The organism is Bradyrhizobium sp. AZCC 1719, from assembly GCF_036924525.1.
Lineage (GTDB): Bacteria > Pseudomonadota > Alphaproteobacteria > Rhizobiales > Xanthobacteraceae > Bradyrhizobium.
Genome location: NZ_JAZHRU010000001.1, coordinates 6761345 through 6819015 on the forward strand (window position 1 = coordinate 6761345; position 57671 = coordinate 6819015).

Consider the following 57671-nt stretch of genomic DNA (forward strand, 5'->3'; position numbering starts at 1 on the left):
GTCGCCGGGGCCGATCACCTTGATGCCCGCCTTGTCGAGGCCTCGCTCGGCATACTGCTTCATGAAGCTGCCGCCTTGGCCTGCCGGCACGAACACGAACACGGCGTCGGGCTTGGAATCCTTCATGCGCTGCAAGAACGGAGAAAAATCAGGATTTTGCAGCGGCACCTTCACCTCTTCGACGATCTCCCCTCCGCCGGCGGTGAAGTTCTGCTTGAAGAAGTTCAGCGCGTCGTTGCCGGGCGCGTAGTCGGAGGTCAGCGTTGCGACCTTCTTGATGCCGTTCTTCGCGGCCCAGTCACCGATGATGGTACACGACTGCGCCAGCGTGAAGGAGGTGCGGACGATGTAGGGCGAGCGCTCCGTGATGATCGAGGTGCCGGCCGCCATCACGATTTCGGGAACCTTGGCCTGCGTGGCCAGCGGCGCCGCCGCGAGTGCAGCGGGCGTCACGCCAAAACCTGCGATGAAATTGACCTTGTCGTTGACGATCAGTTCCTGCGCGAGGCGCTTGGTGTTGTCGGGAACCGCTGCGTCATCCTTCAGGATGACTTCGATCTTCTTGCCGGCGACGGTATCGCCGTTCTGCTGCATGTAGAGCTTGACCGCGTTGTCGATCTGCTTGCCGGTCGATGCCTGGCCGCCGGTCATCGGCAGGATCAGGCCGATCCTGACGGTCTCCTGGGCGTAGGCCGGCGCAAGCGCCAGCATCGCGGCGACCGAGCCTGCGGCCAGCAATATTTGACTGCGAATAGACATGAGCATCTCTCCCCCTGATCGGCCTTGTGTCTCGAACCGAGTCCCCGGCCCTTGATCTCACCATAACCCAGAATTTTCCGCCGGGTAGCGCGGCAACATGGCGTCCTTGGCCGCCTTGTTGTCAATCGGACCATCGGCGTGTCGCAGCGAAGAGCCGCATAGCCGTGAAGACGCGATGGTATTATTACACGATCCGGCATCGCTGCCCTCCCGCGATTGCCACGATTTGTACGATTGTGCAAATGAAATGGTCCTGTCAACAAAGAACCTATCGCCGGTTCCCAACGGCAGCGCCCTAAATCCATCATCCTTAAACGGTTAAGGTTGTAGTCTTCTGCCGATGCCGACCAGCGCGCGCCACATTGTCACGATCGTCACCGTTGCCTTCGCGGGCTGCGGCTTGAGCGGCTGTGGGACCATCAACGAGAAAGTCTCAGCCGGCGTCAGCGATGCCATTCCGGCCTGGGCCGGCGGCCTGCCTGCCGACGCGCCGCCGCGCCCGGGAACCGCGAAGTATGACGAGTACATGCGGGAGCGCGAGCGAAAGCGCCTGATGCCGGCTTCCGAGCGCGACAAGGAGACCAACCCGGCTCCTGCGTCCAAGGATGCGGCGCGCTAATCCATGAACACCACGGTCTTGCGGCCGTTGAGGATAACGCGGTCCTCGAGATGATGGCGCATGGCACGCGCCAGCACACGGCGTTCGATGTCGCGGCCCTTGCGTGAGAGATCTTCCGGCGTATCGCGATGGCTGATGCGCTCGACGTCCTGGTCGATGATAGGGCCTTCGTCGAGGTCGCTGGTGACGTAGTGCGCGGTGGCGCCGATCAGCTTGACGCCGCGCTCATGGGCCTGGTGATAGGGCCGCGCGCCCTTGAAGCCCGGCAGGAAGGAATGGTGGATGTTGATGCAGCACCCGGACAGTTTTGCCGACATTTCGTCCGACAGGATCTGCATGTAGCGCGCCAGCACGACGAGATCGGTCTTTGTATCCTGAACCAGTTTCCAGACCGCCTCTTCCTGCTCGCGCTTGGTTTCCTTCGTCACCGGCAAATAGTGGAACGGGATCTCGCCGAAATCGAGGGAGCTGTAGGTCTCGCGCGGATGGTTGGAAACGATCGCGGTCGGGATCATCTCGAGTTCGCCGGTGCGCCAGCGATAGAGGATGTCGACCAGGCAATGATCCGATTTAGAGACCAGCAGCATCACCCGGCGGCGATTGGCGCGGTCGCGCATCTGCCAGTCCATGTTGAAGCGCTCGGCGATCGCGGCAAAGCCGGTCTGCAGCGCCTGCAATTCGACGGCGAGATCGGCGGCGGTGAACACGACCCGCATGAAGAATTTCATGGGCTCGACGTCGTCGAACTGCTGGGCGTCCAGGATGTTCTGACCGTTATGGGCCAGAAAAGTCGACACCGCGGAAACGATTCCGGGGCGATCCGGGCAGGACAGGGTCAGGACGAATTGATGATCGGGCATGGCGCTGACTTGACTACAATTCAGGCAGAAGGGTGAAAACCTCGGATTTGCGCCCTGCTCTATCACCGCAGACGCGCTTGCGCCAATCCGGAAACCGGGGTCAGGATGAACAAAGCGCGGAGCAAAAGCGTTGGAGCGAGATCATGGCTGACAGATTGAACGGTTACCGCATCCTGATCCTGGAAACGCGCGAGGAAGCGCAGTTCTCCCGCCTGCTCACCGAGCAGGGCGCCGACGTGCTGCAATGCCCGATGTTCACCATCCACGATGCGCCGGACCCGGCGCCGGTCGAAGCCTGGATCAGGCGGGCAATCGAAAAGCCTTTCGACGATTTGGTGCTGATGACCGGTGAAGGCCTGCGCCGGCTGATGAAGGTGGTCCGGCACATCGGCGTCGAGCAGGAGTTCATTGCCTCGCTCGGCAAGGCGCGCAAATTCGCCCGTGGTCCCAAGCCGGGCAAGGCGCTGCGCGAAATCGGGCTGGAACCGCAGATGACGACGGAAAAGCCAACCTCCGAAGGCGTCGCCGAGATGCTGTCGCGCCTCGACCTCAGCGGCCATCGCCTCGGCCTGCAGCTCTACCCGGACAAGGACCACAGCGTCCTGATCGGCGCGATCAAGGCGCAAGGCGCCGAGGTCGATACCGTGCTGCCTTACGTCTACGACGCGCAGGCCGCTGACGTTAACATCATCAATGCGATCGACGAGATGGCGGCCGGCCGCATCGACGCGATCGCGCTCACCAATCTCGGCCAGATCCGTCGCCTGATCGAGGTCGCGCGAGCGCGCGGTTGCGAGGACCGGTTACGCGAAGGGCTCGATCGCACCCCGATCGCATCCGTCGGACCGGCGGTCTCGGATGAACTCAAGTCCCACGGCCTGCGCACCGATATCTATCCGGCCGAGGACGCGTTCTTCATGCGGCCGCTAATCTCGGCGATGGCGGTGGCGCTGGGGAAGAATCCGCCGCGAGCGGTTGCGAGAAGCTGACGGTCCATAATCCGCAGGAGCGAACTTACCTTGCTTTCAAAAGCGGGCTTATCTCGCCAGCGTCTGTGATGCCGAGCATTCGTCCCAATTCCAGCGCACGCGGCAGGACCCAAAACGGCGTGTCGGGATCGAACGGCGCCGGCTCGCGCGTCAAATTATAGAGCGTCTTGGCGCAAATCTCTTCGAAGTTATATTGAGCCAGAGCTAACTGATCGTTGCGCTTCGCCGCCGCTAGCGTCTTCCGCCTAATCTCAGAAAACAGGGCGTGGGCTTCCTTGCGGCGGGACCTATCATTCGCCAACGTGATCAGTTTTCGAAGTGTTTCCTTGTCCTCGCAGCGCCCCTCAAAGAACGTAAGCGGTGCTAGGATTGCCTTGATTACGTCCCCAGTCATGCGGAGACCTTAGCGCACTCGGCAGATCTCTCAAATGGATCACTTGCGAACATCATGATGCGGATGATCCGCGTCTGCTTTGCCCCGAAAGCGAACATTGCCGATCGCGGGCACAGTCTTATCTCGCCGCCAGTTTGATCAATCTCCGCCTAATCTACCTTCGCGCCGGCGAACTTGACGACCTTGCTCCACTTCTCGGTTTCGTCCGCCACCAGCTTGCCGAAATCGGCGGGCGAGCCCGGCAGCAGGATGGCGCCGATCTCGGCAAAGCGGGCCTTTGCCTTGGGATCAGCGAGGATTTCATTGACCGCCTTGTTGAGCCTGTCGACGATTTCTGGCGGCGTGCCCTTTGGCGCTGCGAGGCCATACCAGGCGCTCGCCTCGTAGCCCGGCAGGTAATCCGCGACCAACGGCAGATCCGGCAGCACGTCCGAACGTGTCGTGCTGGTGACTGCAAGCCCGCGCAGCTTGCCGGATTTGACGTGCTCGGCGCAGGTCGGAAGGTTGTCGAACATGACGTGCATCTGGCCGGAGAGCATGTCGGTGAGCGCCGGCGCGCCGCCGCGGTACGGCACATGCTGCATGTTGATCCCAGTCAGCATCTTGAACAGTTCGCCCGACATGTGGATCGTCGACCCGTTGCCTGACGATGCCATGTTGAGCTTGCCCGGGTTGGCCTTGGCATAGGCGATCAGTTCGGGGATCGACTTGATTGGTAGTGACGGATGCACCACCACGACGTTGGGAAAGCGAATGATGCCGGCGATCGGCTCCATCTCCTTCATGAAATCGAAGGGCAGCTTGTCGTAGAGCGTGGCGTTGATGGCGTTGGCCGGCGCCACCAGAAGCAGCGTGTAGCCGTCTGGCGTGGCGCGCAGCACCTGCTCGGTGGCGATATTGGTGCCGCCGCCCGGCCGGTTCTCGATCACGAAGGATTGCCCGAGCTTTTCCGACAGCCATTGCCCCATCAGGCGCGACGTGAGGTCCGCCGAGCCGCCCGGCGTATAGCCAATCACGACGCGTACCGGGCGCGATGGATAGGCCTGCGCGCTCGCGATGCTTGACGTAACGGGGAGCGCGGCCGCACCGGCGACGAGCTGCAAGAACTGGCGACGCTGAAATTTCATCATGCTTCCTCCGACAACACGCGACGGCTCTTTCCGGCCGCTCGGCGCGTGCATCCTAGAGCATGATCGGGAAAATTGGATACCGATTTTCGTCAGGGAGAGGCGAAATGCTTTCGCGTTAGCGCGACTGACAGGGCTTTCGTTCGGCGAGCGAGACGCTCACCGCTGCTCAAACACAGTAAGACTATCCTTGCAGCGGCCGCGCTATGGAGGCGGTGGATAGCGGTCGAAGGTGGGCAGTTCGTGCGCGCGCTCCATCCAGCGAAGGCGCTCTGCGACCTGGATATGCACCATGGCCGGCACGGCGTCGGGATCATCGTAGGTCGCGCTCTGGATATCGACGATCCCGGGCAGCACATTGGCATTGGTGTAGAAGAGACCGGTGCCACAGTTCGCGCAAAACTGTCGCCGGCCATACTCTGATGATTCGTAGACCTTGGGCGTTCCCTTCGTCACCTTGAGCGCGTCCTCCGCGTACATCGTCCACCCAACCATCGGCGCGCCGGCGTGACGGCGGCAATCCGCGCAATGGCACAGCGCATGAACGATAGGTTTCCCCGCGATCTCATAACGTACGGCGCCACAGTGACAGCCGCCGGTGATGTTGCTCATGCTGTTCTCCCGATAGATGCGGCTTTCGATCGAAGCCCGGATGAAGCGCAGCGCAATCCGGGACAATCATCGGCCGACGAAGCAGCCGCGGATTGCGCGGAGCCTGTCATCGGGCGCGCATTCGCGCGACCCGTTGGCTTACGCCGACTTCCTGACCGCGTTGTCGACCAGCGTCTTGCCGAGCGACCAGATCGCGCCGGGCACCTTGTGGCTCGCGGCAATGACGTCGTCGAACGATTTTTCGATCCAGGTGCAATCTTCTTCCGTGATCACCAGCGGCGGCAGCAGCTTGATGGTGTGGCTGCCGTGGCCGGAGACCTGCGTCAGGATCTTGTGATCCTTGAATAGCGGTACAGTAATGAGCTGGCAGAACAGGCCTTTATTTGCGGTTTCCAGCAGATTCCAGGAAGCCTTCAGCTTCAGCGATTTCGGCGGACCGAACTCGATGCCGATCATCAATCCCTTGCCGCGCACTTCCTTCAGCAGTTCATAGCCCGGCACCATGCGGGTCAGCGCAAGGCGAAGCTCGGCGCCGCGCTTGGCGGCCTGCTCGACAAGTTTCTCCTGCTTGATCACATCGAGAGTGGCGATGCCGGCGGCCATCGCCATATCGTTCTTCGAAAAAGTCGAGCCGTGCACGACCGCGCGATCCATCTGGTTGAAGATCTTGTCGAAGATGGACTTGCGGGTCAGCAGCGCGCCGACTGGCACGTGACCGCCCGACAGCGCCTTTGCCAAGAGCACCATGTCGGGCTCGACATTCCAGTGCTCGACCGCGAGGAATTTTCCGGTGCGGCCGATACCGGTCTGGATTTCGTCGGCAATGAAGATCGTGCCGTATTTTTTGCACAGCGCGGCAGCGCCCGGCAAAAATTCATCCGAGGGCATGTTGACGCCCTTGCCCTGGATCGGCTCGACAATGAAGGCTGCGACCTGGCGCGAGGACAAAGCCTGCTCGAGCGCGGCGAGATCGTTGAAAGGTATCTGCGTGCATCCCGGCAGCAGCGGCTCGAAGCCGCTTCTGAAGTTCGCATCGTCCATCAGCGACAGCGCGCCGTAGGACAGGCCGTGGAAGGAATGCGAGCAGGAGACGATGCCGGGACGGCCGGTCGCACCGCGCGCGAACTTGATTGCGGCCTCGACGGTCTCGGCGCCGGAATTGGAAAAGAACACCTTGTCCAGATATGGAACATGTTCGAGCAGGCGTTCCGCCAGCACGCCCGCGAGCGTCGAGACGTCGAGTTGCACCAGATTGGGAAAATCGCTGTCGAGCACGCTTTTCAGCGCCTGACGCAATGCCGGATGATTGCGGCCAATCGCAAAAACGCCAAATCCGCTGAGTAGATCGAGATAGCGGGCCCCATCACGATCGAACAGGTACTGACCTTGACCCTTCTGAAAGCCCACATCGTAGCCGATGGTCTTCAGCACCCGGACGAGCTGCTCGTTCAGATGGCGCGCATGCATGGAACTGCGCTGCGCCTGCCGCTCTACAAACAGCCCGGAAACGTCTAGATATGAATCTGGCATTGGCTACATACGTCGGTTGATGGATGTTTCGTCAACTGAAAACACTCAATGCGGCGTTTTGACCCCCGCTTGGATCATCTACTTAAACACAGGTTCGAACCATGTTGCACTGCCCAAGAACTATCGCGCGCACAATAGTTTATTCGGGAATCATTTTAGCCACAGGTCTTAATGCGGCGCTGGCCGCCGATCCCACCGGTGACTGGAAAGTGGCCGATGGTGTCGCCAACATTCGCGTCGCCCAATGCAACGGCAACATGTGGGGCGTCGTTGCCTGGGAAAAGACGCCGGGCGGCAAGGACAAGAACAATCCGGATGCCTCAAAGCAGAGCCGGCCGACTTTGGGCATGCCGATCCTGATCGACATGAAGAAGAAGCCCGGCGTCGATGCGTGGGAGGGTGAGGTCTATAACGCCAAGGACGGACAGAACTACAGCTCGACCATCAAGCCGGCCGGGACCGACCAGCTCGAGATTCAAGGCTGCGTTCTCGGCTTCCTCTGCGGCGGCGAGACCTGGACCCGTGTCGGTCCGCCGATCCCCCCAAGCCCCACCAACAGCATGGCCAAGGGCGCACCGAAGGGCGCATCCGGCGCACCGCCCAAAGCCGCGGCGCCAGCCGCCCCGCCCGCGCCGCCGAAAACCACGGGTGCGGTAAATCCTGCGCCCGCGCCGAAGGCCGCGCCCGGTCAGAAGCAGGCCGCCGCGCAGTCCGGCGACATTGGCGACATCTGCCTATTGCCCGACATCGCGCGGTTTACCCATTAGCGCCGGCTGGAACAGCAACACCGCAGCAAGCGTGATGACAAACGACAGCGCCAGCAACTTACCCATGCTGGCGGTGCCGGGATGACTGGATAGCCACAAGCTTCCGAACGCTGTCGCTGTCGTCAGCGCAGAGAAAAAGATCGCGCGTGTCAGGCTCGACTGCAGCAGGTTATTTCTGCCCTCGCGCCAGGCCACGACGTAATAGATCTTGAAGGCGACGCCGACGCCGAGCAGCAGCGGCAATGCTACGATGTTGGCGAAGTTGAGTGGCAGCTCGATCAGCACGCAAAGCTCCAGCGTCACCGCGCCGGCCACCAATAGCGGCACCATCGTCATCAGCACGTCGGTGACGCGCCGCAGCGTCAGCCAGAGCAACAGGCTGATCACCACCAGCGCCCAGATCCCGGCGTGAATGAACGCCTTCACGATGGTGTCGCCGGATTTGAGGATCGACACCGGTCCGCCGATCGCGTTTGGCTCGGCGGCCAGCACTGCATCGGCAAAGCGGCGCAAATTGTCGTTGTCGTTGGGATCGCCTTTCGGCAGCGCCTCGACGCGGATCAGCCCGTCCTTGGACTTCCAGCTATTCAACAGTTCCGGCGGCAGCGTCTTCAGCGTCACCGGCCCGGCTTGCATGGTGTTCCTGAGCTGGTCGAACACGATCTTGAGCGGGGCGACGAAGATGTTCTGGGCCTTGTCGCGCGTCGCCTGGTCGCTTTCGGCAAGCTTCGACAACGCATCCGCCAGCCTTCGCGAGGCAACCGCGCCCGGCCCCTTGCCGTCGCCCGCGGCCCTGCGCAAGCTGTCGACCGAACTCTTCAGCGCCTCCACATTCTCCTCATCGGTGGGCGCCGCGTCGACCGAGTCGGGATTGAGCGCGGGGCCGACGACCTTCGCTGCCTTTGCGATCAACTGGAGCTTGGCTGGCTGGTCTTCGGGCACGAAGCTGTCGATCGACATCACGCGAAGAACTTCCGGCAACTTCTCCAGCCGCGCCTCGATCTTCTTGGCTTCGGCTTCGGAATTGGTCAGCACGTTGATGGCGTTGGCGCCGGTGTTGGGATCCTTGCGCAGGTCGAGGAAGGTCGCGATCGATTCGGCCTTCGGATTGCGCAGGTTGATCGGGTTGAAGTCGAACTTCATGAAGTAGAGCAGCGGCAGGCCCGCCACCACGAGCAGCAGCGTTCCGGCGACAATGATGACGCGGTGCCGTTCGAGGAACTCGTCGACCGGCGCCAGAAACGCGTAACCGACAGGCTCGCTTTCTCCAGGCGGGTGAAGCAGCTTCAGCAGGGCTGGCAGCACCGTGATGCTCGAGATGAACGCGATCAGCATACCGGCGCCGGCAATCTTGCCGAGTTCGGAAATGCCCTTGTAGTCGGTCGGCAGGAAACAAAGAAAGCCGGCGGCGGTCGCCATCGCGGCAAGCGACAGCGGCACCGACGAACGTCGGGCCGCGCTCTCCAGCGCCACGGCCAGATCTTCGTTCTTGAAGCGCTCGGAACGGTAGCGGACGCTGAATTGAATGCCGAAATCGACGCCGAGGCCGACGAACAGCACGGCAAAGGCGATCGACAGCAGGTTCAGCGATCCCACCATCATCAGGCCGACTGCGGTCGTCAGCGCCAGGCCGATGAACAGGTTCACGAACACCGCGAAAATGATCTTCGCAGAGTGCAGCGCCATCCAGAGAATGACGAGGACAATAAGCACCGTTGCGACGCCGTTGACGATCGCGCCGTCCTGCACGGTCGAATATTCCTCGTTGGCGATCGGAACCGGCCCGGTCAGCCGGACGCGAGCGCTGTACTGGCCCGCGAAATTGAGGTCGTTCGCGGCCTGTCGGATCGCGTCGGTCGCGTCCTTGCCGGGTTCGAGCGCATTGTAATCCAGCTTCGGCTTGAATTCGATGAAGGCGCGGCGATCGGCATCGGTCAAAGGCTTGTCGCTGACGAGTTCGCGCCAGGAGAACGTCGCCGTCCCCTTGCTCAGGATGTCCTCGACCGTCTGGCTGATCAGGTTGAAGGGGCGCTCGGTATTGTCGAGCTTGACCTGCCCGCGCTTGACGCCGGCAAGCCCGGTTTCCAGCGCGCCGGTCAGGCCGCGGATCGAGGGATCGCCGGCCATGATCTCGATCAGGGGGGCTGCGGCTTCGAGCTGGCCGGCGACCTTGCCGACTTCTTCCACCGGCAGGAACAACAGCCCGTTCTTCTCGAAGAATTCGCCGGAGCCGAGCGGCTGCACCGATTCGAAATGTTTGGTGTCGCCGGACAGCTTCGTGGCCAGCGCCTTGGAAGCCGCACTGGCGAGTTCCGGGGTCGGCGCCTCGACGACAGCCAGAATCAGCTTTTCACGGTCGAAGGCCTGCTCGAACTGGTTGTCGCGTTTGCGCCAGTCCAGGTCGGGCGAAATCAGCGTATTGATGTCGGTGTTGATGGCGAAATGCCGGGCGGCATAGTAGGCCCCCCCGACCGCCAGAAGCAGGGAGATGATGACGACGAGAGTGGCAAACCGCGTACAGGTTCTGACAACGGCGACAACAACACTGGTCAGCACTTCGTTTCTTTCTAAATCTAAAAGGAGAGCTGGGCGAAAACGCCCCGCTGTCTAGCGGAGTTCCCGCAGTCGATCTAATGTTGTTTTGGTTACTTCCCCGAGGGTTCAAGCAAGTCGCACAACAGATCGGAACGGGCGTTCGGGCGCCGGTATAGCCGGTCCGGGTGGGCGATAAAGTGACGAACCGGTGAGGAACAACCGGCCGCGCAAATGCACTTATTGGTACCTAAATACCAAACGCCCGGTAACCATTGCGCGATCCACCTTTTCTATCCGCACAATTTTTGACACATAGTCCTGCGCTTCCATGTGCCTAGTATGGGGATTATCTGCGGGAACCGGCCATGGTGCGGATATTGCAAATATCCGAAGTGTGATCGGCTGCACGGAGGCCTTCGGGTGAATTTGCGAATTCGGTACTTGGTGCAACTTGCGTAATGGACATCCCATGGAAGTGTATCTAGCGCAGCCCCGCGGATTTTGTGCGGGCGTCGTGCGTGCCATCGAAATCGTTGAGCGTGCGCTCGAGAAATACGGCCCGCCGGTCTATGTCCGGCACGAGATCGTGCACAACAAGTACGTGGTCGAAAGCCTGAAGGCCAAGGGCGCGATCTTCGTCGAGGACCTGTCGGAGGTTCCGCCACTCGCGGTAACCGTGTTCAGCGCCCATGGCGTGGCCCGCAGCGTCGAGGAAGAGGCCGCCGCCCGTGGCCTGCCGGTCCTCAATGCCACCTGCCCGCTGGTCACCAAGGTCCATAATCAGGGTAAACGGTATATGTCCAAGGGCCGGACCCTGGTCCTGATCGGCCATGCCGGCCATCCTGAGGTCGAGGGCACCATGGGCCAGGTTCCGGGCCCGGTTCTCCTGGTCCAGAACGTCGACGACGTGGCGGCCCTGCCGCTGCCGACCGACGCCCCGGTGGCCTATATCACCCAGACCACCCTCAGCGTGGACGACACAAAGGACATAATCGCCGCCCTTCAGGCCAAATTTACAGATATTCAAGGCCCCGACATCCGGGATATCTGCTATGCGACACAGAACCGCCAATCTGCGGTAAGGGACCTAAGTAAGCTGGTGGACGTCATCTTGGTGGTGGGGGCCGCCAATAGTTCCAACTCAAACAGGCTTCGCGAAATCGGCACCGAGGTCGGCGTCGCGAGTTATCTCATTGCCGACGGGAGCGAGCTGAACCCTGATTGGCTGAAGGATGCAAAGGCTGTCGGCATCACGGCGGGCGCATCGGCGCCCGAAGTTTTGGTTGACGACGTGATCGAGGCTTTGAGGCGTATCGGACCCGTCACGGTCTCGGTGCTGCCCGGCCGGGAGGAAAACATCGAGTTCCGGCTTCCGGCCGAACTGACTGCGGGTTGATCCACTTCAAGATTTACAGGTCCAGAAAGAAAATCTCCAAAATGGCAATACCGTTCTTCAAGGAAATGCGTATCGGCGCCTATCTGATGAAGCAGAAGCTGCTTGGCCGAAAGCGCTATCCGCTCGTGCTGATGCTGGAGCCGTTGTTCCGCTGCAACCTCGCCTGCGTCGGCTGCGGCAAGATCGACTATCCCGATGCGATCCTCAACCGCCGCATGAGCGCGCAGGAATGCTGGGACGCAGCCGACGAATGCGGCGCGCCGATGGTGGCAATCCCCGGCGGCGAGCCGCTGATCCACAAGGAGATCGGCGAGATCGTGCGCGGCCTCGTGGCGCGCAAGAAGTTCGTCTCGCTCTGCACCAATGCGCTGCTTCTGGAAAAGAAGCTCGATCTGTTCGAGCCCTCGCCGTATTTGTTCTTCTCGGTGCATCTCGACGGCCTCAAGGACCACCACGACAAGGCGGTGTCGCAGAAGGGCGTGTTCGATCGCGCGGTTTCCGCCATCAAGGCCGCGAAGGCGCGCGGCTTCACCGTTAACGTCAACGCGACCATCTTCGACGGCCATGCCGCCGAGGACATCGCGAAGTTCCTGGACTTCACCACCGAACTCGGTGTCGGCGTCTCGATGTCGCCGGGCTACGCCTATGAGCGCGCCCCGGACCAGGAGCACTTCCTCAACCGCACCAAGACCAAAAAACTGTTCCGCGACGTCTTTGCGCTCGGCAAGGGCAAGAAGTGGAATTTCATGCATTCCGGCCTGTTCCTCGACTTCCTGGCCGGCAACCAGTCCTACGAATGCACGCCCTGGGGCATGCCGGCGCGCAACATCTTCGGCTGGCAGAAACCCTGCTACCTGCTCGGCGAGGGCTACACCAAGACCTTCAAGGAGCTGATGGAGACCACGGACTGGGATTCCTACGGCACCGGCCGTTACGAGAAGTGCGCCGACTGCATGGCGCATTGCGGCTACGAGCCGACCGCCGCCGACGCCGCGCTGACCAATCCGTTCAAGGCGATGTGGGTCGCGCTGCGGGGCGTTCGCACCTCGGGTCCGATGGCGCCCGAGATCGACCTCTCCAACCAGCGCCCGGCGCAATACATCTTCTCCGAACAGGTCCAGAAGAAGCTGTCGGAAATCCGCCGCGACGAGGCGGCTACCGCCGCCGCCAAGCAGCAGGCGAAGGCCTCCACCGCCGCCTGAGCGAGCACGGAAACAAGTTTAAAGGGCTCCGATTCTCAGCGAATCGGAGCCCTTTTCTATTTATCTGACGCTTTCGAAAATTCTGAAGCTGGCTGCTGCCCCGCCCTCAGGCCTCCGCCATGGCAAAGCTCTCGCCATGCAGGAAGCCGCGGCAGCCGCGCAGCGAGCGCAGCGCGCGGTTGAAATCGAGCCCCGTGGAGACCAGCGCGCGCAGCGTGGCGGGATTGCGCGCCACCCCGCGCAGCACCTTGCCGAGGTCGATATCGCCGTTCGGCTTGATGGCACTCTTGGCGAGCGCCGGAAGCGCCCTGGTGGCCGGGTCGGAGATGACCCGCAGCGCCGCGAACGGAAGCCCCGCCTCGGCCGCATAGGCCGCCGCGATATGGCTTTCCATATCGACCGCCGCCGCCCCGGTCTCCGAATGCAACGCGGCCTTGCAAGCGGTCGCCGCAATCACCTGTTCCACACCCGAAAGAATACCACGGACCACGCGCCTGCGGCGTAGCGCGGCGCGGGTAATCATTTCCTCGTTCAGCGCCAGACCTGCCAGGAACCGGGTATCGCCGGCGAGAACCTCGGTCGCCACCACCACATCGCCCGATTTCAGCGACGGATCGAGCCCGCCGGCGACGCCGAACGAGATCACACCCCTGAAAGTGGTAGAATCCAGCGTTGCCAGCAATGCGCGCAATTGCTGCGGATCGCTGGAACTGCAGATGACGATCATGCCGGGCCCGGCCGCAATGCGGGCTTCCTGCACCAATCCTGTAACGATCAAAACCGGTCGCGGATCATTCGAATTGCGATCAACCGAATTGTCCACGATCGCGGCGGCCCCCGCCTCCAAAGTCACATCCCGACCCCTACCACCCTGCTGTTGGTGCTTCTCAAATTCCGATACCGCGCCAGCGCCCAGAGCGGAAAGAACTTCGAGTAGCCATGATAACGCAAGTAAAACACCCGCGGAAAGCCTGTAGCCGTGTAACGCGCCTCATCCCACAGTCCTTTCTCGGTCTGTGTGGCTTTTAGGTACTCCACGCCCCGCACGACGGCCGGATGTTCCACCTCGCCGGCCGCCATCAGTCCAAGCAAGGCCCATGCCGTTTGCGAGGAGGTCGAAGGCGCCTGCTCATATCCCTTGTAATCGAGTCGGTAACTGACCGCATCCTCGCCCCAGCCGCCATCCCGGTTCTGGATCGAAACCAGCCAGTCCGCCGCCTTCCGAATCACGGGATCCTGGTGGTCCACGCCGGCGGCATTGAGCGCACACAGCACCGACCAGGTTCCATAGATGTAGTTCAGCCCCCAGCGGCCGTACCAGGAACCCTCCGCGAGCTGGGTGCGGCGCAAATAGGCAATCCCGTCGGCGACCACCTTGCTGGTCTGCGCAGTCTCGCCGAGTTGGGCCAGCATCGAAATGCAGCGCGCGGTGACGTCCTCGGTCGGCGGATCGAGCAGCGCGCCGTGATCGGAGAACGGGATGTTGTTGAGGTAATATTCAAGATTGTTGACGTCGAAGGCGGCCCAGCCGCCATCACGGCTCTGCAGGCCCTCGATCCACTCGCGGCCGCGCGCAATCGCCTGATCGTACTCCTTGCTGCCGGTCTGCCGGCGCGCCCGGTCCATCGCCATCACGACCACGGCGGTGTCGTCGAGATCGGGATAATGGTCGTTGTTGTACTGGAACGCCCAGCCGCCCGGACGAACGTCTGGCGCCTTCGCCGCCCAGTCGCCCTTGAGGTCGAGCACCTGCCGCGGCTTCAGCCAGTCGAGGCCCTGCTTCATCTTCTTGAGCGTGTCCTCGCCGCCCGCCTCCGCCAGCGCGTGGCAGGTCAGCGCGGTGTCCCACACGGGGGAGACGCAGGGCTGGCAATAGGCTTCGTGCTCGCCGATCACGAGCAGCTTGTCGATGCCCTTGCGGGTGACCGCACGCGGGGGATAATCCGGTCCCTTGCCGAGCGCGTCGTACATCATCACGATGTTGGCCATCGGCGGATAGATCGCACCCATGCCGTCTTCGCCGTTGAGCCGCTCCTCGGTAAACGCGAGCGCGGCGTCGATCGCGCGCTGGCGCAGCTTTTTCGGAAACAACGGTTCGACCACGCGCAGGATCTTGTCCAGCGTGCTGAAGAGCGTGAACCAGCCCCAGCTTTGATGCGGCGCCTTCGCGTTCATCCCGACCGACTTGGGATCCTGCAGGAACAACTCGTCGATGCCGACGCCCTTGGGATTCTTCGCCAGCGGCTTCAACGCCGCCATCACCATCAGCGGCACGATCGTGGTGCGCGCCCAATAGGAAATCTTGTTGAGATGGAACGGCGACCACATCGGCAACAGCATGATCTCGACCGGCAGCACCGGCACCGCTCGCCAAGTCAATACACCGTAGAACGCCAGCAGAAACCGCGTGAAAACGTTGACGCGGGCAGCACCGCCGCGGGAACGGATCGCCTCGCGGGCGCGCACCATATGCGGCGCATCGACGGAATCGCCAATCATCTTCAGCGCGAAATAGGATTTGACGCTGGCGCTCATGTCGAACGGGCCATCCTGCACCAGCGGCCACCCGCCATGATTGCCTTGGGTGCGACGTAGATAGTTCGCGATCTTGGCTTCGAGCTCACTGTCGATGGGCTCGGCAAGATAGTGGCGCAGCAGGATGTATTCGGCAGGGATGGTGCTGTCGGCTTCCAGCTCGAATACCCAGTGTCCGTCGGATTGACGATAACCGAACAGCGCTTCGGTCGCGGAAGCGATGCTCTTCTCCAGGGCAACGGGGTCGACGGCGTTTGTTTTGTCGATGGCAAGCATTTCGCTATACATCCCTATATTCGCGACGGGCTCTGTGAAGCCGGTCACGCAACTCGTCCTCAGGCTTAAGGTCTCGCCAGGACCAGATCGGCGGCGCGGTCGCCCGACCGCACCGATCCCTCGATGGTTGCCGGCAATCCGGTATCAGTCCAGTCACCGGCGAGAAACAGGTTTTTGAAGGACGTAACCGCCCCCGGCCGCAGCGCATGCTGCTCCGGCGTAGCCTCAAAAGTCGCACGGCGTTCGCGCACGATCTGCCAGGGCGGCAGCGGCAATTCGCCCGGCAGGCCGACGGCTTTGCAGACATCCCGCCAGATCGCCAGCGCGAGTTCTTCGCGCGGCATGTCGACGAGCCGATCGCCATTGCTGATGGTTACCGACAGCCGCTGCGGGAATGCGAACAGCCACTCCACCAGCCCGCCGACGACGCCGAGAATCGGCGGCGCATCCTTGGGCGGATCGAAGCGGAAGTGCGCGTTGACGATCGCGCGGAATTTCGACGGCGTCTTCAATCCCGGCAGCAGCGCCGCCGCAGGGCGCGGCGGCACTGCGAGCACCACGACGTCCTCGGAGCCGAGCGCGATGGTGTCGCCAACGAATTTCAGCTCGCCGACATGGCTTTCCTTCATCACGAGTTCGCGCAGCTCATGGCCGAGTTGGATCGAGGCGCCCTTGTCCTGCAAAAGCTTGATCGCCGGCTCGACCAGCACGGCACTGAGGCCGTCGCGCGCGATCAGCGGCCGGCAGGCCTGCCCGCCCGCCAGCAGCGTTTCCCGCACGATCGCGCCGGCCAGGCCTGCCGATCCCTCCGGCGGATCGACATTGAGCGCTGCCAACAACAGCGGCTGCACCAGCCGCTGGTACAGCGTGCCCTTGCAGGGGATCGCATTGCCGACCAGTTTATCGGTCCCTGCCCAGATCAGCGGCATCAATGCGAGGTAATCGAACAGCTTCGTATCGGGGACGCGGCGCGCCTCGTCGAACACCCACAACGGCAACTTGCCGTCGCCAAGGTCGAGTTGCCAGCGCCGGCCGATTGAGATGTCGATAAAGGGAAACTGCGCAGCCTTTGGCCCGATCAGCCCCGACTCGGTGCCAATCGATTTGGCGTAGGCCAGCGCATGGCGGTTGCCGGACAACAGCAAATGATTGCCGTTGTCGATGGTGAGGTTGGTGGCCGCATCGAAATAGGACCGGCAACGGCCGCCGGCCTGCTGCGTGGCCTCGTGGACATACACCCGGCAATTGGCGTTGGCGAGCCGCACGGCCGCTGAAAGGCCGGAAATGCCGGCGCCGATGATATGAACGTTTTTCTGCATCAGATGATCGCGTATCGGAGAAGGATGGCGATTTTCGCCCATTTGTGGACGCGGACCGGCTCGCGCGGAGCGGCAAAGCCCCGGGCCAGCAGCAAGTCCAGGATCGCGCGGTAATATTTCGACATGATCCGCGGCGCGCGCACCACGCGCCGCGAATTGCGTTTCATGATTTCGTCGGCTTTCTCGAAATGCTTTTTCGCGCGCTCGGCCAACGGCAGGCATACTTTCGGCAATGCACGATCGACGATCACCCGCTGCGGATCGTCGGTCGTGATGCCGGCAAGCAGCAGGCCTTCGCGTGGCAGATAGAGGCGACCGAGGCCGGCGTCTTCATCGATATCGCGCAGGATATTGGTCAATTGCAGCGCGCGCCCGAGGTGGTGGGCGAGCAGTATGCCGTCTTCCTCAGGCAGGCCGAACACGCGCACCGACAGGCGACCAACCGCGCTGGCGACACGGTCGCAATAGAGATCGAGGGTGGCAAGATCCGGCGCGCGGATGTCCTGCGGCACGTCCATCTCCATGCCGTCGACGATGGCGAGAAAATCCTCGCGCTTGAGGCCGAAGGTTTTGACCGACGCGGCGTAGTCCTGCAGACGCGGCGGTGGGTGCCCCTGGTACAGCGCATCGATATCGTCGCGCCACTGCTGGAGCGCGGCCAGCCGCTCGGGCCGCGGGCCGTCGGAATCGGCGATGTCGTCGACCTGACGGCAGAAGCTGTAGATCTGGAACATCGCCTCGCGCTGGTCGCGCGGCAGGATGCGCATCGCGGCATAGAACGAGCTGCCGGACGCGGTGGCACCGTAATCTGCGTTGGCCGCCGCCGGATGCAACGTCATGCGCCGGCCGCCGGATTTGCCTGGGGGCGGCGTCCGATCGCGCGGCGGATGATCTCGCCGGCGATGCCGCCGATGGTATGGCCGAGCAACTCCAGCTTGCTCAAATGCACGCGCTCGCTGAGCGGATCGCGCACTTTCAGCATGCCGACGATCTTGTCGGCAAACGCCTGGATCACGGCGATATCGAGCCCAAGCCGGAAATCTTTCACTTCGGCGTTGAGCGACTTGCTCTCGTTGAGGAGGGTCTCGGTCCTGACCGCGAGCGCATGGAGACATTGCAGCAGCGCCGGCTGCGACTTCGCCTCGCCCAGCATCTCGACGGTGGCGCCGCTTGCTGCCAGCGCATCGCGCGGCAGGTAGACGCGGTTGAGATTCTTGTAGTCCTTGCCGCAGTCCTGCAAATGGTTGTTGATCTGCAATCCCGCGCACAGCGCGTCGGAAGCGGCCCAGGTCGAGGTGCTCTCACCATGAACGTCGAGCATGAAACGGCCGACCGGCATGGCCGAATAGCGGCAATAATGAATGACGTCGTCCCAGTTTTCGTAGCGCAGCTTGGTGACGTCCATCCGGAACGCGACCAGCACGTCGAGCGCGTGGCGCGGCGCCATCGCGCGCTCGGCCAAGGCACGGCGCAGATTGACGGCCTCCGCTTGCGTGTCGCCCTTGCCGAGCAACTCGGCCTCGAGCAGGTCGAGATAGCGCAGCTTCTCGTCCGCGCTAAGGGTCGCGTGGTCGGCGATGTCGTCAGCAGTCCTGACGAAATTGTAGAATGCGAGAATCAGCGCCCGGTGACGCGGATGAATAATCCACGACGCGACCGGAAAATTCTCGTCGCGGTCGGTCTTTCCGGATCGCAGGTCGCTCGCGGTGGTCATCAAGAACTGGCTACATCAATCGGGATTGGCGGCATGCGCCGATACTCGGCGCATGCGAGGAGATCGCGAGCCCCATATAGGGGAATACGTCGCCAAAACCAATGCTATATGGGCTGCTTAGGCCCGCCCGTGACGCGCGTCATAGAGCCGAAAATGGCTTTTTCCGCGAGGGTTTACGGACGCAAGGCGCCTATTGGCCGTTGCTCTTGAGAACCTGGTTGCAGGCCGCGCTGATCTTGGAGCGATTTTCCTTGAGGCACGCCAGGACGGTGAAATCGCCCTGATCGAGTACCGGACGGCAGAACTTTTGCGCGTCACGGGTACAGGCCTTCTGTTCTTCCGCCGTTCCGCGCTGTTGCTGGGCGAAGGCGACGTTCGACGAGACCGACATCGACATCAAGGTGAGGGCCAGGAGAGATTTACGCATCGTATTCCTTCATTTCGGCAGCATGAAATCCCGTTCCCGATTTGCGTTTCGGCTTCGCCGGGCGGATTTGTTTGGATGGCAGGTGCCGCGTAACGCAGCGACGTGTACAGGACAAGCATGGCAAATACGGCTAAATTTACGGCGATCTCAGCGCGATAAATAACCGGCTGATATCTAAAGTGTATTTCTGCCACACTTTCTCGAAAATTGATTCTTGCAGACGGCCTTGGGCGAAGCTAGATGCTGCGCCGGCAACGCTTTGATTCCCTCGGTCGCTTGCAGCGTTTCTTTCTGCCGCGACCGCCGGAAACAGCATCCGGTCATTTTGAACCTAACATACTGCGGGAACACTAAATCTTCGATGTGGCGAGACCTATCTTTACGAAGAACGTCTATTTGAGGGGAAAACTCACGATGAAACTGTTTGGTTCCAGCTTGCTCCGTCAGACTCTCGCAGCGGCCGGCGTCGGCGCCGCGCTGATGTTGTCGGTCGCCCAAAGCCATGCGCAGGCGGGCGGCCCGTTTGCCGGCTTCGACGGAAACTGGAGCGGCACAGGCACGGTCGCCCTCTCCAACGGCACCACCGAGAACATCCGCTGCAAAGCCGATTACAAGGTCAACGCCAGCGGCCTCGGCCTGAAACAAAATCTGCACTGCGCCAGCGACAGCTACAAGTTCGACCTGTCGAGCGACGTCACCAGCCATGGCGAACGCATCTCCGGCAACTGGAGCGAAAAGAGCCGGAATATCTTCGGCAACCTGCAGGGCACCGCCGGCGGCGGCCAGATCGACGTGTTTGTCGAAGCATCGGGATTTGCAGCCAACCTGAATTTGCGCACCACCGGCAACAAGCAGAGCGTGCAGATCGACTCCAAGGGCGAGATCCGCGGCGTCAAGATCACGATGTCGAAGACCTGATACGGTTCTTCAAAGCAGTAAGTGCCGATGGCGGCTCCCCCGGGATGCCGCCATTTTTATTTCGGCAACTCAGCGGAATTGCCACGCCCAATACGCATCGCCGCGGTCGCGGCGTTCCGTCACCTCGACCCGCATGAAGCGATCGTGCGCGAGCGCGGCCCCCACCCACAATTCGTTCCAGGCATCGAACACTTGAGGCGACAGCGCTTCACGTTCCGCCATCAGGCGCCACGAAGTCTGGCGCACGGTTGCGCCCGAGCCTTCGACTTGCAGTTCCGCATCGTCGTCCTGCCCCCGCGCAAGCCGGGCGAAGGCCTTGGCGAAACCCACCGCCCCTGCCTCCACGCCACCCAACAGCGCAGCGACGTCGTCGAAGGTGTGCATCCCGACGAGCCGCGCCGCGGCGCCGGCGAGATGGCCGCCCTCGTCCGGTCCGAGCACGGCAATCGTCTCCGGAACGATCGAGGTGATGTACTCCATCGCATAATTGCGAAGCACCTTCTGCAGCCGTTCCTCCGGCCATGTGTTCTCCGGCAGGCGCGGCGCGAGATCGGCACGGAACGGCGGACAGCGTTCGCCCGGCGAAAACTGCAGTCGCTCCTCGGGCGCGAGATCGTGATCCCATTCCTTGTAGTAACCTTCGAGCCCCGGCTGACCGTCGACGGTTTGGCCCGTGCAGACAAAGCCGAGCCTGGGATTGCCGAGCACGACGCCGTTGTTGGCATGCCATCCGCGCAACATCGCCCGCGAGACTTCCGAGGGAATTCCGCAAATGGCCGTGCCGGACCAGATCCAGCGCGGCGGCGGATAGCGCACCCAGGCCTTGGTGTCGCTCTCGTAGACATATTCGACCTTCACGCCGCCGACCTGGTTCGACAGATAGTGATATTGAGCGCACGCGACCGCATGCGGAAGCCGGTCGAGGCCGAGCTTCTTCAATCCGGGAAGAAAGCGCGCCAGTTGCTGGCGCCGGAAGGTGCGAAATACCACCTCGGCCGCGCGCGGCGCGCCGGCCCGCGACGCCAGCATCAGGATCAGCCCGGTGAGATAGCAATGATAGATGTGTTCGACCGCGCGGTAGGCGGCAGCGTCGGCCGCAGGTCGAGCAGCTAATCCTGCAGACGTCATTCCTCAGCCCCTCTGCGGTTGCCGTTGGCCGGCAGCCCTGTTATTCAGCAGCGTTCGTTATTCTGCGGCCTTGTTCTCCGCCGGCTTGGCGTGACTGACGCCGCGAATCCTTTCCGACAGGCTGATCAGGAACATCGAGGTCGGCCGCAGGATGAAGAGGTCCGCCACCAGCGCTGCGATCATCGAGAACGCGCTGAGCCAGCCGAACAGCCGCAGCGACGGCAGGTCGGAGAACACGGTGACGCCGAGGCCGCAGGCCAGCACCACCGTGGTCAGAATCAGCGCCGGACCGACCAGCACGGTGGCGCGCTCAACCGCCAGTCCCGCGGTCACGCCCGGCTTGCTCTCCAGCCGCAAGCGGTTGAGGAAGTGGATGGTGGCGCTCAAGCCGAGGCCGAACGATACCGTCAGCGCGACGACGCTGGCGAATTGCAGCCCCTCACCCATTATCCAGAGCACCGTGCCCGATGCTACGACCGGGAAAATGCCGGGCAGGATGCAGGAGAACATCACCACGACCGAGCGGAATGCGAGGCCAATGAAGATCGCGACCAGCAGGAACTCGACCGTGAGGCCGGCATTCAGCTTCGAAATCATGTTGGCGCTGTTGCGGGCGGCAATCGCCGACAGGCCGGTGACCGCAACCTCATAACCTGGATGCTCGGCGCGCACCTTGTCCAGCGCCTTGTCGAGCTTGTCGACCACGGGAAGGATTTCGCTCGAATCGAGATCGGGCACACGTCCTGAGACCACCACCGCATCTTGTTCGGCCGAGATGAAGCGACGGACCAGATGCTCCGGGATGACGCTGACATATTCCTTCAGCGTCGCGACGTCGCTGCTGCCGGCCTTCTCCGCGAGCCAGCGGCGCAGCGTTTCCAGCGACCAGACGTTGCCGACACCGGCCGACTTCTCGACCATCGAGTGGACGTCGGCGATCGTCTTCAGGGTTTCCGGCGCGTAGAGCGAGGCGCCCTTGGGGAATTCGATCAGCACGTCGATCGGATTGGCGCCGGTGAGCTTGGCGTCGAGCCGGCTCGATGCCGCCACCGCCTGTCGCTTGTCCGGCACCTGGTCGGCGAGCCGGTAGCGCGGCTCCAGCGTGGCATAGATGTAGCCCAACGCACCGACGAAGATCAGCGCGATCAGGCTGAACATGCCGGGGCGACCGACCATGCGCACCGCAATCCAGTAACAGAAATTGCGCAGCGCCTGCACGCCGGCGTCGGCGCTCTGGAATTTCACCGCAAAAATCTTCTCGTTGCGGACGAACAGTACGCCGAATACGGGCACCAGCGACAGTACGGCCACCAGCGCGATGATAGTGGCGGCAAGACCGGCCTCGCCGAATTTGCGGATCAGTTCGGAATCGGAGAATTGCAGCGCGATGAAGGAAATGCCGGCGGTGCCGTGGGTCAGCACGCAGGCCGGGCCGACTACCAGCACGGCGTTGGTGAAGGCCTTCAGCTTGTCCTGGCCGGCAATCAGCCGGTCGCGCGCCGCGAACGTCAACTGCATGGAGTCCGAGAAGCTGATCACCATGATGAGCGGCGTCATCACGTTCAGGAACATGTTGAGATTGAAACCGGCCCACCCGAGCCCGCCGAGCGCGAGCAGGATCGCGATGATCGGCGGGAAGGCCGCGACCACCATGAACGATATCTTGCGGAAGAAAATGATCGCGATGATGCAGCCGGCCAGGATACCGAGAACATTGTAGGTCAGCCCGTCGCGCTTGACCGCATTGCGGATCTCGAGCTGCATGACGGGAACGCCGGAAAGCTGGGCGTTGAGCCCGCTGCCGGAAAGATCCTCGGCCATGATCTTCCGCATTTCCCCGACCACCGTGCCGAGCTCGTTCGAGGAAACGACCTTCGGCTCCAGCGACAGCACGATCAGAGCCAGCGTGCCGTCCTCCGACAACAGCTTGCCGCGAATGATCTCGTTGGATTTGACGGTCTCGGCGAACTTGTCGTAGGCGGCGCCCTGCGGCAGTTCGGGCGGGAACAGCGCGGCCGGCAACTTGCCGGGCTCGGGCGCCTGACGCGCCGAAAACAGCGAGACCAGGCCGCGCACGCCCTCGACCAGTTGCAGGTCGGTGACCATGTCGCGGATCTTTTCGAGGTTCTCGCGGGCCAGCAGCGTCTTGCCCTCGACCACGACCAGCACGTCGAATTCGGTTGCCGGAAAGCGCTTGGTGACGGCTTCGTACTGCTTGAAGTCCTTGGAATCGGAACGGAACAACTGGCTCAGCGAGTCGTCGATCTTGATGCGCTGGATGCCGAAGATCGCCGCCACGATCAGCACCGCGAGAATGACCATGGACAGGATCGGCGCCTTGACCGCGATCAGCCCCATGCGCTCGAGCCCGAAGGCGATGCTCTTGCCCGGCGGCGGTTCCTCTATGGCTGCGACGTGGACGCGACTTTCCGAGTTCTTGTCGAGCATACCCTGTCCAGTTCTCACGTCGGCCTGTTTGTGTAGCTTGGTTTTTTGTGCAGCTTGGTGGCGCGAATACGGCTTTGCCAGCCCCTATCCGATCGGCGCTAGCCCTTGAAATCACGCGGTAAATTAATCGGCGCCGTTTTACAGGCCCGAACCTGATCCGGCAAGCGCGCGCGACAGGGCAAATCGGCACGCAGATGTCGAAAATGCGCGTTAAGTCTCTGATTTGCCACACCTGCCAGCACCACTGGCGGCGATCAGCGCGGTTCCGCTTTCGTCCTTCAGCGCCACGCCCGTGACCTGGCGCGCGATGCCTTCACGCACCAACCACGCGATCTTGAAGGCGGCCTCATCGTAGCTCAGGCCTGCGCCGTGGATATTGGACACGCAATTGCGCTTCTCGTCGGTGAGGCCGCTGCGCGGCGCAAAGGTCAGATAGGCGCCGAGACTGTCGGGGGCCGACAGGCCGGGCCGCTCGCCGATCAGCATCACCACCATCCGCGCGCCAAGCACGGCACCGATCTCGTCGCCCAGCGCCACGCGCGCGCCGGAAGCGACCACGACATGGCCGCACCGGATCCCGGCCTCCGTCAGGCGCGGGGCAAGATGGCCAACCAGCTCGACCGCGTGGACATTGACGGCCGCCGGCGACAGCCCGTCGCCGATCACGATTACAACCTGGTTCGCACCGCCGCCTTGCTTTTCCAGCGCGCGCCGCGAATCCGGGTCGAGCATGCGTCCGAGATCGGGGCGGCGCAGATAGTCGCGCCGGTTGCCCGCCTGACTGGAGACCTCGCTGACCTCCAGGCCGAGGCCGGCTAATCCGGCAACCAGATGCTCCACATCGAACGCGGCATGCACGGCATCGCGGGCGCGCGCGTGGTCGAGGGTGAAGGCAAGCAGCGCGTCGGTCGGCATGCTCGCACCCGAGCGGCCGAGCCCGACGCGCGCCGGCGTCAGCTCCCGCAGGGCTTCGAGCGAGCGGGTCGGCGGTGTCGGCGTTTTCATGAGCCTTTACTCGGCAGGCACGGAGGCCTCACGCAGCCGGATCGAATAGTTCGACGCGTTCTGCTGGCCGCCGGACGCCGCGCGCGCGAACTTGATCAGATGATGCGCGATCGTGGCCGAACCGATCAGCCCTTCGATATCGCCGCGCCTGAGGCGCCCGATCGCGAATTTCCAGAACACGCGCCTGTAATCGCTGAGCACCCCGACCTGCCAGAAGATGTTGCGCAGCATGATCAGCGCGCGCCTGATGTTGGGCCAGGTCTTCATTTCAGGCGCGACCGGCACCTTGATCCGGTTCGCGTAGGTGTAGTCGCATTGATACTGGTAGCGCGCGTAGAGCTTCTCGGGCTGGAAGGCGACCTCCATGCATCGCTTCCAGGAATTGATGACCTGGTCGTAGGGCATCAGAAACTCGACATTGGAATCGCGGCTCTCGTCGTCGTTGAGGCGCCCCTCGCGCTCCAGCCGGTCCCACAGCGGCGTCTTCGGCAGCGCCTGCAGCAGATTGATCGTCAGCAGCGGAATCCGCGATTCATCGACGAAATTGAGCAGTGCATCCGCCGTGCCGGGCTTGTCGGTGTCGAGACCCATGATGATGCCGGAGACGACCTCCATGCCGTAGGAATTGATGGTGTGGATGCCTTCGTGGATCGGGACCATCATGTTGTGGTCCTTGTGCATTGCGTGCAGCGCGTCGGGATCGGGCGTCTCGATGCCGCAGAACACGGTGACGAACCTCGCCTCGCGCATCTTCTCCAGGATCTCGGGCCGCTTGGCGATGTTCAGCGTCGCCTCGCAGGCTAGCCGCACGACGTAGCCCGTTCTCTTCTGCCATTCGATCAGGTGCGGCAGCAAATCCAGCGTGGCCTTGCGGTTGCCGATGAAATTGTCGTCGACGAAATACACCGTATCGGTGATGCCGCATTCGCGCATCCTGTCGAGTTCGGCGATGATCTGCTCAGGCGTCTTCAAGCGCGGGTTGCGGCCATAGAGCCCGGGGATATCGCAGAACTCGCACTGATAGGGGCAGCCGCTCGAATACTGGATGCTGCCGAGCAGGTATTTTTTCACTTCCGCCAGCTCGTAGGCCGGAATCGGAAACTCGGTCATCGACAGGCGTTCGCTGGTCGTCAGCACCACCTGCTGCTCGGGACGCGAAGGGTCGCGCGCCAGCCGCGCGATCAGTTCATTGGTGGCGTCGCCGAGTTCGCCGACATGGAGATAATCGAACGAGGGATAGTAGTCCGGGCACGCGCTGACCGACGGGCCGCCGATCGCGACCGCAAGATCGAAGGCATGCGCGCGGCGGCAGATGTCGTTCATCTGCTGGCGCTGGATGTGCATGCCGCTGACGAACACCGCTTCCGCCCATTCGAAGTCTTCCTTGCCGGCGGGGCGAATGTTCTCGTCGACGAAACGCACCTGCCAGTTTGCCGGGAGATAGGCCGCGATCAGAAGGAGGCCCTGTGGCGGCATGAAAGCCTTCACGCCAGCGGTCAGGGGATAGGCGTATTCGAACGTGCCGAAAGAAGACGTATAGCGCGGGAAGACGCACAGGATACGCCGTACCGTTCCAATGCCTTCAGCTCTCATCAAATTTCCTCAAGGCTGACATGAATTTAAGCACGACATTGAAAGTTGGGCCAGAAATTCTTCAACATTGTGACTGTGACTTCTAACTCGCTTTGGGTTCAATTGGTTGCACGAAAATCTGCAGACCGGAGTTCAGGCGATCAGCCGCGAGGCAAATTCGGGCAGCACGCCGGCGTCGCCGGCAAGCCGGAAATTGCCGTCCGCGAGGCCTGAGCGGACCAGCCAATCGTCGAACTCGGGCGCCCGCTTCAAGCCGAAGAGGTCCCGGACGTAGAGCGCGTCGTGGAACGAGGTCGACTGATAGTTCAGCATGACGTCGTCGGCGCCCGGCACGCCCATGATGAAGGTGACGCCGGCGGCGGCCAATAGCGTCAGCAGATTGTCCATGTCGTCCTGGTCGGCCTCGGCATGGTTGGTGTAGCAGACGTCAACCCCGAGCGGCAGGCCGAGCAGCTTGCCGCAGAAATGGTCCTCGAGGCCGGCGCGGATGATTTCCTTGCCGTCGTAAAGATACTCCGGACCGATGAAACCGACGACGCTGTTGACCAGCAACGGATCGAATGCGCGCGCCACCGCGTAGGCCCGCGCCTCGCATGTCTGCTGGTCGACATTGTGATGGGCGTTGGCCGACAGCGCCGAGCCCTGCCCCGTTTCGAAATACATCAAATTGTCGCCGACCGTGCCGCGGCGAAGCGACTGCCCCGCCTCACGCGCCTCGCGCAGCAGCGCGAGATCGACACCAAAACTGCGATTGGCAGCCTCCGTTCCCGCGATCGACTGAAACACCAGATCGACCGGCGCGCCCTGCCCGATCAATCCAAGCGTCGTGGTGACGTGGGTCAGCACGCATCCTTGCGTCGGAATCTGCAATCGCGAGATGATGCCGTCGATGAGCCGCAGCAGTTCGCCGATCACGGCCGGGTCGTCGCTCGCCGGATTGATGCCGATGCAGGCATCGCCCGAGCCGAGAAGAATACCGTCGAGGATCGAAGCGGTAATGCCCTTCGCATCATCGAAGGGATGGTTGGGCTGCAGCCGCACGCTCATCCGCCCCTTCAAGCCGATGGTGTTGCGAAAGGCCGAGGTTACCGCGCATTTCTTGGCGACCAGGATCAAGTCCTGGTTACGCATCAGTTTTGAGACGCCGGCGGCCATTTCCGGCGTGATCCCGCGCGAGACCTTCGCCAAAGACTCGCTTGTTGCGGCATCGGAGAGCAGCCAGTCGCGGAAGCCGCCGACGGTCAGCGACGATATGGCGGCAAAGCCCGGGGCATCGTGGCTGTCGATGATCAGCCGGGTGACCTCGTCATCCTCATAGGGAATGACAGCCTCGTTGAGGAACTGCTTCAGCGGCACGTCGGCGAGCGCCATTCGCGCGGCGAGCATCTGTTCCGCGCTATCGGCCGCGACGCCGGCAAGACGGTCGCCGGATCGCGGCGGCGTCGCCTTCGCGAGCAGCTCGCGCAAACCGTCGAACGCATAAATGGTGGCACCGATGATCTGCCGATAGACCATGCTGACCTTCCTGCGCCGTACCCACTGCGTTGCCTGGCTAGTCTATGCCGGGCGAACGGCCAAGGCTATGCAGCTATCGATCACATGAGGGCTTCCGTGAGGGCCACGGATGCTTGCCAATGCGAACTGTCCTTCGGGAGATGCGGGTCTCCGTGTGCGGTATTGCCCGCATCGGCCGTATCAGCCACCTCCAATTGCGCTGATATGCCAAGGCCCGTTGCAGTCGCACCTGCCTGCCGAATTTTCCCGGCGACGCATCCGACGATATCCAAGTAATCGTTTGAAGTAACTTGATGATTTGCCGTTAGTTGCGGTTTCACGAACTTCGCGCGTTAAGACATTCTCCACCAAAATTCAGCACATTGCCTACGCTGACGGCATTCACTGGATCTCATCCCGCGTGCCGATACGGCTGAATTTTCCCCTACTTATTTTGGTGACGCCATGGCATCCCGATTTTCGCTTGCAGCCAAATTGTATTCGATCTTCGCGCTGTTCGCGTTGCTCGTCGCAGCCATCACGGCCTTGTCCGATTACAACACCCGCCAGAATGCCGAACTCACCGAAGCGGTTTCGATTGCGAGCCGCGCCGCGCTCAATGTCGAGCGCATCAATTCGCTGGTCTATGCGGTCGTGATGGAGTCGCGCGGCATCTACATGTCGAGCGAGCCGGCGGTGGTGAAGAAATACGGCGACGGACTGCTCAAGTTCAACGAGCGCATCCTTGATGTCGTGAAGAACTGGGAAACGCTGGTCCAGGCCGACGACGCCCAGCAGTTCGCCACCTTCAAGAAGCGCATCGAACAGTTCGTCGACTTCCGGAAGGAGCTGGTTCGCCGCGGCGTCGAGATCAACGGGGCCGCGGGGCGCGAATGGGGCGACAACGACGCCAATCGCCAAGTGCGCACCGCGCTGAACAAGGACCTCGAGGCGCTGTCGAAGGTCTATGCCGAACGCAGCAGGAGGCTGGCCCAACAGACCGACACCAACCATACGATGGCATTTATCCTGACTTGCCTCGGCGTGTTGGCGCTGGTGGTGGTCGTCCTCGGCGTGCTGATCATTTCCCGTTCGATCGCGCGCCCGCTCTCGGTCATCACCGCCACCATCAAGCAGGTGGCCGACGGCGCCGAAGGCGTCGAGGTTCCGCATGCCGAACGCGCCGACGAAATCGGAGCGCTCGCCCGTGCCATCAAGATCTTCCAGGAAGCAATGGATCGCAACCGCAACCTCAATTCGCAGGTGGTGGAAGATTCCAGGGCGCGTGACGAGCGCACCCGCCACATCGAAGCCTCGGTCGATGCGTTCCGGGAAGCGATCGGCGGCGTACTGCGCGCGGTCACCGACAATGCGACCGCGATGCGCGGTACCGCCCAGACCATCGCCAGCGTCTCATCGGAAGCAAGCGGACGTGCGGTGGCCGCCAACGGTGCGACCGAACAGGCCTCCAGCAACGTCTCCGCCGTCGCGAGCGCTGCCGAAGAGCTTTCCGCTTCCGTCGAGGAAATCGGCCGCCAGGTGCGCCAATCGGCGAGCGCCGTCGAGCAGGCGGGCCAGCGCACCGAGAAATCGGTCTCCGAAATCGAGGGGCTTGCGGCTGCGACCCAGCGCATCGACGGTGTGCTCAACCTGATCCAGGCGATCGCCGAGCAAACCAACCTCCTGGCGCTCAACGCAACGATCGAAGCCGCGCGCGCCGGCGACGCCGGCCGCGGCTTCGCCGTGGTCGCCCACGAGGTCAAGGCGCTGGCCGAGCAGACCGCCAAGGCGACCGCCGAAATCGGCCAGAACGTCGGTCTGATCCAGACGTCGACCAAAACCTCCGTCGAAGCGGTGCGCGAGATCGGCGCCGCCGTGCGCGACATCAACGAGGTGACTTCCATCATTGCCAGCGCGATCGAGCAGCAGGATGCGGCGACCCGTGAAATCTCGGCGAACGCGCAATTGGCGGCGCAGGGCAACGGAACGCTGGTCGTCAATATCGGGTCGCTCAGCGACGCCATCGGCACGACGAGCACGGCGGCGACTTCGGTCCTTACGGCATCCAGCGAGCTGACGGCCACGGCCGAAACGCTGTCGCGCGAGGTCGAAAAATTCTTCCGCAACCTGCGTGCGGATTCGTCGGAGCCGGCGCGCAAGACCGGCACGTAAGCCGGCAGCATCTCGGGTTCGTGCCAGAGTATGAGGAGCCCACGAATCTGGCTCCGCAAAGTTCGGCAAGACTTCGGATTGACCCCTTAATCCGCGGACACGCCGATTGTTGGCCCTCGGCACGCCACAGGAATTGTTCGGGAGAAGCAGCCTGATGGCAGTCCACTCAACGTCCGTGAGTCATATCTCATGATTCGAGGCCCCAGTTCGGGAGCTTGATTCATGTCTATCTCGACTTTCGCAACCTCGAAACGACAGGTGCGAGATGAGCTGGATATCGGACATATCGCTGATATGGCAAAATCGACGCGAATGACCCAATGCGGACATTGAGTTTCGCAGCGAACGTCGTAAACTTCGCCCAAATTGCAACGCCTTGAAACTTGGAGGTAGATGCAATGACCCTCGACCAGTACGTGCGCGACCTGCGGGAGATTACTACTCAGCATTCTGATCCAGTCGAAATCACGGACCTAGTCGCACCGCTCGCCAAGAACTTTGCACAATCGCCGGAATTGCGCCGCCCCGAATATCGTGAATGCGATGCCGAGCAAGGCTTCGGCGTTCACATGCTCCATGAAGAGCCCAATCACGATCTAGCTGTTTTCTTGGTATCGTGGCTGCCTAACCGCGGCACTACCCCGCACAACCATAAAACTTGGGCTGTGGTGGTCGGTATCGAAGGCCAAGAACAAGAGATCAACTACGACCGGCTCGATGACGGTAGTAAGCCCGGCTATGCCGACCTGAAGCGCGGCGGTGAACAAGTGATGACCGTTGGTGACACTGCCCGCTGTTATCCTGAGCACATACACAGCGTCCGGAACGTCGGAAATGACATTTCGATGTCGCTGCACACTTACGGCCGGCACATCAACTATACGGGCCGCTCCGAGTTTGATGTAGAGCACAAACTTGAGAAGCCCTACGTGATTAGGGTCGCCGACGACGAGTACGCGCGAGCGCAGGTCCTCACCAAACGAATCAAGATCGAATAAGTTAGAGTTCCGCTTCTGGCACGTTTGAGACATGCCGGCGCTCGCTGAGAATGTCCGTTGATCGGGGTAGACCGGAAGTGACCAGTCAACTACCAAAACGGCGCTTTTGACCCTAAGGCGACCTAGGCAGCGCGCTTCCGAGCGCGCCTAGATGCGAACCTCAGATGTGAGGAGCGGGGCAACTGATCGTGTTGACGGCAGGCGGCAGTACTCGGGTTGTCGCCTGACGACACCGCTACTATTTAAGGTGGGTGAATACTTGCCTCGGCGCGCGGCTTTGGAATCTGGAGCCTCGTTGATGCATCATGGTCTGATCCCTGGCAGTGCTGCTATCGCCATACTCGCGACGCTCATCGCCCAAGGCACAACACACCGTGCGGACGCTGCATCACTAGCAGAGGTGCGGCAGAATGGTATCCTACGCCTCTGCGCCAACCCATCCGCACTCCCTTATTCGAACCTCACCGATAGAGGCGGTCTTGCCGGGTTCAAAGTCGAACTCGCGGAAGTGTTGGCGCACGAGATGGGATTTGAGCTCGGTGTGACCTGGGTTCGAAATGCCGGTGATATTAAGAACTCGGATTGCGATGTCTTGATGGGCGTCGTCGCCTCCGCAGCAAGCTACGATCGGGAGGGACTTACCGGGCCGCTGACAACGCATCTACCTCTTCGCTTTTCGAGACCTTACGCAGACAGCGGTGTTGTCCTCGTCATTTCATCTCGATCTTCGGTTCGTCGGCTTGAGGATTTGCACGGTCAGAAGATTGGCGTCATGGTTGGCACCGTCGAGCACGAGTGGCTGGCCAAAAACGGCTTCCGCGTTTCGGTCTTCGCCTCTCAAGAAGACATAATTGCCGCGATCGAGACAGGCGAAATCGAAGTCGGCGCCACCAACCCCGTGATTGTCGGCTGGTATCGGCACGAACACCCCAGCACGGCAGTAAGGATACCCGACGGATACGAGCCAGAACCGGCACTGCGCTGGAGTGTTTCAGTCGGGCTTCGCCGAGCGGACGATGCGCTGCTTGGAGCCGTGGATGCTGCGGTGTCACGAGTTGTCGAGCAGCGGATACCAGCGCAGATCTACGCGAAGTATGGCATTACTTATCTACCCCCTTCCGGCGCAGGTCTCCAGTAAGGGATGCAAAGCCTGGTGCGACTGACACTACGCTCACTGCTCTATCCTCACGGTGCAAGCAAGGCTAGATGCATGAATGTTAAGGCGTCTGCTCACGGACAGGAAGTCGCACTGTGCTACTGAAACAGTTCTTCCGCTTATGGCCCAACTCTGACCTAGCCAGATGTCCGCTTTTGTGCTGCTTTTGGGGGAAGAAGCGGTCTACAAGGCGAGAATGGTATGACTTCTCAGTGGCAGTATCAGGTTAGGTTCGATGTGAACGATTCTGCTACGGCGGAATCGGTACGCCGAAAACTCCGTGTTCCGGCACTGGCGCCGCTGTTCGATACCCTCGCCAAGCATCGAGCTGCGCCGAAATGCCAGTTCGACGCCTTTGCGGAGTATGTCGCCGCAGCAGAAGAGCACGGCGTCGAAAACTATCCGCTCTACCAGTGGACGAAGGCGACGATCGAGAATCCGGCGAAGAAGGAAAAGTATTTGAAGTCCTTTACCCTCTACGTAGACGACCGGGAGGTCTATGCCAAGGAGATTGCTGACGCGCTGGAAACGGACTTGGAGCCGCTCGCCACTAGCGGGCTCATCACGCGAATATCTAAGTACGATACCAATCCCGCCAACAATCCTCAGCCGCCGCAGGGCCCCCGTGAGCGGAGCTAGCCCATTCGCGAGGCCGAATGTCCGCTCCTGTGAAGGGTTTCGGATGCCGGCCGCTTGAGGGACGGCGCCGCTTGTTCGGCGGCCGGCGTCCGAAAGCCTCCAAAGGAGGAAACCGCGCTGGGGGGACGTAGGACGATGCCGCGTGATCAAGCTAAGTCGCGTCAAACAACCTTCAGACGATCAATAGAGTCGTCCAATGGGGATTTAATGTTTGGCGGCACCTGTACTTTCAAGGACTTGGCCGTAGTAAAAATACCACACCACACAATCTAAACGTGAGTTTCTCGATATTCGAATCTCATGAGGCAAACTGATCTCTATCGATCTGGAAAGCCTCCGGAGCTGCTGAGCCGAAACTGTTTTGAGTTGCTCGTCAAGAGCGTCACGGCATTTGTAACTCTGCTTGCGTCGAGATTCCTGGACTGGGTCCAACAAGCGCGATGGTGCACACCATCACGGTCGAGCATGCCGGGTTCGAGTTTTTTCTTGTGCAACGGGGGTGCTCCGCCACGAACTTCCAGATCAGCAGGTCCTCGATCATCCGATCATCGCCAACGGGCTATTGCACCGCTCGTCACGATGACCTGTCGCCTGTTGCTTCGCCGTGTCGCCAGCCGCGGCGTTCTACCGCGCGAGCGGTTTAGTCCGTTGGCCCTTTTCGGACTTGGGGCGATGTCCGACTTGAGTCCGCAAAGCGCTGCAAAACGGACGTGGATTAAGCCACGTTCACCAATCTCGATTTTTGGGCGAACGGCCTAAGCCGACCGCACGGTGGCGAGAAACTTGCCGACCTCGGCCTTGAGCCGCTTGTTTTCGTTGGAGAGCAGTTGCGCGTTGGCCAGCACCTGTGACGACGCCGTGCCGATTTCGCCGGCGCCACGGTTGACGTCGGCGATGCTGGTCGCGACCTGGGTCGAGCCCACTGCCGCCTGCTGCACGTTGCGCGCGATTTCCTGGGTGGCAGCGCCCTGCTCCTCGATAGCGGCAGCGATCGCCGCCGCGATCTCGGAAACCCGGCCGATGGTGCCGCTGATCTCCTTGATGGCGTGCACCGATTCCTGCGTCGCCGACTGCATCTCGGCGATCTGGGTCGAGATTTCGCTGGTTGCCTTGGCGGTCTGGGTGGCGAGCGCCTTGACCTCCTGGGCAACTACCGCAAAGCCGCGGCCGGCGTCACCGGCGCGGGCGGCCTCAATGGTCGCGTTGAGTGCCAGTAGATTGGTCTGCTCGGCGATCGTGGTGATCAACCTGGTTACGTCGCCGATGCGGTTTGCCGCCTCCGACAATTCGATGATCCGGGCGTCGGTCTTTTGCGCCTGAACGACGGCCTCGTTGGCGATCCGGTTGGAATTCGCAACCTGCCTGCCGATTTCATTGACGGAGCTGGCCATTTCCTCGGTGGCGGACGCCACCGACTGCACGTTGCTGGAGGTCTCCTCGGAAGCCGCGGCGACCACGGTGGAGAGCTCCTGGGTGGCCACGCTGCTGTTGGTCAGGACCGCGGCGGAATTTTCCAGTTCGGCCGAGGCTGAGCCAACGTTCTCGACGATATTGCCGACCGCGATCTCGAAACTCTCGGCCAGATTGTGAAGCTCGGCACGGCGGGCCGATGCCAGTTCACGGTTCTTTTCCTCGCGCTCCGCCGTCTCGCGTTCGGCCTTGGCGATCGCCTGCACCTTGAATTCCTGGATCGCGTGCGCCATCTGGCCGACTTCATCGCGGCGCTCAAGGCCGGGCAGTTGGACCTCGAAATGCCCGGCAGCAAGTTCGCGCATCGCCCTCGACATCGCCACGACGGGATGGGAAATGCTCCGGCCGATCAGAAACGAGACGACGATGCCAGCGAGCGCAACGGCCAGAAGCACGGCCGTCAGCGTTATCTGCTGCTGCTCGAGCTTGATCCCCGCACGGGCAATTTCGCGGTCCTTGCTCTCGCTGCTGTGCGTAATCAGGTCGTCGGCCAGCTTTTCGATGACGGCAAAGTTTCGTTCCGCGCCCTTGATGAATATTAGCGCCGAACCGGCGTCGCCATCGGCCATCTCGATCGCGTTTTTCGATTGCTTGAGGTAGCCTGCAACAGCGGCTTTCAGCTTCTCGAATGTTTCCGGGCTGAACCCGCCCTTGATACCTTCGACGGCCTTCAGCGCGTCCGAAATTTTGCCGGCCGCCACGGAAGCTTCCTTGGCGACCTGCACAATTTTCTTCTCGTCCTTTTCGTTGGCTGCAGTGGCAGCAAGACGATAGAGCTTGGCGTGCGCCGTCCACACCGTTGTGGTGAGATCGTTGGCCAGCTCCGATTGCCGGACCGGACCGGACACCAACGCGTCAACGGCGGCCTGATTCGACCGCAGCGTTTGCAACGCATAGGCGCCGAGCCCGATCAGGACGGCGATCAGGAACGCCGGAGCGAGCTGGACTTTCCAGGAAAGGCCAATGTTCTTGATCCAGCCGAGCATGTCACCCCTTCAGTGCGGCGATCACCGCACAACCACGCAAACGCTTGATCGGGGTCAGAGTTTGTAGACGCCCGCACAGACGGCCGTGTTATCCAGCTTCTCGCAGTACATTTCCTTCGGCTCGACCTTCTTGCTCACCGGATTGACGAACTTGTAATCCTGCCAGAACGAAGGCTGCTTGGCGGCGAGTTCGACGCGTTCCTTGACGTAGAGCTTGCCGTCGACATCCTGGGCGTCGATCAGATCCTTGCCGACGAACTTCTCGTTCGAGCCGTGAGCCAGCACTTTGCCGTCGAGCTGGTAAACCACGACATAGAGATCGCGGTCGCGAAACTTGCTGGCCTTGTTGGTGAGCTCGGGATACGCCTTTTCGGGTCCCTGCTCCTTGATGAAGGTAACGGCCTGCTTGACCATGGCAACGGCTTCATCCTTGGTTGCGCCGCCGCCCGCGCTGGCGGTACCGCCGAAAACAAGCATGGCTGCCACGGCGGAAACGAAAGGCTTTGTTGACCAATTGTTCACGATTATCTCCTGGCTAGGTGGACGCAACTTGCAGGCGCGGTTCCGCGCACGTCATGCTGGCAACAAAAGTGCGAACCTTCCGTTAAAGTGCCTATCCGTAGTGCAGCGGAGATTAGCGCGGCCTAACCGCTGCGGCAGGACAACCAATTCTTAAGAAGTCCGGCACGGAGGCATTCCAACCTCATTCCACCAGCAGCACGTCCACGGCGACGTTGAGCTTCTGCTTGCGCGATCCGACGATGATGCCGTCGACCGGCGAGACGTCGGAGAAGTCCCTGCCGATCGACAGGATGATGTGATCGTTCTCGACCAGGAGGTCGTTGGTCGGATCGAAGCCGACCCAACCGAGCTCGGCGCCGCACCAGACCGAGACCCAGGCGTGGCTGGCGTCGGCGCCCTGCAGGCGCGGCTGGCCGGCCGGCGGAACGGTGCGCAGATAGCCGCTGACATAGGCCGCCGGCAGGCCGAGCCCGCGCAGCCCCGCAATCATCACATGGGCAAAGTCCTGACAGACACCGTGGCGCTTCTCGAACACTTCCCCAAGCGGCGTCGAAATCACGGTGGCCTTGGAGTCGTATCTGAAATCGCTGCGGATGCGGCGCATCAGGTCGACGGCGCCCGTGAGGATGCCGCCGCCCGGCGCGAAGCTTGGCGCGGCATAGGCAGTGAGCGGCGCCAGCACCGGCACCAGCGAGCTTGCAAAGACGTATCCGACCGGCGAAGCGGGACCGAGGCTGGTAGCCTCAAAGGCCACGTCGCGGATGCGCTCCCAGGGCGGGCTGGCCGCCGTGCGACCAGGCGCCCGACGCGCGACCGAAACCCGTGAGCGGGAATCGATCCGCAAATTGCGATGCGCGGTCTCGATCAGCACGCTCTCGGTATGCGTTCCGAAAAAGTCCCGCCGCATCGTGCGTTCGGCCGGCCGCGGCCGGATTTCGACCGCGTGCGAGATCAATTGCTGCCCGTCGCCGGTTCGCGGCTCCAGCCGCAGCGAGCAGCGCGCAAAACTCACCGGGCTCTCGTAAGCGTAGGTCGTGACGTGACGGATGTCGTAGATCACGCGAGGCCCGTGAGCTTCTCCGGCCGGCTCGCATTGGGCCCGTGCGGGAAGTAATGCAGGCCGATGGCGTCGGCCAGATTGAGCAGATCCTGTTCGAGTGCAAACAGCGTTTTCACATCCAGCGTGGCGGCTTCCGCCGTCGTCAGCGTCGCCTGCAACGCCACTGCCAACCGTTGCGGCCGCTCGATCAAACCATGCTCCTTCAGGCTCGGCAGCGCCGCAATGTGGTCGTTGAGCGCTGCGACCTGAAACGCGACCGAGCGCGGATTATAAGGGTCGAGCACGGCGAGGTCGCGAACCGGCGCCAGCGCCGGCCCGACCAGATAGCGCGAGCGGTAGGTGATCTGGCAATCCACCAGCGTCAACAGCGCGTCGAGGTCATCTTCGCCCGCTTCGTCATAGGCGAACTGCCGCGCGAACCGCGCGGTGTTGATGGCGCGCTCGGCCCGGCGGCCCATGTCGAGGAAGCGCCAGCCGGCGGCGCGGTTCATGTTTTCCTGCGCCAGGCCGGCAAGGCTCGCCAGCTCCTGCAGCGTCAATTCAGCGGCGCTGACGATGCTGTCGTCGTCGTCGACTTGCAGTGCGAGGCGCTCCACCATCTCGGTGATGATCTGCCAGGCATCGGGCGAAAGTCGCTCGCGCAGCGAACTCGCAGTTCGCTGCACCGATCGCACCAGCGAAAGCGCCGAACCGAACTTCTCCTCGCTCTGCAGCGCTTCCGCGATGACCCGCGCCGGATTGGTCCGCGTCGCCTGCGAGGTAGCACCCCAGGTCACGAGAATCCGCTGGATACGCTCAACCGAATGCAACGCAGCTGACGCTCCCTTGGCGGGATCGCGCGTCGAGGTGCCAAGGGCGCGGATCAGCCGCAGCGTCGCCTCGGCGCGTTCGAGATAGCGGCCAAGCCAGAACAGATTATCCGCGGCACGGCTCGGCACCACGCCGGCGATCCGCCTGATCCGCACCGTGTCGGCGCCGGGCAACAGCGTCGCCGACGCTACGGCCTTGTCGGACACCACCCAGACATCCGCCGACCGCACGCCGTCGCCCATCGACACCGCACGCGCATCCTCCTTTTCGGCAATCCGGCAGAACCCGCCGGGCATGATGGTCCAGCCTTGTGGAGTAGCCGCGGCAAATACCCGGAGCACGAACGGGCGCGGCGTGATCCGTCCCTCTTCCCACACCGGCGTCGTCGACAAGCGCACCAGTTCCTGGCCGACATAATCGATGCCGCGGTCGGTGATCGCCTGCCGGAGCCGGTCGCGCTCGGCTGGCGGCAACTCGCCGGCAAGCACGGGCGCATGGCTGGAAAAGCCGGGAACGGCCCGGCCATAGGCGCCCTCGATGACGAAATCCTCCAGCCGCGACAGTACTTCCTCACGCGCGGATTTCTGGCCACACCACCAGGTCGCGATGTGCGGCATGATCAAGGTCTCGCCGAGCAAGCGGCGGCACAGGCTCGGCAGGAATCCGAGCAGCGCCCTCGCCTCCAATACGCCGGAGCCCGGCATGTTGGCGACGACGACGCCGTCCTTGCGCAGCACGTCGATCAGGCCCGGCACCCCGAGATGCGACGAGGCATCGAGCTCCAGCGGATCGAGAAAATTGGAGTCGACCCGGCGCAGCAGCACGTCGAGCCGCTTCAGACCCGCGACGGTACGGATATGGATGCGGTCGCCGCTAACGGCGAGATCGTCGCCTTCAACCAGGAGAAAGCCGAGATAGCGCGCCAGCGTGGCGTGTTCGAAATAGGTTTCGCTGAAGGCGCCCGGCGTCAGCAGGCCGATGCGCGGCTCGTCGCGGTCGGCGCTGGCGCGGAGCGAATCGCGGAAGGCCTCGAAGAATGGCGCCACCCGTTCGACGTTCATCGACTTGTAGAGACTGGAAAAGACGCGCGACAGCACCAGGCGGTTTTCCAGCGCGTAACCGGCGCCCGAGGGTGCCTGCGTGCGGTCGTTCAGCACCCACCAGCGCCCGTCGGGGCCGCGGCCGACGTCAGCCGCATAGAAATGCAAATAGCGGTTACCCGGGGGTTTGACGCCACAAACGGCGCGCAGATATTCATTGCTGCCGGCAATCGCCGCCGCGGGCACCGCGCCCTCGCTGACCAGCCGGGCCTCGCCATAGAGATCGCGCAGGATCATTTCGAACAACTGCGCTCGCTGCGCGATACCCGTGGTCAGTTGCTGCCAATCGGCCTCGTCGATGATCAGCGGCAGATGGCTGAGCGGCCACAGCCGGTCGGCGGTTTCGCCGGGCGCGCGATAGGTGACGCCGGCCTCGCGCAGATGCCGGTCGGCAGAGGCGAAGCGCCGCTCGATATCTGGCGGCGAAAGCGCCGCAAAGGCATCGAAGAAACGGGTCCACGCCGCGCGCGGCGCTCCGTCAGGCCCGATATATTCGTCGGGAATGCCGGGCAGCCGCGCATAGTCGCGGGTCCATTGCGCCATCCGGCGCTGTCCTGGACGGGCCTTGCTCTCCTGACTGTTGCCTTGGCCTGACATTTCGATTCCCCGAGACCCTCGCTTCCGATTAGATCAGGAGCGGCGTCCTCAAGTCGAGCGTCAAAGGGAATTCAATTGTGCGTTCCTCGGGCGGCGGCTCGATCCGCCCCGGGGTGTGGCCATGATCCTGAAACCGGGCCAGCCGCCGCGCCTCCGCCTCATAGGAATTGACCGGCTTGGTGTCGTAGTTGCGGCCGCCGGGATGCGCGACGTGGTAGACGCAGCCGCCGAGCGAACGGCCGTTCCAGCTATCGATCAAGTCAAATGTCAGGGGCGCGTGGACCGGGATGGTCGGATGCAGCCCTGAGGCTGGCTGCCAGGCCTTGAAGCGGACGGCGGCCACGGCCTCGCCCGAGCGGCCGGTAGGCGTCATCGGCATCCGCCTGCCGTTACAGGTCACGACATGGCGTCCGTCGACGAAGCTAGTCGCCTTGATCTGCAGGCGCTCCACGGAAGAATCGACATAGCGCACGGTGCCGCCGGCCGAGCCCTCCTCGCCCAGCACGTGCCAGGGCTCCAGCGCCTGACGCAATTCCAGCGCGACGCCGCCGTGGTGGACACGGCCGAACACCGGAAAGCGGAATTCGAGTTGTGCCGAATACCATTCCGGCGAAAAATCGTAGCCGGATAGCTTGAGCTCATCGAGCACGCCGAGAAAATCCTCCCAGAGGAAATGCGGCAGCATGAAGCGATCGTGCAGCGCGGTTCCCCAGCGTACGAACTTGCCCTGCTGCGGCTCGCGCCACAGCTTTGCAATCAGCGCGCGGATCAACAATTGCTGCGCCAGCGACATCCGCGGGTCGGGCGGCATTTCGAGCGCGCGGAATTCGACCAGCCCGAGCCGGCCGGTCGGGCCATCCGGCGAATAGAGCTTGTCGATGCAGATTTCGGCGCGATGGGTATTGCCGGTTATGTCGACGAGGATATGCCGGAACAGCCGATCGACCAGCCATAGCGGCGCCTCGATATCCGGCGGCGGCACGTGCGAGAGCGCGATCTCCAGCTCATAAAGTCCGTCATGCCGCGCCTCGTCGATGCGCGGCGCCTGGCTCGTCGGGCCGATGAACATGCCGGAGAACAAATAGGACAGCGATGGATGGCGCTGCCAGTACAGCACCAGGCTCTTCAGCAAATCCGGGCGGCGCAGGAACGGCGAATCCTGCGGGGTCGAGCCGCCGATCACGACATGATTGCCGCCGCCGGTGCCGGTGTGGCGGCCATCGACGAGAAAGCGGTTGGCGCCGAGCCGGACCTTCGCGGCGTCTTCATACAGGCCGAAGGTGATGTCGACCGCCTCGCGCCAGCTTTGCGCCGGCTGGACGTTGATCTCGATCACGCCGGGATCGGGCGTCACCTTGACGACCTCGATGCGCGGATCATAGGGCGGCCCGTAGCCCTCGATATGGACCGGGATCTGCATCTCTTCGGCGGTCGCCCCCACCGCCGCGATCAGTTCGAGATAATGCTCGAGCTTCTCGACCGGTGGCATGAAGACGCACAATACGCCGTCGCGGATTTCGACAGCGGTTGCCGTGCGCACCGGCTTGGCTTTACGCTTTGCTTTCGGCTCTTGCGCTCGCCTTTGCGTGTCCCCTGCTTCAGGCTCCTTGTCGTCGGCCGCCAGCTCCAGCCGCGCATCCATCGGATCCTGCTCGACGAGGTAAGGATATTCTTCCGGCGGAACATGCGGCAGCGACGCCATCGGCAGCCGAAGACCGAGCGGGGAATCGCCTGGGATCAGAAACAAATGGCTGCGCCGGAATTGCCAGCGCTCGCTGATCCAGCGAGAACCATCGGCGTCCGCATGCTGGATCGGCAGCACGAAGCCCTTCGGCTTGTCGAGCCCTTCATCGAACACCCGCGCCATGCGTGATCGTTCTTCGGGATCGGACAGCTTGGAGTCACCGGGATCGACATTGACCGGAAGCGCGGCTTCCTTTTGCAGCCAATGCACGGGGTCTTCGTATGCCGGCATCACGTAGCTGGCGTCGAGGCCGAGCCGCTTCGCGATGCCTTCCATCAGTCGCCGGGCGTCCGCGATATCGGCCTTGGACGGATTCTCGATCTTCGCGATAAGCTCGGCATTCTTCCAGATCGGCACGCCGTCCTTGCGCCAATAGAGTCCGAACGCCCAGCGCGGCAGGCTTTCGCCCGGATACCATTTGCCTTGCCCGTAATGCAGCAACCCGCCCGGCGCGAAACGCGCACGCAGCTTTCGGATCAGCTCATCCGCCAGCGCCTGCTTGGTCGGGCCGATGGCAGCGATGTTCCATTCCGGCGATTCCAGATCGTCGATCGAGACAAAGGTCGGCTCGCCGCCCATGGTCAGCCGCACGTCGTCGCGCCTGAGATCGGCGTCGACCTGCTCGCCGAGGCTGTCAAGCCGTGCCCAGGATTCATCGGAGAACGGCCGCGTGATCCGCGGCGCCTCGCGGATGCGCCTGACGCTCATCTCGAAACCGAATTCGACATTGGCGAAGCCGGCGCTGCCCGAGACCGGCGCCGCCGTGCGATAATGCGGCGTGGCAGCGACGGGGATATGCCCCTCGCCCGTCAGCATGCCCGAGGTGACGTCGAACCCGATCCAGCCGGCGCCGGGAAGATAGACCTCCGCCCAGGCGTGCAGATCGGTGAAATCGCTTTCGACCTCGCGTGGGCCTTCGACCGGATCGATATCGGGACGCAACTGCATGAGATAGCCGGAGACGAAGCGCGCAGCGAGGCCGAGATGCCGCAGGAGTTGGATCAGCAACCACGCCGAGTCGCGGCACGAGCCGGAGCCGCGCGCCAGCGTCTCCTCCGGCGTCTGAATGCCCGGCTCCATCCGGATGACATATTTGATCTTCTTCTGAAGCTGAGCGTTGAGCTCGACCAGGAAATTGACCGTGCTGTCGGCCTCGCGCGGAAACTCCTTTAAATAAGCCGCGAACAACGGCCCCTGGTCGGAGGTCGCGAGATAGGGCGCGAGCTCGGTCTTGAGATCGTTGCTGTACTGGAACGGAAAGGAGTTAGCGTAGGGCTCGACGAAGAAATCGAAGGGATTGACGACCGTCATCTGCGCGGTGAAGTCGACTTCGATTCGGAGCTCAGACGCCTTCTCCGGAAAGACGAAGCGCGCCAGCCAATTGCCCTGCGGATCCTGCTGCCAGTTCACGAAATGATTTGATGGCGTCACTTTGAGCGAATAGCTCAGGATCGGCGTCCGCGTATGCGGCGCCGGACGCAGGCGAATGGTCTGAGGGCCGAGATCGATCGGTCGGTCGTATTTGTAGTGCGTGACGTGGTGTAGTGCGACGAAGATCGACACGGACCGGAGACTCCAGCGGCTTTTTTAAGCAGAACACCGGTTCCGGGCGGGATCAAGCATTAACAACGGGCAGCGAGTGCCTATGGGAAGTGCGGAATGTTTGGCGCCGTCATTCCGGGATGGTCCGAAGGACCAGACCCGGAATCTCGAGATTCCGGGTTCGATGCTTCGCGTCGCCCCGGAATGACGGGCCAAGAATTTTACATCGTAGCCCCAAGCACCCACGGCGCGAATTCGGCGCCGCCGAAATCGAAACTCTCGCTCTTCGTCGGCTGACCCGATGCCGTTTTCAGCATCAGCTCGAAAATGCGCTGGCCGCATTGCTGCACAGTCTCCTCACCGTCGAGGATGGTGCCGCAATTGACGTCCATGTCATCTTCCATGCGCTTGTACATCGGCGTGTTGGTGGCGAGCTTGATCGAGGGCGCAGGCTTGCAGCCGAACACGCTGCCGCGGCCCGTGGTGAAGCAGACGAGGTTGGCGCCGCCCGCCACCTGGCCTGTCGCCGCAACCGGGTCGTAGCCGGGCGTATCCATAAAGACAAAACCCTTCTTGGTGATGGGCTCAGCATAGTTGAGCACGTCGACCAGATTGGTGCTGCCGGCCTTGGCCATCGCGCCCAATGATTTTTCCAGGATCGTGGTGAGGCCACCGGCCTTGTTGCCGGGGCTCGGATTGGCGTTCATCTCGGCGCCTTCGCGCCTGGTGTACTCCTCCCACCAGCGCATCAAGCCGACGAGTTTCTCGCCAACCTCGCGGCTGACAGCCCGCCGCGTCAGCAGATGCTCGGCGCCATAAGTCTCCGGCGTCTCGGAGAGGATCACGGTGCCGCCGTGGCGCACCAAGAGATCGCTCGCAGCACCCAGCGCCGGATTGGCGGAGACACCGGAGTAACCGTCGGAGCCGCCGCATTGCAGCGCCACCGTCAATTCGCTGGCTGCGACCTTCTCGCGCTTCACTTTATTGGCGTCGGTAAGCGCCTCCTTCACGAAGGCAATGCCGGCTTCCACCGTCTTGCGGGTGCCGCCGACTTCCTGGATGTCCATCGCGCGCAGGCGTCCCGCGAGCTTCTGCTCCTCCATCAGCCCGCCGATCTGGTTGACTTCGCAGCCAAGCCCCAGCACGACCACATGGGAGAAATTTGCGTGCCGCGCGTAGCCGCCGAGTGTCCGCCGCAACAATGCCAGCGGTTCGTTCTGCGTCATGCCGCAGCCGGTCTTGTGGGTCAGCGCCACCACACCGTCGACGTTCGGATAGTCGGCCAGCGGATTATCGCCGGTGAACGGGTTCTTCTTGAACATGTCGGCGACGATGCCGGCGACATGGGCGCTGCAATTCACCGAGGTGAGGATCCCGATATAGTTGCGCGTCGCCACGCGGCCGTCGGCGCGGCGAATGCCGTCGAAGGTGGCGGACAGATCGAAATTCGGCACCGGCTTGACGTCGACGCCATAGGCATAGTCCTTGGCGAAATCGCCCATACCGCAGTTTTGCGTATGCACATGCTGGCCCGGCGCGATCGGCGCGGTGGCAAAGCCGATGATCTGGCCGTAGCGGCGGACCGGCTCGCCTGCGGCGATCGGCCTGATCGCCACCTTGTGGCCGGCAGGAATCCGTTCGATTGTGGTGACGCCATCGGCCACCACCATGCCCGGCGGCAAGCTCGCGCGCGCGATCAGCACGCCATCGTCAGGGTGCAGACAGATCACGGGTGCCGGGGTCATGCTGGTGTCTCCTTGGTATCTAGCTATCGTGCCCCGGATGCTGCGCAGCGCGGAGCGATGCGCTGCTGATCCGGGGCCCATGCACGCTGCTGCTACGAGGTCCCGGCTCTGCGGTGCACCGCTAAGAAGCGCTGCACCGCGTCCGGGACACCAGACCTTTTACGCCTTCCCGCCGCTATCCTTGCGGGTCTGGTTCACCTGCATCTTGGCGTAGGTCATCATCAAGCCGCTCTCGTTCGAGAGCGTCACGAGCTTGAAGCCCATGTTGATAGCGCGCACCGCGCCCTCGGCGCCGGAGCAGTGGATGCCGGGATTGAGGCCGCGCTTGCCGCATTCCTTGACGATCTTCTCGTAGATTTTGAGAATTTCAGGTTCGTCGCGGTCGAGCTTCGGCACCAGGCCATAGGAGAAGCCGAGATCGGACGGGCCGATATAGACGCCGTCGATGCCCTCGACATCGAGGATCGATTCCATGTTTTCGACCGCCGTCCTGGTCTCCATCATCGGCAGCAGCACGATCTCATCGTTCGCCGTCTGCTGGTAGGTGCCGGCCGAGCCATACATGCCGGAGCGGATCGGGCCATTCGAGCGCGTGCCCTTTGGCGGATACTTCGCGTACTGGACGAGGTTCTTCGCCTCCTGCGGGGTGTTGATCATCGGGCAGATCACCCCATAGGCGCCGCCGTCGAGCACCTTGCCGATGATGCCGGGCTCGTTCCAGGGCACGCGGACCATCGGCGTCACCGGATGGCCGTTCATCGCCTGAAAGCATTGCACCATCGAGAGGTAATCCTGCACGCCGTGCTGCATGTCGACGGTCACGCTGTCGAAGCCGCATTGCGCGATCACTTCGGCCGAGAAGCCCGAGGGGATCGCGAGCCATGCGTTCACCACGGCCTTGCCCGAGGCCCATACTTTCTTGACGTTGTTGGTTGCCATTGATCGCTTTCCCTTTGTGATCGTTACAATTGTTGGCGTTCGTGGAGTGGATTAGCTGGTGGCGCGCTGAATGCTCGCCTCGCCGACGCCGACCTCGCGGGCGGTGTTGACGATCGCAGCCCAGGTATCATCAGGCAGCGGCACGCCGTTCCTGGTGCGCTCGGCGCGCATCTTGCGTTCGGGATCGCCCGGAACCAGCACGGACTCGACGCCGGCGATCGGCTTGGTCTCCCGGATGAAGTCGGTATAGCGCGAGATTTCGTCGTCGAAATAGTTGGCCGTGTCGATCACCTTGGGATCGATATAGAAGGCAAGCATGCCGTTGGCGAACTGCCGGCCGCCCGAGGTGGCGCCGGTGCCGGTCAGCGCACCGCCGAGCAGTTCGCAGATGAAGGCAAGCCCTGAGCCCTTGTGCTCGCCGAACGCGCGGATCGCGCCGGTGCCTTTGGTGTGGTCGCGCGGCCCGTCCGGCGTGTAGGGACCATAGAGCACGGACGGCTCTTCGCTCAGCGTGCCGTCGGCATCGACCAGTGCGCCGGTCGGCAGTTTCTTGCCGCCGCGGCTGGCGACCAGCACCTTGCCCTCGGCGACGATGGACGTTGCAAAATCGAGCACGATCGGATCTTGCCCCTGGCGCGGAATGCCGACGCAGTAAGGCGCGGTCGAGAGCCGCTTCTGGACCCCGCCGTACGGCGCGACAAGCAGCGAGCCGGCCGCGTTGACGAAGTGCACCGAAACCAGCCCTTCGGCCGCGGCCATCTCAGCCCAGTCGCCGACGCGGCCGATGTGGCCGGCGTTGCGCAGCGCGATGGCTGACAGTCCCGCCTTCTTGCACTTCTCGATGCCGGTCCGCACCGCGAATGGCGTTACGGTCTGGCCATAGCCAAACTTGCCGTCGACCACGGCGAGCGACGGGGTGTCGACGACGATCTCAGGGGTCTGGTTGGGAACGACGTTGCCTGTCTTCTTCCAGCGGATGTAGACCGGAACCCGGATCACGCCGTGGCTATCATGGCCGGTGAGATTGGCTGTCGTGAGGTAAGTAGCGATGCGCCTTGCTTCCTCAGGCGAGGATTCCGAATGCGAAAAAACCTCTGCGACGAAGTCGATCAGATTGTTGACTTTTATTGTGACCATGTCCGGATTTCAGCCCTGTCCTTGCACGGGAAAGCCTGCGTTTGAGCAGCTAGGCCTGCGACTCCCGCACCGGTTTTGATGACCGGCTTGGCCGGCACTTTGAACGAAAAATCGCGTGCGTGTCTACCGCCTGAGTCGCGTTTGACAAATGATTGCAATCATTTGCCCGGCCGCTATGCATCGGGCCAGTAGCATCATGCAAATTTGCGCTTACTCGTCGGCTTCAGCCTCGCCCTCACCCGCTACCTCCATCGCGGCAAGGCTGCGCTCGAGTTCGCCCAGCATGTCCTGCAATTCGGCTAGCTTGCGCGCGCCAAAACGGTGCGTGATCTCGGCGTAGATCGCTTCCGAGGTGGGCGCGACGGCCTCGATCAGCTTCAGCCCCTTGGACGAGATCGACACCTCGCCGCGGCGAAGATCAGCCTTGGCCGCGCGGCGTTCGATCAGATCGCGCGCTTCGAGATCGCGCAGGATTCGCGACAGGCTCGGCCCCAGCAGGAAGGCGACGCGCGCCAGCTCCGTCACCTCGATAGTATCCACCGCCGTCAGCGCGCGCAGGATCCGCCATTGCTGCTCGGTCAGCCCATGATTGCGCAAGGACGGACGGAACTGGCGCATCACGGCTTCGCGCGCGCGCAAGAGCGACATCGGCAGCGAGCGCGAGAATTCGCGCATCGGCCCGCGACGGGCCTCCGCCGTTCCCTCCTGGTCCGAACGCGATCCGTTCGGCGATTTCTTGCCTGACATCTTCAGTGGCCCGCCATCGGGGAATCCTCGATCGAGGCAAGGATAGAGTTTTGCGGCGCAACAAGCATCAAATCAGTTTGCGCCGGATAACTTAACATGTTAAACAAATTTCAGCACCCGCTTTTTGCTGATCGAGCCGGACGCCCATGGCCCTTTCCAGAGACGATATCCGAAGCGCCGCCGAGCGGCTCGATGCCGCCGAAAAGACCCGCAAACAGATCCGGCAGCTTTCGCTTGAACATCCCGGCATAACGATCGAGGATGCCTACGCTATTCAAAAAGCCTGGGTCGAGATGAAGGTCGCGCAGGGGCGCACCGTGAAGGGCCACAAGATCGGCCTGACCTCGAAGGCAATGCAGAGCGCGCTCAATATTGACGAGCCTGACTCCGGTATCCTGCTCGATGACATGTTCTTTGCCGACGGCGGGCTGGTGCCGTCGGATCGCTTCATTGCCACCCGCGTCGAGGCCGAACTCGCCTTCGTGATGAAGTCGCGGCTGTCGGGTCCGGACTGCACGATGTTCGACGTCCTCAACGCCACCGACTTCGTGGTGCCGGCGCTGGAGATTCTGGATACGCGGGTCGAGCGGATCGATCCGCAGACCAAGGCGACCCGGAAGATATTCGACACCATCGCCGACAACGCCGCGAATGCCGGCATCGTGCTCGGCGGCCGCCCTATCCGGCCGATGGACGCCGACCTGCGCTGGATCGGCGCGCTCTGTTTCCGCAACGGTCAGCTTGAAGAGACGGGGCTTGCGGCCGGCGTCCTCAATCATCCCGCGACGTCAGTGGCGTGGCTTGCCAACAAGATCGCGCCGAACGGGTTAACGCTCGAAGCCGGCCAAGTGGTGCTGGCGGGCTCGTTCATTCGCCCGATCGAAACCCGCAAAGGCGACACGATCCAGGCGGATTATGGACCCTACGGTTCGGTGAGCTGCTACTTCGCCTGATGCTTTAGGACGACAGGAGCCATCGGAACATGCCGCACTTCACGATTGAATATTCAGCCAATCTCGACGGGCGCGTCGACATGGCCGCGGTGGTGGAACTGGTCCGGAAAGCGGCGGTGGAAACCGGCATCTTCCCGCTCGGCGGTATCCGCGTGCGAGCCATCAAATGCGAGCACTACGCGATCGCCGATGGCCGCGAGGCTTATGGCTTTCTCGACATGGTGCTGCGGCTTGGCGAGGGCCGCGATCTCGCCACCCGCAAGAAGGCCGGCGAACATATATTCAAGGCCCTGTCGGCCTATCTTGATCCGGTATTTGCGAACCAAAAGTTCGCGCTGTCGTTCGACATGCAGATCAACGACAAGGAAACAAGCTGGAAACGCAACAACATCCACGAAGCTCTGAAAGTGGAGGCTATCAATGGATAAGGTGACACCCAAGGACGGGTTTCAGGCCAATCGCGACCGCGCAGCCCCCCTGCTCGCCAGGCTGAAGAGCGAAGGCATCGGCCACATGATCGACGGCAAGACCGTGCCGTCGGTCTCCGGCCAGACATTTGACACGAAGTCCCCGGTCGATGGTGCGGTGCTGGCAACGGTCGCCCGCGGCAACGCCGAAGACATCGACCGCGCCGCAACCGCCGCCGCAACGGCCTTCAAATCCTGGCGCGACATGCCCGCCGCCGCGCGGAAAAAATTGCTGCATCGCGTGGCCGACGCGATCGAGGACAACGCCGATGACCTCGCGGTGCTGGAATGCATCGACACCGGTCAGGCGCACCGCTTCATGGCCAAGGCCGCAATCCGGGCGGCGGAGAATTTTCGCTTCTTTGCCGACAAGTGCGGCGAAGCCCGGGACGGCCTCAACATGCCCTCCGAGGAGCACTGGAACATTTCGACCCGGGTGCCCATCGGCCCGGTCGGCGTGATCACGCCGTGGAACACGCCGTTCATGCTGTCGACCTGGAAGATCGCGCCAGCGCTCGCCGCCGGCTGCACCGTCGTGCACAAGCCGGCCGAATGGTCGCCGGTTACGGCGGACCTGCTGGCGAAGCTTGCGAAACAGGCGGGCCTGCCCGACGGCGTGCTCAACACCGTCCACGGCATGGGCGAAGAGGCCGGCAAGGCCTTGACCGAGCACCCCGCGATCAAGGCGATCGGCTTCGTCGGCGAGAGCACGACCGGTTCCGCGATCATGGCGCAGGGCGCCCCCACCCTGAAGCGCGTGCATTTCGAGCTCGGCGGCAAGAACCCGGTGATCGTGTTCGACGACGCCGATGTCGACCGCGCGCTCGATGCGGTGGTCTTCATGATCTACTCGCTCAACGGCGAGCGCTGCACCTCGTCGAGCCGGCTGCTGGTCCAGCAAGGTATCGCCGATAAGTTCATCGAAAGGCTGGCCGCAAGGGTGAAGGCCCTGAAGGTCGGGCACCCGCTCGACCCGGCGACCGAGATTGGGCCGCTGATCCATGAGCGGCATCTGGCAAAAGTCTGCAGCTATTTCGAGGTCGCGCGGAAGGACGGCGCAACCATCGCAGTCGGCGGCAAGCCGCATGACGGCCCCGGCGGGGGACACTACGTGCAGCCGACGCTCGTCACCGGCGCGAACTCCAAAATGCGGGTGGCGCAGGAGGAGGTGTTCGGCCCGTTCCTGACTGTGATCCCGTTCAAGGACGAGAAGGACGCCATCGAGATCGCCAACGGCGTGCAGTATGGCCTGACCGGCTATGTCTGGACCGGTGACATGGGCCGCGCGCTGCGCGTGGCCGATGCGCTGGAGGCCGGCATGATCTGGCTCAATTCCGAAAACGTCCGCCACCTGCCGACGCCGTTTGGCGGCATGAAGGCTTCAGGCATCGGCCGCGACGGCGGCGACTACTCGTTCGAGTTCTACATGGAAACCAAGCACGTCTCGCTCGCGCGCGGGACGCATAAGATTCAGAGACTGGGAATCTAGAACGCACCGTCGTTCCGGGGCGCGAAGCGAACCCGGAACCTCGAGATTCCGGGTTCGGTCCTGCGGACCGCCCCGGAATGACAACGCCGAGGAAACCACATGCCCGTTCCGACACACACATTCACCCCGCCGTTCAACATCATCCGCTGCAGCCACGCCGTGCTCGACGTCACCGACCTCGGCAAGAGCCGCGCCTTCTACGAAACCACCGTCGGGCTGCACGTCGAGGATAGCGGCGACAAGGCGGTGTACCTGCGCGGCAGCGAGGAGCATCAGCATCACTCGCTGGTACTGCGGAAGGCCCCAGCCGCGGCCTGCAATCGGCTCGGCTTCAAGGTCGGCAATGACGGCGACCTCGACAAGGCCGCGACCTTCTTTTCCGAGAACGGCATCCCTTACGCCTTCGCCGATCAGCCGTTCCAGGGCCGCACCCTGCAGTTCACCGATCCGGCCGGCTTCCAACTCGAGCTCTATGCGTCGATGGACAAGCGCCCGCATCTGCTGCGGCGCTACGATCTCTACAAAGGCTGCCATCCGCAGCGGCTCGATCATTTCAACGTCTTCGCGCCCGAGGTTCAGGGCACCATCGATTTCTATGCGCGGCTCGGCTTCCGGCTGACCGAATACGGCGAGGAAGACGGCCCGAACGGGCGGATCGCAGCGGCCTGGATGCACCGCAAGGGCAACGTCCATGACTTCGCCATCACCAACGGCCGCGGTCCTCGCCTGCACCATTTTGCCTATTGGGTGCCGACGGCGATGAACGTCCTGCATCTCTGCGACGTGATGGCTTCAAGCGGATATCTGAAGAACATCGAGCGCGGCCCGGGCCGCCACGGCATCTCGAATGCATTCTTCCTCTATGTCCGGGACCCGGACGGCCACCGGCTCGAACTCTACACCAGCGACTACTTCACCGGAGACCACGACCACGAGCCGCTGCGCTGGTCGCTAAAGGACCCGCGCCGGCAAACGCTGTGGGGCGCTCCTGCTCCGCGCTCCTGGTTCGAGGAGGGTTCGCCCTTCACGGGGCAAGAGGTCCGCGAGCCGCTCTTTGTCGCCGACGTCTTGATCGCGGATTGACGGAACAGAAGATGGCTCCTCCTCGCCTCGCCACTTTCACCGTCAACGGCGCGCAGAAATACGGCGCCGTGACCGATGCCGGCATCGTCGATCTCTCGGCGCGCTTCGCAAAGGAATACCCGACGCTGCGCGAAGTCGTCGCCGCCGGCGCGCTGATGAAACTCGCCGAAGACGCGGCACGCCGCGGGCCGGACCATGCGCTCGATGCGATCAATTGGCAGCCACCGATCCCCGCACCGGAAAAGATCATCTGCATCGGCGTCAACTACCCGGATCGCAACGCCGAATACAAGGACGGCCAGGACGCGCCGAAATATCCGAGCATGTTCATGCGCACCCCGCGCTCCTTTGTCGGCCACAACGCGCCGCTGGTCCGCCCGCGCGCCTCGACGCAACTCGACTACGAGGGCGAGCTGGTGCTTGTGATCGGCAAGGCCGGACGGCATATCAAGGAGAGCGACGCGCTGGACCACATCGCAGCCGTCACGCTCTGCAACGAGGGCACCATCCGCGATTGGGTGCGGCACGCCAAGTTCAACGTCACCCAGGGCAAGAATTTCGATTCCACCGGCAGCCTCGGCCCCTGGATCGTGCCCTACACCGATGAAGGCCAGATTGCGGATATCCGCCTCACCACGAAGGTCAATGGCGACACGCGGCAGGACGACCGCACCGGCCGGTTGATCTTCGGCTTCCGCTATCTCATCAACTATCTCTCGACCTTCACCACGCTGGTGCCGGGCGACGTCATCGTGACGGGTACGCCGACCGGCGCCGGGGCGCGGTTCGACCCGCCGCGCTATCTGAAGCCTGGCGACGTCATCGAGGTTGAAGCCGAGGGCGTCGGTGTGCTCAAAAACGGCGTCATCGACGAAGCCTGACAAATCCCGTGAGCGAGTGGACAGAACCATGAAATCAACTTCCGGCGGCGAAGCAATCGTCAGCGGCCTCGTCGCGCATGGCGTCGACACCGTGTTCGGCCTGCCCGGCGCGCAGATCTATGGCCTGTTCGATGCCTTCCATCAGGCACAACTGAAGGTGATCGGCGCGCGGCATGAGCAGGCCTGCGGCTACATGGCCTTCGGCTACGCACGTTCATCGGGCAAGCCGGGCGTGTTCAGCGTGGTGCCCGGTCCGGGCGTGCTCAATGCCAGCGCGGCGCTGCTCACTGCGTTCGGCTGCAACGAGCCGGTGCTGTGCCTGACCGGACAGGTGCCGACCGCGTTTCTCGGCAAGGGCCGCGGCCATCTGCACGAGATGCCGGACCAGCTCGCAACGCTGCGCACTTTCGTGAAATGGGCCGAGCGGATCGAATACCCAGATGCCGCGCCAGCGGTAGTCTCGCGCGCGTTTCAGGAGATGATGTCGGGCCGCCGCGGTCCCGTATCGCTGGAAATGCCGTGGGACATCTTTACGCAGCGCGCGCAGGTCGGCGCCTCAACCGTGTTCGATCCGTTTCCGGCGCCGCAACCCGATCCCGACCGGATCAAGGCGGCGGCTGCGCTGATCAAGGACGCGAAGCGACCGATGATCTTCGTCGGCAGCGGCGCGATCCATGCGCACCAGGAAATTCTCGAGCTCGCCGAGATGATCGATGCGCCTGTCGTGGCATTCCGCAGCGGCCGCGGCATCGTCTCCAACGCGCACGAGCTCGGGCTGACCATGGCGGGTGCCTACAAGCTCTGGCCGAACACCGATCTTATGATCGGGGTCGGCACGCGCATGGAGCTGCCGGCCTCGGGTTTCCGCTGGCCGTACCAGCCGAAGGGATTGAAGTCCGTTCGCATCGATATCGATCCGGCCGAGATGCGCCGGCTTGCATCCAACGCCGCCGTGGTCGCGGATGCGAAAGCCGGCACGGCCGATCTCGTGGCCGCTGTGAAGAAGGCTGGCTATAGCAGAACCAGCGGCCGGCGCGCCGAAATCCGCGAAGCCACCGCAGCGGCGCATCAGGAAATCCAGAAGGTTCAGCCGCAAATGGCGTATCTGAACATTCTGCGCGAGGTGCTGCCGGCCAATGCGATCGTTACCGATGAGCTCTCGCAGGTTGGCTTTGCCTCCTGGTACGGCTTTCCGGTCTACGAGCCGCGCACCTTTATCACTTCGGGCTATCAGGGCACGCTCGGCTCCGGCTTCCCCACCGCGCTGGGCGCCAAGGTTGCCAACCCGGACCGCCCGGTGGTCGCGATCACGGGCGATGGCGGCTTCATGTTCGGCGTGCAGGAACTGTCGACTGCCGTGCAATTCAGGATCGGCGTGGTGACGCTGGTGTTCAACAACAACGCCTATGGCAATGTGCGGCGCGACCAGCGCCAGCATTTTGACGGACGCGTGGTGGCGTCCGACCTGGTCAATCCGGATTTCGTGAAGCTGGCGGAGTCGTTCGGCGCGGGTGCTGCGCGGGTAACTTCGCCCGATCAGTTCCGGCCCGCGCTGGAGAAGGCCTTGGCCGCCGGCGGGCCGTGCGTGATCTCGGTGGAGGTGCCGACGGATTCGGAAGTGAGCCCGTGGGCGTTTATCCATCCGCCGAGGCCGTGATTTGGGTACGTCGTTCCGGGCGCGTCGAAGACGCGAACCCGGAACCTCGAGATTCCGGGTCTGGTGCTAGCGCACCATCCCGGAATGACCGTGGGAGAAACTTAAACCTTCCTCTCCGCCCCACCGCGTTGCATCCGCGAGGCTGCGATCACCAGCACCCCCGCTCCCGCAACCGACCAGCACGCCACCGGCGCCCAGTGCAACAGCGGCGCATATTCCGGCAGCTTTTGCAGGCCGCCGGCCACCGCCGCCATCCGCGCAAAGGTCGCGAGCGCCAGCGCGGAGAACACCAGCCCCACCACCTTGCCCTCGGCGCCGGTCTCCCCGATCGCCAGCGCCGCCGAAACCGCAGCCATCAGCATGCAGCCCCACGCCGCGCCGGCCAGGAACTGCGCCGCGATCAGCATGTTGAGATTGCCGGCCATCTCCGCGCCCAACACGGCCAGTGCGCCGAGCAGGCCGGCGGCGCCCATTACGATCAGCCCGCCGCGATGCTTGACCACGACGCTCGCCGGAAACATCGCGATGTTGAAGCCGATCCAGAACACCGGCATCAGCCATGGCAGTTCGTCCGGCTTGGCAAACCGCAGGAAGAACGGCGTGCTGTTGATGGAAAAATGCAGTTGATAGCCGAGCGAGAGGATCACCATCGAGGCGATGAAGAATGTCGGTATCGGGCCAAGCGGTTTTGCAGGCGCGACCGGTTGTTTTGCGACGCGAGGTGCCTGCGCCAGATCACGCTCGACCTTCGAGAGCGCCAGGGTGGTGAGCAGCAATACCACGCCCGAGATCACGAAGGGCAGCCGCGGGTCGTGGTTGCGCAGAACCAGGCCTAGATAAGGCGAGACGGCGCCGGCCAGACCGTAGCCAAGCATCGCCAGAGCCGACAGAAATGGAATCGCCGGCCGCGCGGCGTATTTGCCTAACAGTGTCAGCGGCGGCGCGCGCAGGGCCGATGACGTCACGACCCAGATCAGGATCAGGGCGATGAACCAGGCCTGCGCGCCCGGCCCCGTACCCGCCACGAACGGCAGCGCGACAAAGGCCGCGCATGAGATCGCGGTCAAGGCGCCGACGAAGACGCCTAGCTTGCCGACGAACGGTGCGATCTTGTCGGCGGCAACCCCCATCGCGGTGTCGGTGATGGTGAAGATTGCCTGATCCAGCATCAGGATCAGGATCACGGCTGATGGCGCGATGCCGACATCGGCGCAGAGTTTTGGCAGATAGATGACGTAAGTGGTCCAGCCCAGCGTGAATACGAGCTGCAGCACGGCAAGATAGACGCCCGTGCTATTAGCACTGGTGGCCGTATCGGTCTTCGCTTCTGTGGTGGTCATGTCGGCCCCCGGCGGAGAGAGCATAGACCAGGGAAAAGCTCGATGGAACGCCTCTTCCCTTCTCCCCTTGTGGGAGAAGGTGCCTTCGCGAAAGCGAAGGCGGATGAGGGGTCTCTATCCGCGGAGAGAACCCCTCATCCGGCGCTTCGCGCCACCTTCTCCCACAAGGGGAGAAGGAATTACCGCGCCTTGCGGAAAGTGAGATTGATGCGCTGGTGGCCCATCAGGGCATGCACGCCGTCGGCGAGCGGCGCGACACCGTGAAAGAACAGCCGCGACGGTCCGCCCCAGACCACGATGTCGCCATGCTCGAGCCGATAGCGCTTCGGTTTGTCGGCGCGCTTTGGGCCGCCGAACAGGAAGATTGCGGATAGACCGAGCGACACCGACACGATCGGCGCGGCGAAATCCTGCTCGTCCTTGTCCTGATGGAGCGACATTCGTGCGCCGGGCGTGTAGCGGTTGATCAGGCAGGCATCGGGCGCGAAGCCGGCAAAGCCAGCCTCGGCGGCTGCCTGCTCGGCAATTACGCGGAAGCTCGGCGGCATCTCCGGCCAAGGCTGCCCGGAATCCGGATCAATGCCGTCATAGCGATAGCCGCTGCGGTCGGTCACCCAACCGGCGCTGCCGCAATTGGTCATGGCGACCGACATCTGGTGACCGCCAGGCGTAAACATACGGCGGAATGGCGCTCGCGCGATGATCTCGCGCAACGCCGCGACCACTTCGTTTTCGAAGGGCTTCGCATATCCGCGCAGCAATACCGCGCCATCCGCCATCGCTTCGCGCGATGGGCGCACATCCGGCACGGCCTCGAACAAATCCGCAGTCAATTCTATCAGCACTCACTTGGCATCGTGAAAAATCACGCCGACGGTGTGGCGATGGCCGGAGCGGATCCGGCTGACGCCGTGGCGCAGATTAACGCGATAGGGCCCACGCGTCCCCTGCACCGGCCGATGATGCACAGCAAACGCGACGGCATCGCCCTGCCGTAGCGGCACCACCTCGGGCCGCGACTGCATCCGCGGCCGCTGCTCGGCCAGTACGAACTCGCCGCCTTCGAAATCGCGACCCGGTTCCGACAGCAGGATCGCGGCCTGCAGCGGGAACACGTGCTCGCCATAGAGGTCTTGATGCAGGCAATTGTAGTCGCCCTCGCCATATTGCAGCAGCAGCGGCGTCGGCCGCGTCTGCCCGGCATCGTGGCAGCGTTTCAGGAATGCTGCATGCTTGTCGGGATAGCGGATGTCGATCCCCATCGTCTCGTTCCAGCGATTGGCGATGCCGCAAAGCCGCGCATAAAGCGCCGGCCGTAACTGCGCGATCAGGTCGGGCAGCGGATAGGCGAAATACTTGTACTCGCCGCGACCAAAGCCGTGGCTCCCCATCACGATACGGCTGCGGAAGTTCTTGTCATCGGGATAAAGCGCGGCCAGCGCAGCGCATTCGTCCGGCGACAACAATCCCTTCAGGACGGCGCAGCCCTGTGCGTCAAGGTCGGCGGTTACCTGCGTCCAGTCGATGGCATCGACGCGGGCGGCGATGTCGGGGGCAGGATGGTGGATGTTTCTTGCGGTTGCTCTCATGACGGTTAGTCTCGCAATCAGGCCACGACAAAACCACCCGATTTCTGACGAGTTCCATCCCCGTCATTGCGAGCCACCCGGTCGGCGCAAAGCGCCGCCGGATGACAGGCTCCGCGAAGCAATCCACGCCTCAGCTCGGGGATAGATGGATTGCTTCGTCGCTTCGCTCCTCGCAATGACGGCGGTTAGAGTCCCGCGTCAGCCCAGCACCGGCAGCGCGATCACGTCATAGCCGTGGCTGATCTTCCGCTTCAGCACGGGATCCTCCAGTTCGAACTCGAAGCGATCAGCGGGCCGGATGCCGCCCTTGGCGGCAAAGGTGCCGCCGAACATGGCGCAGCCGTCAGGCAGGCCTTTGCCGCCAAAGCCGCGGTCGATCAGGTCCTTGACCGGCAGCATCGCATCGAGCGTGCCTTCCTGGTACAGCACCCGCGCGCCGCCGATGATGGCCCAGGAGCGCAGGATCAGCCGGTCCCAGTGACCGATGACTTCCTCCAGCTCCCACAGCACCGAGGCCACCGGCTTGTCGCACATCTGTTTCGAGACGGTGACGCTGCAGCTCTCCACCTTGCGGTCGGTGTGGTCGGAGCCGCAGCCGACGAAGATGCGGCCCTGCCAGCCGATCAGCACGAACTCGACCTCGCCGCTGGAATCGCCACCCGTTACCTCGATACGATCGTCCTGGGTAATCCGCCGCGCCGAACAGCGATAATAAATCGGCGTCGTCGCGGGGCGCGCGATGCCGAGCGCTTCCAGTTCGGCGATATGCTTGTCGCGCGCGACCGGATCGCGCCCGGTCCAGCCGGCGATGACGGCCTGGTCGATCGCGAGCGTCAGCGGCGTCAGCATGCCCTTGTCGTCGACGTTGAAGGTCAGGTCAAACACGGATGACATCCTCCATTCCGGCGGCGAGTTCGAAGATGCGGCGATCCGATCCGCCGGCGGCTGCGAGCATCAGTCCGACCGGCACCTCGCCTTCGCGATGCGCGGGCAGCGAGATCGCGCAGCCATCGAGCATGTTGATCAGGGTGCAATTGCGCAAGGCGCGCAAATTCTGCGTGGTGAAGGCCTGATCGTCGGCGAGGTCGGCGATCCTGGGCGGCGTATTCGCGGTGGTCGGCAGCACCAGCGCGTCATAGGGCGCGATGCGCTGTTCGGTTCGGGCAATGAACGAGCGGCGCGCCTTGAGGATGTCGATATA

General features: G+C 62.8%; 48 protein-coding genes (2 of these 48 running past the window's edge). 16 read left to right on the top strand and 32 right to left on the bottom strand.

The genetic code is table 11. The features are described 5' to 3' along the window. Positions 1–759, bottom strand: partial view of an ABC transporter substrate-binding protein gene (locus V1292_RS31925; protein WP_334376519.1) — the 5' portion only. 414 nt of this gene lie to the left of the window's left edge; only the first 759 of its 1173 coding nucleotides appear in the window; the start codon lies at positions 757–759; its stop codon lies beyond the left edge, outside the window. A 340-nt stretch (positions 760–1099) separates the two neighbouring features. Between V1292_RS31925 and V1292_RS31930 the strand changes: the two genes are divergently transcribed. Then, positions 1100–1378: a hypothetical protein gene (locus V1292_RS31930; RefSeq protein ID WP_334376520.1), complete on the top strand. Its 279-nt coding sequence runs from the start codon at positions 1100–1102 to the stop codon at positions 1376–1378. Here the strand turns inward: V1292_RS31930 and purU are convergent. Further along, positions 1375–2238 carry a formyltetrahydrofolate deformylase gene (gene purU, locus V1292_RS31935; RefSeq protein WP_334376522.1) on the bottom strand — a complete coding sequence of 288 codons (864 nt, stop codon included), beginning with the start codon at positions 2236–2238 and terminating at the stop codon, positions 1375–1377. The two genes, V1292_RS31930 and purU, sit on opposite strands and share 4 nt — an antisense overlap. Positions 2239–2381: 143 nt before the next feature. Here purU and V1292_RS31940 point away from each other — a divergent pair, with 143 nt between their 5' ends. Next, a complete protein-coding gene (locus tag V1292_RS31940) occupies positions 2382–3227 on the top strand; it encodes a uroporphyrinogen-III synthase (RefSeq protein WP_334376523.1) in 846 nt (281 codons plus the stop codon). Positions 3228–3252: 25 nt separating this feature from the next. Here the strand turns inward: V1292_RS31940 and V1292_RS31945 are convergent, their stop codons facing one another. From V1292_RS31945 to hpnO, 4 genes are all read right to left on the bottom strand, one after another. Further along, entirely contained in the window at positions 3253–3621 is a 369-nt protein-coding gene (locus V1292_RS31945; RefSeq protein ID WP_334376524.1) for a hypothetical protein, read from the bottom strand. 149 nt (positions 3622–3770) lie between these two features. After that, a complete protein-coding gene (locus V1292_RS31950) occupies positions 3771–4748 on the bottom strand; it encodes a Bug family tripartite tricarboxylate transporter substrate binding protein (protein WP_334377223.1) in 978 nt (325 codons plus the stop codon). Positions 4749–4952: 204 nt separating this feature from the next. Beyond that, the gene (locus V1292_RS31955; protein ID WP_334376525.1) at positions 4953–5360 is read right to left on the bottom strand and encodes a GFA family protein; all 408 of its coding nucleotides are present in this window, start codon (positions 5358–5360) and stop codon (positions 4953–4955) included. Positions 5361–5498: 138 nt separating this feature from the next. Then, entirely contained in the window at positions 5499–6890 is a 1392-nt protein-coding gene (hpnO, locus tag V1292_RS31960; RefSeq protein WP_334376526.1) for an aminobacteriohopanetriol synthase HpnO, read from the bottom strand. A 101-nt stretch (positions 6891–6991) separates the two neighbouring features. Between hpnO and V1292_RS31965 the strand changes: the two genes are divergently transcribed. Continuing rightward, positions 6992–7657 carry a DUF2147 domain-containing protein gene (locus tag V1292_RS31965; protein ID WP_334376527.1) on the top strand — a complete coding sequence of 222 codons (666 nt, stop codon included), beginning with the start codon at positions 6992–6994 and terminating at the stop codon, positions 7655–7657. Here V1292_RS31965 and V1292_RS31970 read toward each other — a convergent pair. Further along, a complete protein-coding gene (locus V1292_RS31970; protein WP_334376528.1) occupies positions 7625–10213 on the bottom strand; it encodes an MMPL family transporter in 2589 nt (862 codons plus the stop codon). The genes V1292_RS31965 and V1292_RS31970 overlap by 33 nt on opposite strands. Before the next feature lie 448 nt (positions 10214–10661). Between V1292_RS31970 and ispH the strand changes: the two genes are divergently transcribed. Both ispH and hpnH read left to right on the top strand, forming a co-directional pair. Continuing rightward, positions 10662–11588 carry a 4-hydroxy-3-methylbut-2-enyl diphosphate reductase gene (gene ispH, locus V1292_RS31975; RefSeq protein ID WP_057848041.1) on the top strand — a complete coding sequence of 309 codons (927 nt, stop codon included), beginning with the start codon at positions 10662–10664 and terminating at the stop codon, positions 11586–11588. Positions 11589–11629: 41 nt separating this feature from the next. Then, entirely contained in the window at positions 11630–12790 is a 1161-nt protein-coding gene (hpnH, locus tag V1292_RS31980; protein WP_334376529.1) for an adenosyl-hopene transferase HpnH, read from the top strand. Positions 12791–12896: 106 nt separating this feature from the next. Here hpnH and V1292_RS31985 read toward each other — a convergent pair whose 3' ends face one another. The 6 genes from V1292_RS31985 to V1292_RS32010 all read right to left on the bottom strand — a co-directional run bounded on the left by V1292_RS31985 (position 12897) and on the right by V1292_RS32010 (position 19061). Then, positions 12897–13643 (bottom strand): phosphorylase, encoded by a 747-nt coding sequence (locus V1292_RS31985; RefSeq protein ID WP_442894513.1) that lies wholly within the window; start codon positions 13641–13643, stop codon positions 12897–12899. Continuing rightward, positions 13640–15601, bottom strand: a complete 1962-nt coding sequence (shc, locus tag V1292_RS31990; RefSeq protein WP_334376530.1) for a squalene--hopene cyclase — start codon at positions 15599–15601, stop codon at positions 13640–13642. The genes V1292_RS31985 and shc overlap by 4 nt, the downstream gene beginning before the upstream one ends. Positions 15602–15666: 65 nt before the next feature. Next, positions 15667–16920 carry a hydroxysqualene dehydroxylase HpnE gene (hpnE, locus tag V1292_RS31995; protein ID WP_334376531.1) on the bottom strand — a complete coding sequence of 418 codons (1254 nt, stop codon included), beginning with the start codon at positions 16918–16920 and terminating at the stop codon, positions 15667–15669. Beyond that, positions 16920–17759 carry a presqualene diphosphate synthase HpnD gene (hpnD, locus tag V1292_RS32000; RefSeq protein ID WP_334376532.1) on the bottom strand — a complete coding sequence of 280 codons (840 nt, stop codon included), beginning with the start codon at positions 17757–17759 and terminating at the stop codon, positions 16920–16922. Before hpnD ends, hpnE begins: the two co-directional genes overlap by 1 nt. Beyond that, on the bottom strand, positions 17756–18634 hold the full coding sequence (gene hpnC, locus V1292_RS32005; RefSeq protein WP_334376533.1) for a squalene synthase HpnC: 879 nt from the start codon (positions 18632–18634) through the stop codon (positions 17756–17758). The genes hpnD and hpnC overlap by 4 nt, the downstream gene beginning before the upstream one ends. Positions 18635–18824: 190 nt before the next feature. Beyond that, a complete protein-coding gene (locus tag V1292_RS32010; protein WP_334376534.1) occupies positions 18825–19061 on the bottom strand; it encodes a hypothetical protein in 237 nt (78 codons plus the stop codon). Positions 19062–19475: 414 nt separating this feature from the next. Between V1292_RS32010 and V1292_RS32015 the strand changes: the two genes are divergently transcribed. After that, positions 19476–19979: a hypothetical protein gene (locus tag V1292_RS32015; RefSeq protein WP_334376535.1), complete on the top strand. Its 504-nt coding sequence runs from the start codon at positions 19476–19478 to the stop codon at positions 19977–19979. A 69-nt stretch (positions 19980–20048) separates the two neighbouring features. On the opposite strand, the gene V1292_RS32020 is transcribed toward V1292_RS32015, so the two are convergent. The 5 genes from V1292_RS32020 to V1292_RS32040 all read right to left on the bottom strand — a co-directional run bounded on the left by V1292_RS32020 (position 20049) and on the right by V1292_RS32040 (position 27668). Next, entirely contained in the window at positions 20049–21107 is a 1059-nt protein-coding gene (locus V1292_RS32020) for a hypothetical protein (protein ID WP_334376536.1), read from the bottom strand. Between the two features lie 57 nt (positions 21108–21164). Beyond that, positions 21165–23555 (bottom strand): efflux RND transporter permease subunit, encoded by a 2391-nt coding sequence (locus tag V1292_RS32025; RefSeq protein ID WP_334376537.1) that lies wholly within the window; start codon positions 23553–23555, stop codon positions 21165–21167. A gap of 210 nt (positions 23556–23765) precedes the next feature. Further along, on the bottom strand, positions 23766–24560 hold the full coding sequence (eutC, locus tag V1292_RS32030; protein WP_334376538.1) for an ethanolamine ammonia-lyase subunit EutC: 795 nt from the start codon (positions 24558–24560) through the stop codon (positions 23766–23768). A 6-nt stretch (positions 24561–24566) separates the two neighbouring features. Then, positions 24567–26153, bottom strand: coding sequence for a B12-binding domain-containing radical SAM protein (locus V1292_RS32035; RefSeq protein ID WP_334376539.1), 1587 nt, complete (start codon positions 26151–26153; stop codon positions 24567–24569). A gap of 132 nt (positions 26154–26285) precedes the next feature. Continuing rightward, on the bottom strand, positions 26286–27668 hold the full coding sequence (locus V1292_RS32040; protein WP_334376540.1) for an ethanolamine ammonia-lyase subunit EutB: 1383 nt from the start codon (positions 27666–27668) through the stop codon (positions 26286–26288). A gap of 444 nt (positions 27669–28112) precedes the next feature. Between V1292_RS32040 and V1292_RS32045 the strand changes: the two genes are divergently transcribed. The 4 genes from V1292_RS32045 to V1292_RS32065 all read left to right on the top strand — a co-directional run bounded on the left by V1292_RS32045 (position 28113) and on the right by V1292_RS32065 (position 32612). After that, positions 28113–29819: a methyl-accepting chemotaxis protein gene (locus V1292_RS32045; protein WP_334376541.1), complete on the top strand. Its 1707-nt coding sequence runs from the start codon at positions 28113–28115 to the stop codon at positions 29817–29819. 398 nt (positions 29820–30217) lie between these two features. Then, on the top strand, positions 30218–30817 hold the full coding sequence (locus V1292_RS32055) for a cysteine dioxygenase family protein (protein ID WP_334376542.1): 600 nt from the start codon (positions 30218–30220) through the stop codon (positions 30815–30817). Between the two features lie 298 nt (positions 30818–31115). Next, positions 31116–31955: a substrate-binding periplasmic protein gene (locus tag V1292_RS32060; RefSeq protein ID WP_334367549.1), complete on the top strand. Its 840-nt coding sequence runs from the start codon at positions 31116–31118 to the stop codon at positions 31953–31955. 219 nt (positions 31956–32174) lie between these two features. Next, positions 32175–32612: a hypothetical protein gene (locus V1292_RS32065; RefSeq protein WP_334367550.1), complete on the top strand. Its 438-nt coding sequence runs from the start codon at positions 32175–32177 to the stop codon at positions 32610–32612. A gap of 755 nt (positions 32613–33367) precedes the next feature. Here the strand turns inward: V1292_RS32065 and V1292_RS32070 are convergent. The 9 genes from V1292_RS32070 to hpaR all read right to left on the bottom strand — a co-directional run bounded on the left by V1292_RS32070 (position 33368) and on the right by hpaR (position 47011). Then, positions 33368–35068: a methyl-accepting chemotaxis protein gene (locus tag V1292_RS32070; RefSeq protein WP_334376543.1), complete on the bottom strand. Its 1701-nt coding sequence runs from the start codon at positions 35066–35068 to the stop codon at positions 33368–33370. 54 nt (positions 35069–35122) lie between these two features. Next, positions 35123–35545, bottom strand: a complete 423-nt coding sequence (locus V1292_RS32075) for a cache domain-containing protein (RefSeq protein ID WP_334377225.1) — start codon at positions 35543–35545, stop codon at positions 35123–35125. A 226-nt stretch (positions 35546–35771) separates the two neighbouring features. After that, a complete protein-coding gene (locus V1292_RS32080) occupies positions 35772–36650 on the bottom strand; it encodes a transglutaminase family protein (protein ID WP_334376544.1) in 879 nt (292 codons plus the stop codon). Then, positions 36647–39157, bottom strand: coding sequence for a circularly permuted type 2 ATP-grasp protein (locus V1292_RS32085; RefSeq protein WP_334376545.1), 2511 nt, complete (start codon positions 39155–39157; stop codon positions 36647–36649). The genes V1292_RS32080 and V1292_RS32085 overlap by 4 nt, the downstream gene beginning before the upstream one ends. A gap of 28 nt (positions 39158–39185) precedes the next feature. After that, positions 39186–42464: a transglutaminase family protein gene (locus tag V1292_RS32090; RefSeq protein WP_334376546.1), complete on the bottom strand. Its 3279-nt coding sequence runs from the start codon at positions 42462–42464 to the stop codon at positions 39186–39188. Positions 42465–42664: 200 nt separating this feature from the next. Continuing rightward, positions 42665–44188 carry a UxaA family hydrolase gene (locus V1292_RS32095; protein WP_334376547.1) on the bottom strand — a complete coding sequence of 508 codons (1524 nt, stop codon included), beginning with the start codon at positions 44186–44188 and terminating at the stop codon, positions 42665–42667. A 159-nt stretch (positions 44189–44347) separates the two neighbouring features. Then, entirely contained in the window at positions 44348–45127 is a 780-nt protein-coding gene (locus tag V1292_RS32100) for an HpcH/HpaI aldolase family protein (protein WP_057848022.1), read from the bottom strand. A 51-nt stretch (positions 45128–45178) separates the two neighbouring features. After that, a complete protein-coding gene (locus tag V1292_RS32105; protein ID WP_334376548.1) occupies positions 45179–46264 on the bottom strand; it encodes a malate/lactate/ureidoglycolate dehydrogenase in 1086 nt (361 codons plus the stop codon). Positions 46265–46474: 210 nt separating this feature from the next. After that, on the bottom strand, positions 46475–47011 hold the full coding sequence (gene hpaR / locus V1292_RS32110) for a homoprotocatechuate degradation operon regulator HpaR (protein WP_028350927.1): 537 nt from the start codon (positions 47009–47011) through the stop codon (positions 46475–46477). Between the two features lie 146 nt (positions 47012–47157). Between hpaR and hpaH the strand changes: the two genes are divergently transcribed. From hpaH to V1292_RS32140, 6 genes are all read left to right on the top strand, one after another. Continuing rightward, the gene (gene hpaH, locus V1292_RS32115; RefSeq protein WP_334376549.1) at positions 47158–47964 is read left to right on the top strand and encodes a 2-oxo-hept-4-ene-1,7-dioate hydratase; all 807 of its coding nucleotides are present in this window, start codon (positions 47158–47160) and stop codon (positions 47962–47964) included. 29 nt (positions 47965–47993) lie between these two features. Further along, positions 47994–48392 (top strand): 5-carboxymethyl-2-hydroxymuconate Delta-isomerase, encoded by a 399-nt coding sequence (locus tag V1292_RS32120; protein ID WP_334376550.1) that lies wholly within the window; start codon positions 47994–47996, stop codon positions 48390–48392. After that, the gene (gene hpaE / locus V1292_RS32125; RefSeq protein ID WP_334376551.1) at positions 48385–49920 is read left to right on the top strand and encodes a 5-carboxymethyl-2-hydroxymuconate semialdehyde dehydrogenase; all 1536 of its coding nucleotides are present in this window, start codon (positions 48385–48387) and stop codon (positions 49918–49920) included. The genes V1292_RS32120 and hpaE overlap by 8 nt, the downstream gene beginning before the upstream one ends. 99 nt (positions 49921–50019) lie before the next feature. Further along, positions 50020–51003, top strand: a complete 984-nt coding sequence (hpaD, locus tag V1292_RS32130) for a 3,4-dihydroxyphenylacetate 2,3-dioxygenase (protein ID WP_334376552.1) — start codon at positions 50020–50022, stop codon at positions 51001–51003. Between the two features lie 11 nt (positions 51004–51014). After that, on the top strand, positions 51015–51884 hold the full coding sequence (locus V1292_RS32135; protein ID WP_334376553.1) for a fumarylacetoacetate hydrolase family protein: 870 nt from the start codon (positions 51015–51017) through the stop codon (positions 51882–51884). Between the two features lie 28 nt (positions 51885–51912). Next, the gene (locus V1292_RS32140) at positions 51913–53541 is read left to right on the top strand and encodes a thiamine pyrophosphate-dependent enzyme (RefSeq protein ID WP_334376554.1); all 1629 of its coding nucleotides are present in this window, start codon (positions 51913–51915) and stop codon (positions 53539–53541) included. 101 nt (positions 53542–53642) lie between these two features. Here V1292_RS32140 and V1292_RS32145 read toward each other — a convergent pair whose 3' ends face one another. From V1292_RS32145 to V1292_RS32165, 5 genes are all read right to left on the bottom strand, one after another. Then, the gene (locus V1292_RS32145; RefSeq protein ID WP_334376555.1) at positions 53643–54881 is read right to left on the bottom strand and encodes an MFS transporter; all 1239 of its coding nucleotides are present in this window, start codon (positions 54879–54881) and stop codon (positions 53643–53645) included. A 179-nt stretch (positions 54882–55060) separates the two neighbouring features. Further along, positions 55061–55714 (bottom strand): DNA oxidative demethylase AlkB, encoded by a 654-nt coding sequence (gene alkB / locus V1292_RS32150; RefSeq protein WP_334377226.1) that lies wholly within the window; start codon positions 55712–55714, stop codon positions 55061–55063. Positions 55715–55726: 12 nt separating this feature from the next. Beyond that, the gene (locus tag V1292_RS32155) at positions 55727–56470 is read right to left on the bottom strand and encodes a 2OG-Fe(II) oxygenase (RefSeq protein WP_334376556.1); all 744 of its coding nucleotides are present in this window, start codon (positions 56468–56470) and stop codon (positions 55727–55729) included. Between the two features lie 198 nt (positions 56471–56668). Further along, a complete protein-coding gene (locus V1292_RS32160; RefSeq protein ID WP_334377227.1) occupies positions 56669–57355 on the bottom strand; it encodes a DUF2848 domain-containing protein in 687 nt (228 codons plus the stop codon). Beyond that, on the bottom strand, positions 57348–57671 hold the 3' end of the coding sequence (locus V1292_RS32165) for an amidase (RefSeq protein WP_334376557.1). The gene runs 1026 nt beyond the window's last position; the window shows 324 of its 1350 coding nt (coding positions 1027–1350); its start codon lies off the right edge, out of view — the gene reads right to left on this strand; it ends in the stop codon at positions 57348–57350. The genes V1292_RS32160 and V1292_RS32165 overlap by 8 nt, the downstream gene beginning before the upstream one ends.

Coding starts and splice junctions, on each gene's coding strand:
- V1292_RS31930 (WP_334376520.1), top strand. CDS start 1,100: ATGCCGACCAGCGCGCGCCACATTGTCACGATCGTCACCGTTGCCTTC.
- purU (WP_334376522.1), bottom strand. CDS start 2,238: ATGCCCGATCATCAATTCGTCCTGACCCTGTCCTGCCCGGATCGCCCC.
- V1292_RS31940 (WP_334376523.1), top strand. CDS start 2,382: ATGGCTGACAGATTGAACGGTTACCGCATCCTGATCCTGGAAACGCGC.
- V1292_RS31945 (WP_334376524.1), bottom strand. CDS start 3,621: ATGACTGGGGACGTAATCAAGGCAATCCTAGCACCGCTTACGTTCTTT.
- V1292_RS31950 (WP_334377223.1), bottom strand. CDS start 4,748: ATGAAATTTCAGCGTCGCCAGTTCTTGCAGCTCGTCGCCGGTGCGGCC.
- V1292_RS31955 (WP_334376525.1), bottom strand. CDS start 5,360: ATGAGCAACATCACCGGCGGCTGTCACTGTGGCGCCGTACGTTATGAG.
- hpnO (WP_334376526.1), bottom strand. CDS start 6,890: ATGCCAGATTCATATCTAGACGTTTCCGGGCTGTTTGTAGAGCGGCAG.
- V1292_RS31965 (WP_334376527.1), top strand. CDS start 6,992: ATGTTGCACTGCCCAAGAACTATCGCGCGCACAATAGTTTATTCGGGA.
- ispH (WP_057848041.1), top strand. CDS start 10,662: ATGGAAGTGTATCTAGCGCAGCCCCGCGGATTTTGTGCGGGCGTCGTG.
- hpnH (WP_334376529.1), top strand. CDS start 11,630: ATGGCAATACCGTTCTTCAAGGAAATGCGTATCGGCGCCTATCTGATG.
- shc (WP_334376530.1), bottom strand. CDS start 15,601: ATGCTTGCCATCGACAAAACAAACGCCGTCGACCCCGTTGCCCTGGAG.
- hpnE (WP_334376531.1), bottom strand. CDS start 16,920: ATGCAGAAAAACGTTCATATCATCGGCGCCGGCATTTCCGGCCTTTCA.
- hpnD (WP_334376532.1), bottom strand. CDS start 17,759: ATGACGTTGCATCCGGCGGCGGCCAACGCAGATTACGGTGCCACCGCG.
- hpnC (WP_334376533.1), bottom strand. CDS start 18,634: ATGACCACCGCGAGCGACCTGCGATCCGGAAAGACCGACCGCGACGAG.
- V1292_RS32010 (WP_334376534.1), bottom strand. CDS start 19,061: ATGCGTAAATCTCTCCTGGCCCTCACCTTGATGTCGATGTCGGTCTCG.
- V1292_RS32015 (WP_334376535.1), top strand. CDS start 19,476: ATGAAACTGTTTGGTTCCAGCTTGCTCCGTCAGACTCTCGCAGCGGCC.
- V1292_RS32020 (WP_334376536.1), bottom strand. CDS start 21,107: ATGACGTCTGCAGGATTAGCTGCTCGACCTGCGGCCGACGCTGCCGCC.
- V1292_RS32025 (WP_334376537.1), bottom strand. CDS start 23,555: ATGCTCGACAAGAACTCGGAAAGTCGCGTCCACGTCGCAGCCATAGAG.
- eutC (WP_334376538.1), bottom strand. CDS start 24,560: ATGAAAACGCCGACACCGCCGACCCGCTCGCTCGAAGCCCTGCGGGAG.
- V1292_RS32035 (WP_334376539.1), bottom strand. CDS start 26,153: ATGAGAGCTGAAGGCATTGGAACGGTACGGCGTATCCTGTGCGTCTTC.
- V1292_RS32040 (WP_334376540.1), bottom strand. CDS start 27,668: ATGGTCTATCGGCAGATCATCGGTGCCACCATTTATGCGTTCGACGGT.
- V1292_RS32045 (WP_334376541.1), top strand. CDS start 28,113: ATGGCATCCCGATTTTCGCTTGCAGCCAAATTGTATTCGATCTTCGCG.
- V1292_RS32055 (WP_334376542.1), top strand. CDS start 30,218: ATGACCCTCGACCAGTACGTGCGCGACCTGCGGGAGATTACTACTCAG.
- V1292_RS32060 (WP_334367549.1), top strand. CDS start 31,116: ATGCATCATGGTCTGATCCCTGGCAGTGCTGCTATCGCCATACTCGCG.
- V1292_RS32065 (WP_334367550.1), top strand. CDS start 32,175: ATGACTTCTCAGTGGCAGTATCAGGTTAGGTTCGATGTGAACGATTCT.
- V1292_RS32070 (WP_334376543.1), bottom strand. CDS start 35,068: ATGCTCGGCTGGATCAAGAACATTGGCCTTTCCTGGAAAGTCCAGCTC.
- V1292_RS32075 (WP_334377225.1), bottom strand. CDS start 35,545: ATGCTTGTTTTCGGCGGTACCGCCAGCGCGGGCGGCGGCGCAACCAAG.
- V1292_RS32085 (WP_334376545.1), bottom strand. CDS start 39,157: ATGTCAGGCCAAGGCAACAGTCAGGAGAGCAAGGCCCGTCCAGGACAG.
- V1292_RS32095 (WP_334376547.1), bottom strand. CDS start 44,188: ATGACCCCGGCACCCGTGATCTGTCTGCACCCTGACGATGGCGTGCTG.
- V1292_RS32100 (WP_057848022.1), bottom strand. CDS start 45,127: ATGGCAACCAACAACGTCAAGAAAGTATGGGCCTCGGGCAAGGCCGTG.
- V1292_RS32105 (WP_334376548.1), bottom strand. CDS start 46,264: ATGGTCACAATAAAAGTCAACAATCTGATCGACTTCGTCGCAGAGGTT.
- hpaR (WP_028350927.1), bottom strand. CDS start 47,011: ATGTCAGGCAAGAAATCGCCGAACGGATCGCGTTCGGACCAGGAGGGA.
- hpaH (WP_334376549.1), top strand. CDS start 47,158: ATGGCCCTTTCCAGAGACGATATCCGAAGCGCCGCCGAGCGGCTCGAT.
- V1292_RS32120 (WP_334376550.1), top strand. CDS start 47,994: ATGCCGCACTTCACGATTGAATATTCAGCCAATCTCGACGGGCGCGTC.
- hpaE (WP_334376551.1), top strand. CDS start 48,385: ATGGATAAGGTGACACCCAAGGACGGGTTTCAGGCCAATCGCGACCGC.
- hpaD (WP_334376552.1), top strand. CDS start 50,020: ATGCCCGTTCCGACACACACATTCACCCCGCCGTTCAACATCATCCGC.
- V1292_RS32135 (WP_334376553.1), top strand. CDS start 51,015: ATGGCTCCTCCTCGCCTCGCCACTTTCACCGTCAACGGCGCGCAGAAA.
- V1292_RS32140 (WP_334376554.1), top strand. CDS start 51,913: ATGAAATCAACTTCCGGCGGCGAAGCAATCGTCAGCGGCCTCGTCGCG.
- V1292_RS32145 (WP_334376555.1), bottom strand. CDS start 54,881: ATGACCACCACAGAAGCGAAGACCGATACGGCCACCAGTGCTAATAGC.
- V1292_RS32155 (WP_334376556.1), bottom strand. CDS start 56,470: ATGAGAGCAACCGCAAGAAACATCCACCATCCTGCCCCCGACATCGCC.